Source organism: Polynucleobacter sp. Fuers-14 (genome assembly GCF_018882045.1).
GTDB lineage: Bacteria > Pseudomonadota > Gammaproteobacteria > Burkholderiales > Burkholderiaceae > Polynucleobacter.
This window is the reverse complement of sequence record NZ_JACVPG010000009.1, coordinates 1-55,798: the sequence shown is the minus strand read 5'-3', so window position 1 is coordinate 55,798 and position 55,798 is coordinate 1. Positions and strand designations below refer to the sequence as shown.

The 55,798-nt window shown below is 45.7% G+C and carries 62 protein-coding genes (1 of these 62 cut by a window edge); 36 read left to right on the top strand and 26 right to left on the bottom strand.

Translation table 11 applies throughout. The features are described 5' to 3' along the window. Positions 1 to 501, bottom strand: partial view of a hypothetical protein gene (locus tag ICN40_RS06680; protein ID WP_255538618.1) — the 5' portion only. It extends 27 nt beyond the left edge of the window; only the first 501 of its 528 coding nucleotides appear in the window; it begins with the start codon at positions 499 to 501; its stop codon lies off the left edge, out of view. 14 nt (positions 502 to 515) lie between these two features. Then, on the bottom strand, positions 516 to 1,007 hold the full coding sequence (locus tag ICN40_RS06675; protein ID WP_216243003.1) for a hypothetical protein: 492 nt from the start codon (positions 1,005 to 1,007) through the stop codon (positions 516 to 518). Between the two features lie 201 nt (positions 1,008 to 1,208). Here ICN40_RS06675 and gspG point away from each other — a divergent pair, with 201 nt between their 5' ends. Genes gspG through ICN40_RS06615 form a run of 12 tightly spaced genes read left to right on the top strand, consistent with a single transcriptional unit; the run spans position 1,209 to position 13,288 of the window. After that, positions 1,209 to 1,730, top strand: a complete 522-nt coding sequence (gspG, locus tag ICN40_RS06670) for a type II secretion system major pseudopilin GspG (RefSeq protein ID WP_216122016.1) — start codon at positions 1,209 to 1,211, stop codon at positions 1,728 to 1,730. After that, positions 1,731 to 2,258 carry a Tfp pilus assembly protein FimT/FimU gene (locus tag ICN40_RS06665; RefSeq protein WP_216243002.1) on the top strand — a complete coding sequence of 176 codons (528 nt, stop codon included), beginning with the start codon at positions 1,731 to 1,733 and terminating at the stop codon, positions 2,256 to 2,258. After that, on the top strand, positions 2,255 to 2,671 hold the full coding sequence (gene gspI / locus ICN40_RS06660; protein WP_216243001.1) for a type II secretion system minor pseudopilin GspI: 417 nt from the start codon (positions 2,255 to 2,257) through the stop codon (positions 2,669 to 2,671). Before ICN40_RS06665 ends, gspI begins: the two co-directional genes overlap by 4 nt. Continuing rightward, positions 2,626 to 3,438: a type II secretion system protein J gene (locus tag ICN40_RS06655; RefSeq protein ID WP_216242999.1), complete on the top strand. Its 813-nt coding sequence runs from the start codon at positions 2,626 to 2,628 to the stop codon at positions 3,436 to 3,438. The genes gspI and ICN40_RS06655 overlap by 46 nt, the downstream gene beginning before the upstream one ends. Beyond that, positions 3,438 to 4,433, top strand: a complete 996-nt coding sequence (gspK, locus tag ICN40_RS06650) for a type II secretion system minor pseudopilin GspK (protein ID WP_216242997.1) — start codon at positions 3,438 to 3,440, stop codon at positions 4,431 to 4,433. Before ICN40_RS06655 ends, gspK begins: the two co-directional genes overlap by 1 nt. Before the next feature lie 51 nt (positions 4,434 to 4,484). Next, positions 4,485 to 5,849: a type II secretion system protein GspL gene (locus tag ICN40_RS06645; RefSeq protein ID WP_216242995.1), complete on the top strand. Its 1,365-nt coding sequence runs from the start codon at positions 4,485 to 4,487 to the stop codon at positions 5,847 to 5,849. Continuing rightward, positions 5,849 to 6,607 (top strand): type II secretion system protein GspM, encoded by a 759-nt coding sequence (gene gspM / locus ICN40_RS06640; protein ID WP_216242992.1) that lies wholly within the window; start codon positions 5,849 to 5,851, stop codon positions 6,605 to 6,607. The genes ICN40_RS06645 and gspM overlap by 1 nt, the downstream gene beginning before the upstream one ends. Beyond that, complete coding sequence (gene gspN / locus ICN40_RS06635; RefSeq protein ID WP_216242991.1) at positions 6,604 to 7,410, top strand: type II secretion system protein N; 807 nt, start codon at positions 6,604 to 6,606, stop codon at positions 7,408 to 7,410. The genes gspM and gspN overlap by 4 nt, the downstream gene beginning before the upstream one ends. Positions 7,411 to 7,432: 22 nt before the next feature. Beyond that, a complete protein-coding gene (gspD, locus tag ICN40_RS06630) occupies positions 7,433 to 9,700 on the top strand; it encodes a type II secretion system secretin GspD (protein WP_216242990.1) in 2,268 nt (755 codons plus the stop codon). A 2-nt stretch (positions 9,701 to 9,702) separates the two neighbouring features. After that, the gene (locus tag ICN40_RS06625; protein ID WP_216122035.1) at positions 9,703 to 11,139 is read left to right on the top strand and encodes a GspE/PulE family protein; all 1,437 of its coding nucleotides are present in this window, start codon (positions 9,703 to 9,705) and stop codon (positions 11,137 to 11,139) included. A gap of 20 nt (positions 11,140 to 11,159) precedes the next feature. After that, the gene (gene gspF, locus ICN40_RS06620) at positions 11,160 to 12,380 is read left to right on the top strand and encodes a type II secretion system inner membrane protein GspF (protein WP_216122037.1); all 1,221 of its coding nucleotides are present in this window, start codon (positions 11,160 to 11,162) and stop codon (positions 12,378 to 12,380) included. A 20-nt stretch (positions 12,381 to 12,400) separates the two neighbouring features. Beyond that, positions 12,401 to 13,288 carry a M23 family metallopeptidase gene (locus ICN40_RS06615; RefSeq protein ID WP_216242988.1) on the top strand — a complete coding sequence of 296 codons (888 nt, stop codon included), beginning with the start codon at positions 12,401 to 12,403 and terminating at the stop codon, positions 13,286 to 13,288. 27 nt (positions 13,289 to 13,315) lie between these two features. On the opposite strand, the gene ICN40_RS06610 is transcribed toward ICN40_RS06615, so the two are convergent. After that, positions 13,316 to 14,335, bottom strand: coding sequence for a calcium:proton antiporter (locus ICN40_RS06610; RefSeq protein ID WP_216242986.1), 1,020 nt, complete (start codon positions 14,333 to 14,335; stop codon positions 13,316 to 13,318). A 75-nt stretch (positions 14,336 to 14,410) separates the two neighbouring features. Between ICN40_RS06610 and ICN40_RS06605 the strand changes: the two genes are divergently transcribed. Together ICN40_RS06605 and ICN40_RS06600 are read left to right on the top strand one after the other, a co-directional pair. Next, positions 14,411 to 14,773 carry a sirohydrochlorin chelatase gene (locus ICN40_RS06605; protein ID WP_216242984.1) on the top strand — a complete coding sequence of 121 codons (363 nt, stop codon included), beginning with the start codon at positions 14,411 to 14,413 and terminating at the stop codon, positions 14,771 to 14,773. Positions 14,774 to 14,782: 9 nt separating this feature from the next. Then, positions 14,783 to 14,977, top strand: coding sequence for a hypothetical protein (locus tag ICN40_RS06600; protein WP_216242983.1), 195 nt, complete (start codon positions 14,783 to 14,785; stop codon positions 14,975 to 14,977). A gap of 21 nt (positions 14,978 to 14,998) precedes the next feature. On the opposite strand, the gene cobA is transcribed toward ICN40_RS06600, so the two are convergent. The 6 genes from cobA to ICN40_RS06570 form a co-directional block, all read right to left on the bottom strand. Next, entirely contained in the window at positions 14,999 to 15,817 is an 819-nt protein-coding gene (gene cobA, locus ICN40_RS06595; RefSeq protein WP_216242981.1) for a uroporphyrinogen-III C-methyltransferase, read from the bottom strand. Positions 15,818 to 15,829: 12 nt separating this feature from the next. Then, on the bottom strand, positions 15,830 to 16,396 hold the full coding sequence (locus tag ICN40_RS06590; protein WP_216242979.1) for a DUF934 domain-containing protein: 567 nt from the start codon (positions 16,394 to 16,396) through the stop codon (positions 15,830 to 15,832). Continuing rightward, positions 16,393 to 18,096, bottom strand: a complete 1,704-nt coding sequence (locus ICN40_RS06585) for a nitrite/sulfite reductase (protein ID WP_216242977.1) — start codon at positions 18,094 to 18,096, stop codon at positions 16,393 to 16,395. The genes ICN40_RS06590 and ICN40_RS06585 overlap by 4 nt, the downstream gene beginning before the upstream one ends. Before the next feature lie 190 nt (positions 18,097 to 18,286). Then, the gene (locus ICN40_RS06580; RefSeq protein WP_216242975.1) at positions 18,287 to 18,949 is read right to left on the bottom strand and encodes a DUF2971 domain-containing protein; all 663 of its coding nucleotides are present in this window, start codon (positions 18,947 to 18,949) and stop codon (positions 18,287 to 18,289) included. Positions 18,950 to 18,997: 48 nt separating this feature from the next. After that, positions 18,998 to 19,714, bottom strand: a complete 717-nt coding sequence (locus tag ICN40_RS06575; protein WP_216242973.1) for an RES family NAD+ phosphorylase — start codon at positions 19,712 to 19,714, stop codon at positions 18,998 to 19,000. Beyond that, a complete protein-coding gene (locus ICN40_RS06570) occupies positions 19,714 to 20,103 on the bottom strand; it encodes an MbcA/ParS/Xre antitoxin family protein (protein WP_216242971.1) in 390 nt (129 codons plus the stop codon). Before ICN40_RS06570 ends, ICN40_RS06575 begins: the two co-directional genes overlap by 1 nt. Positions 20,104 to 20,279: 176 nt before the next feature. On the opposite strand from ICN40_RS06570, the gene ICN40_RS06565 reads away from it, so the two are divergent. Together ICN40_RS06565 and ICN40_RS06560 are read left to right on the top strand one after the other, a co-directional pair. Beyond that, the gene (locus ICN40_RS06565; RefSeq protein WP_216242968.1) at positions 20,280 to 21,557 is read left to right on the top strand and encodes a serine hydrolase; all 1,278 of its coding nucleotides are present in this window, start codon (positions 20,280 to 20,282) and stop codon (positions 21,555 to 21,557) included. 148 nt (positions 21,558 to 21,705) lie between these two features. Then, complete coding sequence (locus ICN40_RS06560) at positions 21,706 to 22,020, top strand: hypothetical protein (protein ID WP_216242966.1); 315 nt, start codon at positions 21,706 to 21,708, stop codon at positions 22,018 to 22,020. A 28-nt stretch (positions 22,021 to 22,048) separates the two neighbouring features. Here the strand turns inward: ICN40_RS06560 and ICN40_RS06555 are convergent, their stop codons facing one another. The 6 genes from ICN40_RS06555 to ICN40_RS06530 form a co-directional block, all read right to left on the bottom strand. Further along, positions 22,049 to 22,420, bottom strand: a complete 372-nt coding sequence (locus ICN40_RS06555; RefSeq protein WP_308281772.1) for a type II toxin-antitoxin system death-on-curing family toxin — start codon at positions 22,418 to 22,420, stop codon at positions 22,049 to 22,051. Continuing rightward, on the bottom strand, positions 22,420 to 22,650 hold the full coding sequence (locus ICN40_RS06550; protein ID WP_215321531.1) for a hypothetical protein: 231 nt from the start codon (positions 22,648 to 22,650) through the stop codon (positions 22,420 to 22,422). Before ICN40_RS06550 ends, ICN40_RS06555 begins: the two co-directional genes overlap by 1 nt. 81 nt (positions 22,651 to 22,731) lie before the next feature. Then, positions 22,732 to 23,091, bottom strand: coding sequence for a hypothetical protein (locus ICN40_RS06545; RefSeq protein WP_255561274.1), 360 nt, complete (start codon positions 23,089 to 23,091; stop codon positions 22,732 to 22,734). Between the two features lie 14 nt (positions 23,092 to 23,105). Beyond that, the gene (locus ICN40_RS06540; protein ID WP_216242960.1) at positions 23,106 to 23,330 is read right to left on the bottom strand and encodes a hypothetical protein; all 225 of its coding nucleotides are present in this window, start codon (positions 23,328 to 23,330) and stop codon (positions 23,106 to 23,108) included. 49 nt (positions 23,331 to 23,379) lie between these two features. Further along, positions 23,380 to 24,309 (bottom strand): amidohydrolase, encoded by a 930-nt coding sequence (locus ICN40_RS06535; RefSeq protein ID WP_216242958.1) that lies wholly within the window; start codon positions 24,307 to 24,309, stop codon positions 23,380 to 23,382. Further along, positions 24,296 to 25,291: a tripartite tricarboxylate transporter substrate binding protein gene (locus ICN40_RS06530; RefSeq protein WP_216242957.1), complete on the bottom strand. Its 996-nt coding sequence runs from the start codon at positions 25,289 to 25,291 to the stop codon at positions 24,296 to 24,298. Before ICN40_RS06530 ends, ICN40_RS06535 begins: the two co-directional genes overlap by 14 nt. A 90-nt stretch (positions 25,292 to 25,381) precedes the next feature. Here ICN40_RS06530 and pcaD point away from each other — a divergent pair, with 90 nt between their 5' ends. The 7 genes from pcaD (at position 25,382) to ICN40_RS06495 (ending at position 32,304) form a co-directional block, all read left to right on the top strand. Beyond that, positions 25,382 to 26,197, top strand: coding sequence for a 3-oxoadipate enol-lactonase (gene pcaD, locus ICN40_RS06525; protein ID WP_216242955.1), 816 nt, complete (start codon positions 25,382 to 25,384; stop codon positions 26,195 to 26,197). A 57-nt stretch (positions 26,198 to 26,254) separates the two neighbouring features. Further along, entirely contained in the window at positions 26,255 to 26,833 is a 579-nt protein-coding gene (locus tag ICN40_RS06520; protein WP_216242953.1) for an HdeD family acid-resistance protein, read from the top strand. A 34-nt stretch (positions 26,834 to 26,867) separates the two neighbouring features. Continuing rightward, complete coding sequence (locus tag ICN40_RS06515) at positions 26,868 to 27,044, top strand: hypothetical protein (RefSeq protein WP_215321537.1); 177 nt, start codon at positions 26,868 to 26,870, stop codon at positions 27,042 to 27,044. Between the two features lie 31 nt (positions 27,045 to 27,075). Continuing rightward, entirely contained in the window at positions 27,076 to 29,235 is a 2,160-nt protein-coding gene (locus ICN40_RS06510) for a TonB-dependent receptor (RefSeq protein ID WP_216242951.1), read from the top strand. Between the two features lie 109 nt (positions 29,236 to 29,344). Continuing rightward, entirely contained in the window at positions 29,345 to 30,580 is a 1,236-nt protein-coding gene (locus ICN40_RS06505; RefSeq protein ID WP_255561273.1) for a sorbosone dehydrogenase family protein, read from the top strand. Next, entirely contained in the window at positions 30,577 to 31,176 is a 600-nt protein-coding gene (locus tag ICN40_RS06500) for a cytochrome c (protein ID WP_216242949.1), read from the top strand. Before ICN40_RS06505 ends, ICN40_RS06500 begins: the two co-directional genes overlap by 4 nt. Before the next feature lie 39 nt (positions 31,177 to 31,215). Continuing rightward, positions 31,216 to 32,304 (top strand): acyltransferase, encoded by a 1,089-nt coding sequence (locus ICN40_RS06495; protein WP_216242947.1) that lies wholly within the window; start codon positions 31,216 to 31,218, stop codon positions 32,302 to 32,304. Here ICN40_RS06495 and yjgA read toward each other — a convergent pair. After that, entirely contained in the window at positions 32,301 to 32,828 is a 528-nt protein-coding gene (gene yjgA, locus ICN40_RS06490) for a ribosome biogenesis factor YjgA (protein ID WP_216242945.1), read from the bottom strand. The two genes, ICN40_RS06495 and yjgA, sit on opposite strands and share 4 nt — an antisense overlap. Before the next feature lie 119 nt (positions 32,829 to 32,947). On the opposite strand from yjgA, the gene ICN40_RS06485 reads away from it, so the two are divergent. The 6 genes from ICN40_RS06485 to ICN40_RS06460 all read left to right on the top strand — a co-directional run bounded on the left by ICN40_RS06485 (position 32,948) and on the right by ICN40_RS06460 (position 40,510). Further along, the gene (locus tag ICN40_RS06485; RefSeq protein WP_216242943.1) at positions 32,948 to 34,573 is read left to right on the top strand and encodes a GMC family oxidoreductase; all 1,626 of its coding nucleotides are present in this window, start codon (positions 32,948 to 32,950) and stop codon (positions 34,571 to 34,573) included. Beyond that, a complete protein-coding gene (locus tag ICN40_RS06480; protein ID WP_216242941.1) occupies positions 34,566 to 35,480 on the top strand; it encodes an EamA family transporter in 915 nt (304 codons plus the stop codon). The genes ICN40_RS06485 and ICN40_RS06480 overlap by 8 nt, the downstream gene beginning before the upstream one ends. A gap of 135 nt (positions 35,481 to 35,615) precedes the next feature. Beyond that, on the top strand, positions 35,616 to 36,800 hold the full coding sequence (locus ICN40_RS06475) for an ABC transporter substrate-binding protein (protein WP_216242939.1): 1,185 nt from the start codon (positions 35,616 to 35,618) through the stop codon (positions 36,798 to 36,800). Positions 36,801 to 36,941: 141 nt separating this feature from the next. Then, positions 36,942 to 37,820, top strand: coding sequence for a branched-chain amino acid ABC transporter permease (locus ICN40_RS06470; protein ID WP_072583996.1), 879 nt, complete (start codon positions 36,942 to 36,944; stop codon positions 37,818 to 37,820). Positions 37,821 to 37,822: 2 nt separating this feature from the next. Continuing rightward, on the top strand, positions 37,823 to 39,751 hold the full coding sequence (locus ICN40_RS06465; protein WP_216243006.1) for an ATP-binding cassette domain-containing protein: 1,929 nt from the start codon (positions 37,823 to 37,825) through the stop codon (positions 39,749 to 39,751). Between the two features lie 30 nt (positions 39,752 to 39,781). Further along, positions 39,782 to 40,510, top strand: coding sequence for an ABC transporter ATP-binding protein (locus tag ICN40_RS06460; protein WP_216242937.1), 729 nt, complete (start codon positions 39,782 to 39,784; stop codon positions 40,508 to 40,510). A 159-nt stretch (positions 40,511 to 40,669) separates the two neighbouring features. On the opposite strand, the gene ICN40_RS06455 is transcribed toward ICN40_RS06460, so the two are convergent. Further along, positions 40,670 to 41,485, bottom strand: coding sequence for a sulfite exporter TauE/SafE family protein (locus ICN40_RS06455; protein WP_216242936.1), 816 nt, complete (start codon positions 41,483 to 41,485; stop codon positions 40,670 to 40,672). Between the two features lie 3 nt (positions 41,486 to 41,488). Beyond that, on the bottom strand, positions 41,489 to 42,733 hold the full coding sequence (locus ICN40_RS06450; protein WP_216242934.1) for an FAD/NAD(P)-binding oxidoreductase: 1,245 nt from the start codon (positions 42,731 to 42,733) through the stop codon (positions 41,489 to 41,491). A gap of 146 nt (positions 42,734 to 42,879) precedes the next feature. Here ICN40_RS06450 and ICN40_RS06445 point away from each other — a divergent pair, with 146 nt between their 5' ends. Together ICN40_RS06445 and ICN40_RS06440 are read left to right on the top strand one after the other, a co-directional pair. Further along, a complete protein-coding gene (locus tag ICN40_RS06445; RefSeq protein WP_216242932.1) occupies positions 42,880 to 43,740 on the top strand; it encodes an MBL fold metallo-hydrolase in 861 nt (286 codons plus the stop codon). Positions 43,741 to 43,745: 5 nt separating this feature from the next. Next, positions 43,746 to 44,066 carry a metalloregulator ArsR/SmtB family transcription factor gene (locus tag ICN40_RS06440; protein ID WP_216242930.1) on the top strand — a complete coding sequence of 107 codons (321 nt, stop codon included), beginning with the start codon at positions 43,746 to 43,748 and terminating at the stop codon, positions 44,064 to 44,066. Between the two features lie 24 nt (positions 44,067 to 44,090). On the opposite strand, the gene ICN40_RS06435 is transcribed toward ICN40_RS06440, so the two are convergent. From ICN40_RS06435 to ICN40_RS06415, 5 genes are read right to left on the bottom strand one after another with little or no spacing between them, the layout of a single operon-like run. Beyond that, complete coding sequence (locus tag ICN40_RS06435; protein ID WP_255561272.1) at positions 44,091 to 44,498, bottom strand: hypothetical protein; 408 nt, start codon at positions 44,496 to 44,498, stop codon at positions 44,091 to 44,093. Positions 44,499 to 44,512: 14 nt separating this feature from the next. Continuing rightward, positions 44,513 to 45,334 carry an FAD:protein FMN transferase gene (locus ICN40_RS06430; RefSeq protein ID WP_216242928.1) on the bottom strand — a complete coding sequence of 274 codons (822 nt, stop codon included), beginning with the start codon at positions 45,332 to 45,334 and terminating at the stop codon, positions 44,513 to 44,515. Positions 45,335 to 45,336: 2 nt separating this feature from the next. Further along, positions 45,337 to 45,894, bottom strand: a complete 558-nt coding sequence (locus ICN40_RS06425) for an FMN-binding protein (protein ID WP_216242927.1) — start codon at positions 45,892 to 45,894, stop codon at positions 45,337 to 45,339. Positions 45,895 to 45,912: 18 nt separating this feature from the next. Next, positions 45,913 to 46,092, bottom strand: a complete 180-nt coding sequence (locus tag ICN40_RS06420) for a hypothetical protein (RefSeq protein WP_215321555.1) — start codon at positions 46,090 to 46,092, stop codon at positions 45,913 to 45,915. Between the two features lie 12 nt (positions 46,093 to 46,104). Then, positions 46,105 to 47,019 (bottom strand): DUF6662 family protein, encoded by a 915-nt coding sequence (locus ICN40_RS06415; RefSeq protein WP_216242926.1) that lies wholly within the window; start codon positions 47,017 to 47,019, stop codon positions 46,105 to 46,107. A gap of 152 nt (positions 47,020 to 47,171) precedes the next feature. On the opposite strand from ICN40_RS06415, the gene ICN40_RS06410 reads away from it, so the two are divergent. Continuing rightward, complete coding sequence (locus ICN40_RS06410; protein ID WP_072583987.1) at positions 47,172 to 47,414, top strand: DUF3820 family protein; 243 nt, start codon at positions 47,172 to 47,174, stop codon at positions 47,412 to 47,414. Here ICN40_RS06410 and ICN40_RS06405 read toward each other — a convergent pair. Further along, positions 47,406 to 48,428 (bottom strand): DNA/RNA non-specific endonuclease, encoded by a 1,023-nt coding sequence (locus ICN40_RS06405; protein WP_216242925.1) that lies wholly within the window; start codon positions 48,426 to 48,428, stop codon positions 47,406 to 47,408. The genes ICN40_RS06410 and ICN40_RS06405 overlap by 9 nt on opposite strands. A 507-nt stretch (positions 48,429 to 48,935) precedes the next feature. On the opposite strand from ICN40_RS06405, the gene ICN40_RS06400 reads away from it, so the two are divergent. Further along, a complete protein-coding gene (locus ICN40_RS06400; RefSeq protein WP_216242924.1) occupies positions 48,936 to 49,928 on the top strand; it encodes a transglycosylase SLT domain-containing protein in 993 nt (330 codons plus the stop codon). Positions 49,929 to 50,008: 80 nt separating this feature from the next. On the opposite strand, the gene ICN40_RS06395 is transcribed toward ICN40_RS06400, so the two are convergent. Beyond that, on the bottom strand, positions 50,009 to 50,356 hold the full coding sequence (locus ICN40_RS06395) for an FKBP-type peptidyl-prolyl cis-trans isomerase (protein WP_072583173.1): 348 nt from the start codon (positions 50,354 to 50,356) through the stop codon (positions 50,009 to 50,011). Between the two features lie 87 nt (positions 50,357 to 50,443). Between ICN40_RS06395 and ICN40_RS06390 the strand changes: the two genes are divergently transcribed. Beyond that, a complete protein-coding gene (locus ICN40_RS06390; protein ID WP_216242923.1) occupies positions 50,444 to 51,460 on the top strand; it encodes a DUF6352 family protein in 1,017 nt (338 codons plus the stop codon). Here the strand turns inward: ICN40_RS06390 and ICN40_RS06385 are convergent. Then, on the bottom strand, positions 51,457 to 52,653 hold the full coding sequence (locus ICN40_RS06385; protein ID WP_216242922.1) for an MFS transporter: 1,197 nt from the start codon (positions 52,651 to 52,653) through the stop codon (positions 51,457 to 51,459). The two genes, ICN40_RS06390 and ICN40_RS06385, sit on opposite strands and share 4 nt — an antisense overlap. A gap of 236 nt (positions 52,654 to 52,889) precedes the next feature. On the opposite strand from ICN40_RS06385, the gene ICN40_RS06380 reads away from it, so the two are divergent. Beyond that, entirely contained in the window at positions 52,890 to 55,124 is a 2,235-nt protein-coding gene (locus ICN40_RS06380; RefSeq protein ID WP_216242920.1) for an NADP-dependent isocitrate dehydrogenase, read from the top strand. Between the two features lie 100 nt (positions 55,125 to 55,224). Continuing rightward, positions 55,225 to 55,632 (top strand): BLUF domain-containing protein, encoded by a 408-nt coding sequence (locus tag ICN40_RS06375; RefSeq protein ID WP_216242918.1) that lies wholly within the window; start codon positions 55,225 to 55,227, stop codon positions 55,630 to 55,632. The last annotated feature ends 166 nt before the right edge of the window (positions 55,633 to 55,798 follow it).

Here is a 55,798-nt window from a genome sequence, read left to right as displayed (position 1 = left end):
CAATGAGATAGCCCCATGCACTCGATCCCCAATCGTTGGAATGACAAAGACGTTTGCCCCCACCCAATCACCTTCCCAAGTAAGTGCTGGCAGTGCTGCTGCAAACCATCCGCCATTATTGGTTTGTGGGTAGCCATTAAAGCCACCAAATACAGCGCCAATTTTGATGGGGCCAATAGCAATGGGTTGGTAATAAATGCCAGCGTAGTTTGAGTAAGCGCGATCACTGTTATAAAAACGCCCGGCTGTTAATGATGCAACGGTATTGAATCGATACTCCAAACCAGCGCCCCAATTGTCGCCATTAAAGTTCTTGTCTTGCTGAAAGTGATAAGAGGCCATGCCTGGGTTGATCCATAGTTGGTTTCTGGTTTCAGGTTTAATCATCTGAAACACATCATCAGACTCAGTGGCTAAGACGACGCCAGTCTGCATGGCGATCGCAGCAGAGGTAATGACTGGAATTGCTTTATGAAGCCGAGGAAGTAAGTTCGGTCTCATATTAATTTAATTGCTTATTTCTTATTGGAGCCGCTAGCTTTATCGCTCTTATCTTTATTGGTTTTATTGAGCTTGAAGCTGAGCTTCTGTCCTTGATAGAGTAGGGTGGCAGACTCATCACCAATACTTTGTAGGCTTAAGCCTTTGCCAATGGTTTCGCCAACGCTAATCGCGTTAGTTGGTTTGCCATCAATTTCAAAAATAGCAAATCCATTAACTGCTCCATCTGGACTGCCATCAGGATTTTTTGAGGTGATGACAACACCCCGCAAATAGATGTTTTCTGTGGCCAATGGCTTACTACCAAAAAGAGCGTAAGCAGTATTGGCATCCTGATTGGAATACAAAGCCATTCCTTTGGAAATCCCATTGACTGGCTGACTTGGAGTTCCCGGAATTTGGGCAATCTTCATGAGCCAGAATGTCGCTGAGAGCGCACAAGCTAGCATCAATCCATAAGTCATTCCCTTGCTGGCCGAAGAAGGCGTTAGCCAACTCAATGGCATGCTCAGAGCTCTCTGAATGCGCTCCTGTTTGCCATGGCTGGATAACGAGTTTAGATCGGTATTTGAACGCGTCAAGGAGCTTTGCTTGAGAGCTTGTTTGGAGCTCCTGAGCCTATCCTGTATTCGTTTGATAAATTCGCTCAAAGTGTCAAAATACCTATAAAATTTGATTTAGTTTAAATCATTGAAAGTGCCACATTTATGTCTTTCTGCAAACATCGTCTGTTTAGTCATAAATCATCACAAAACACCCCTGTTTTGGCTCATTCGGTATTGGCACAAACGCTCAATCGTAAAAGACGTGATGCAGGATTCACGCTGATCGAGATTATGGTCGTGATCGCCATTATCGGTATTTTGGCAACCATGATTGTTCCCAAAATTATGGGGCGTCCTGATGAGGCACGTGCCACAGCGGCTAAGCAAGACGTCGGCACCATTGTTCAGGCACTCAAATTGTATCGCCTAGATATTGGCCGTTACCCAACGACAGAGCAAGGTCTCAAAGCCCTGGTAGAGAAACCGGTTTCTGAACCCGTTCCACAAAACTGGAAGGTGGGCGGTTACTTAGAATCATTGCCAAAAGACCCTTGGGGTAACGCCTATCAATACAGCAACCCGGGTACTCATGGCGAAATTGACGTCTATAGTTTTGGTGCTGATGGTAAGCCCGGTGGTACCGCGCTCGATACCGATATTGGCAACTGGCAACCCAGCAATTAATTGCTATCTCGCCAATTCACAACAGCGCATTTACGCAATCCTGCTGAAGGTGGCTTTACTTTAGTAGAGATGTTGGTGGCCATTACGATTTTGGCCATCATGATGGCGGTCGCAATACTGGCTATTCCCAATCATGATGATCGATATTGGCGAGACAATCTCGATCAACTCGTCAGTTCACTCAATATGGCGCAGGAAGAAAGCAACCTTTCAGGAACAACCATGTTGGTGCAAGTAGATGAGGTGGGATGGCGCTTTGCTCCTGCCCTGAACAATGCGCCTGTCAGTGCGCTGATCAATGCCGCAGGCTCCACAGCAAACCCTGGAGCCAATTCAAGTGGCTTGATGCCCGATGTGTATCGTCCACAGTTATGGCATAAGCCGGTCGTGATTGAGCCAGTGCAATTTACTTTGGGCGGCGAAACGATTACCCAGGCAATGCAAGTTCCGATTGCGCAAGAGCAACGCAAAGCTATCTTGTCCCGATCCACTAATGGTCGTTTTAGTTGGACAGGAGGTGTGCAGTGAAGCGATTACTGCGTCACTCACATACAGAGGGCTTCGCTTTAATTGAGGTGCTCGTTGGTTTGGCGGTCCTCAGTATTGCTCTGATAGCCGGTTTGCGTGCGATTGCCAATGGCGCTGATACCCAATTAGCAGTATCTCAACGCACCCTAGCGTTGTGGAGTGCAGATAATGCCTTGATGGATTTGCGCATGAGTCGAGCCTTTCCGGAGGTAGGAACGACCGTATTTAATTGCCCACAAGCGAATTACGTCTTTATTTGTCAGCGCAAAATCATGAGTACACCGAACCCAAGCTTTCGTAGAGTGGAGATGACGGTATATGCCGCTAACCCTGAAAGCACCTCAGTAGCAGCAGGTCCACGCCTGGCATGGCTGACCACGGTTATCCCCAATCCAGCCAGTGGTGTGATGTGAAGCAAATTGCAGATCAACCACGTGATCAAGGTTTTGCCTTACTAGAAGTCATTGTGGCGATGACGATTATGGCCATTGTTGGGCTGTTAGCATGGCGTGGAATGGATGCCATGATTCGTGGGCGAGAGGTGATAGAGCGTCGCTCAAACGAAGATTTTTCTTACATGCAATTGGTTCGTCAGTTCGATCGAGATTGCCAAGAAATCGTACGCCGTGATGAGCTCAATATGGCCAATGGCGTTGTAAGCCCCTCTACAACCAATATGAATAATGGTCTCACTAGCAGCACTCTCCCTTCCATTGCTGCAGGCGCTAAAAATATTTGGTGGCTACGGCACTATCGGGCTGATACGCAGGATGCTTGGTTACTAGTAGGTTATGGCATCGGATCTAACGGCTTACAGCGTTGGACCAGTCAACCGCTCTTGCGTAGGACAGATGCCCTGACCTTGTGGAAAAATATTGCTCGTGATCCAGACTTGGTTTCCAATGACCTATTGGTCAGTTGGCAAGCACCCAGTATTGTGCGGCAATCATTTGTAGTGCAGAGTTCTCTAGTGAGCGGTGCAGGCGGAAGCGGAGTGAGCGCAACGGGCACTGGCACTGGCACTCCACCGGCAAGTGCGAATTCGAATGCTACGAATACAACCCCAAACCCCACTATTAGTTTGATTACTCCAGATCAACAGGGTTTAGTAATGCAGTGGTGGTTAAAAGACATTGCTTTACCTATTGCTCGCTCTTGTTTGATGGGAGGCGCTTTGTAATGTGGCCGCGATTGAGAATATTGAGCCTGAGGGAGCCAGTCACTAAGTCAGCAACTAAGTTGGAAGCTAAGTCAGAAACTGGATCAGCAACCATCACAGCCTTAATTGTGGTGGGTGTTGCTGCTGTGCTCATTACAGGGTTGATGTGGCGTCAGCAAGTGCAGATACGCTCTTTAGAAAATGCTCGTGATCGCGTACAAGCGCAGTGGTTGCAACGTACTGCAATTGATTTCGGGCGCTTGGTCTTGGTCGAGGATCAGCGTACTAGTCAATATGATCATTTGGGCGAGGCTTGGGCTTTGCCTTTGGCTGATGGCAAGGTGGCTGATTTCTTAAAAAATACGGATATTCCAGATGAGATCGCTACCGTGACCTTTAATGGTCAGCTCAGTGATGCTCAAGGCTTATTCAATTTGACCAATTTATGGGATCGCAATTTTCAGGCCGTGAATTCGGCTGGCGTTCAGGAATTTGGGCGGCTCTTAGATGCCTTGGGTTTAGACCGGGAACTTGCACAACAGACTGCGCAAGCAGCCTTGCAAAGTGATATGCCGATTAATGATGTGGATGGCTTATTAAGACTGCCAAACTACAATTTAGCAATTTTGCAACAATTAAGACCTTTTGTAGTCGTTTTGCCGAATTTAACGACAGTTAACGTTAATACTGCTTCTCCCGAAGTGTTGATGGCATCAATTAATGGGCTTTCAAGGGGTGCTGCTAATAGCTTTGTCCAGCAACGAGCAATGGCGCCTTTGAAGACGCTTGATGAGGTCACCTCCCTAATCAATAAGGTGGGTTCTGGGGCTGGCTTGGCGATTGACCCTGCTTTGGTGGATGTGAAGTCTCAGTATTGGGTGGGACGCACAGAAATTCACCTGGGAAGGGGTATATTTGTAAGTTCCGCATTGATTCAGCGCTCTCCAACGCCTTTGCCCAACGGTAATTTAACGCAGGTTATCTGGAGCAAAACTGGAAAAATGGCTGCTGATTAATGGAATATTGGATAACAAGAGTCATCACAGATGGCGTTTTGAAAGATTAATGTGAGCTTGCTCATCATCCGCTGCCCTCTGAAGCCGTTTGCTGCCTCTGTTACTGCTTCTCCCAGTGAGGGGCAAGATGCGTCTTGCGCAGAGCAGTTTGAGTGGTGCCTATTAGAAGATGAAGGCACTCAGTCGATGACCGGTATGGACAGCACAGAGTCGATGCCTTATGCTGATGAAGCGTTGGTATTGCTCCCGACGATAGATGTGCGCTTGATTGAAGCAAAAGTGCCTTTGGCTAATGCAAAAAAGTTACAGCAAATTTTGCCAAATCTGATTGAAGATTTTGTACTTGCTGGCGTTGAGTCGATTGCCGCTCAAGCCTTGCCCCCCATTTCTGGCAATCCAGTCCTGCAAAGAACGTTGGCTTTGATGGATCGAGCGTGGTTTGCTTGGCTCAATCAACAATTAGAGCATTTGCTCGCTCCCCGCGTGCGCTTGATACCAGAGTGTTTGCTCTTGAGTCTGCCCACTGAAGGCGCTCGACCTGAAGTCGCCTATCAGCGTGTAGAGCAAAATATCATTTTTACCCAGCGTACCGGCATGCAACTCGGTGTGTCGTGGATTGAGCATCAAGCGCCAGGGTCAAAAGAGAGTGAATTGAATTTACCTCAGGCTCTCACTGGCGCTACCTTAAAAGTCATTTCTTGGGACTGGTTGGCAGCTGCGGCTCAGGCCTATTTACAGGCAAATAGCAATAGTCGATCCGCTAACTTTGCCTTAAATTTATTACCTGCAAGTTTTAGACGTGATTCCAAGTCATTTGGCGTGGGAGGTAATAGCGGTTTATCTGCTTTGACGCGTTTATTTTCGAGTAAGGCGCTCAAGCCCTCAGACAATACTTCCGGCTTAACTTGGACCGACCCCTTGGTATGGCGACAGCCCACTCATTGGTTGCGCTACTGCGCGATCAGTTTAGTGTTGGGCTTCGGTGTGTATTTATCGTGGACGGTTTTGGATGATTGGCGCTGGTCTAAGCGACTGGAGTTGCTTGCTGTACAAAACTTAAGCCCTGCCGCAATTGCCGCCCTCAATCAAGGTAAGTCTAGTGATAGCGCGCCCGCCGTCTTGAATGCATTTGTCAAACAAGTGACGCTAGAGCAACGTCACCATGGCATTGTGGTGGATGCTGACTTTGGTGCAATGGCTACTAAGTTACAACAATTTAAAGTGGCTTTTGGTGCTGAAGCATTACAAAAGCTGGATTACGATGGCTATGCGATTACCTTTGAATTTAAACCAGGCGCATTGACAGTGCCACCTAGTGAGGTTCTTCAGCGCGCGAGGTTACTGGGGATGGCAGTGCAATTTTTGGCGCCAAACCGCTATCGTCTTGAGCCCTATGCGGGACTGGGGAGCAACTGATGAACCAACGCTCGAATAGCTTGATGGAAAAACTCAATGCAGTTGCTGGCAAAGCGAAGGCATTGCTCACTAAAGATTATTCTGTGCAAGATTTGCGTCATTTGCCAAATCTTCTGAGTCAATGGTGGAGCAATGCTGCTGTTGATAAAACACTACATCAGGATGACCAATTGAGTAACGCTGCACGGAAAGCCAACAGGGGCTTTGATGCAAAACAGACTTTGCAAGTCTTACAGCGGATCATTTTTAGACAACGGAAAATAGTCCTCCTGATTGGCATTCTTATTATTTTGGGCTTGCTATATCAGCTGCTGCTAGCTCCTTATAGTCGCAAAGTCCAGGATCAATTGGAGATGCGGCCTGCGCAATGGTCGCAATTACAAAGCTTGATTCGGATGTCGAAAACTACCGCAGCAAGTGCTAATGCAGTGAGTTCAAATACCATGTCTTCAACCGTCTCCCCATTAGATGAGCAAGAGCTACAGAAAATTTTGAATGTCTTCACTGCGCGAGGTTTAAAGCCGAGTGTGTTTCGCTTGAGCACCGATAATCCACCGCGTATCGAGTTTCAGGCGAGCGAGGTGATGTTCTCCGTATTCTTAGATGCTTTAGAAGAACTTCGGACAACTTGGCGCTTGTATCCGATACAGCTGAGCGTGCTTGCAAATGGCGGCGCAGGTATGGTGAGTGTCAGCGGTATGTTCAGCCAATATGGCAGCAATGCAACAAATACAGTTGAGCCTGAGGTGGCACAATGAAGCTCACACTAGATCTGAGTCATCCAAAATTACCCAAGTTATTTTGGCTTGCCTTAGTGTTAGTCAGCTTATGGACTGTCATTTGGCAGATGCCTGCAAGTTTGGTGGGTGGTATTTTGACTTCCCAAACAGGATGCAGGGTGATGCTGCAACAACCCGCAGGTACGATTTGGGATGGAAGTGCTGCATTGGCGTTTTCAGAGACCAATGCGAGCGAAGGAGGGTGTCGAGATCCTCACGCAGTCACTGAACGTTTTCATTGGACCAGTACATGCAGTCTATCCACACTATCGTGTAGTACTGAAATTCAGTTTGTGGCGCTCGATAAACCCCAATTCATTCGCTGGGGGCTCAAGAAAACCCACATTGCTGGCAACGAAGTCAAATTACCAGCCAACGTCCTTGAGGGGCTCGGCAATCCCTGGAGTACTTTAAGGCCCAGGGGGCAATTGGGTGTCCGTTGGACGGATCTGGCTTTGGGAGGCATGATGTCTACCTCTGAAAGCCTCAAGAATGCTCGTTCGGGAGTAATTAGAATTATCATCAGTAGCTTAAGTAGCCCAATTAGCCCTATCAAGCCGCTGGGGGCTTATGAGATTTTGGCCAATATTGGTGACGATGGTCTTAATTGGAGTTTATCCACCACCAGTGGACCCCTTTTATTAATGGGTCAGGGCGATACTAAATCAGGCTTTCATTTTATGGGGGAAGCTTCGGCCTCTCCAGAAGCACAAGAATCATTGATGGGTCTGTTAGCTTTATTGGGTAAAAAAGAGGGCGGTAGCTATCGCCTCAAGTTTTAAGTCGTAACGAACAAAGAAAAGTATGCAAACAGGTTTAGGTCGAATATTAGGTAGTTTTCAAAGGCAGCTTGCACGGCTGGTGATCGTTTGCGTCCTAGGTGAAAGTGTCATTCTGCCGATAGCCTTTGCTCAGAATATGAGTCAGCCTAGTCAGCTAAATTCCGCAATCCCGGATAGCGCTTCTGTAACGCTGTCATTTTCGAATGCGGATATTGAATCTGTTGCTAGCGTTTTAGCCAAGGCAACTGGCCAAACGATTTTGGTTGATCCCAAAGTAAAGGGCACGATCAATCTGATTAGCAATAAGCCGCTTACAAAAGCCAAAGCGATAGATGCTTTTTCTACCGCCTTGCGTACCTCAGGATTTGCTTTGGTAGATGTCAATGGTATTTATCGGGTGGTGCCTGAGGCTGATGCTAAGTTAATTAGTAATTCAGTGGTGACGGGCAAAAGCAAGCAGGGCGGTGATCAAATTATTACCCGCGTATTTAAGCTGAACTATGAGTCTGCCAACAATTTGCTACCCGTGCTACGACCTTTGGTTTCTGCGAACAATACGATTAACGCCTACCCGGGTAATAACACGATCGTCATTACTGATTACGCGAGTAATATCCAGCGGATTGGCGAGTTGATTGAAACTATTGATGCACCTGCATCAACTGATGTGCAAACGATTCAATTACGTTACGCAATTGCGATTGACGTTGCGGCCATGCTCAATAAAGTTCTTGAGAATGGCTTGACTGGGGGCAACGAAAACGGCAATAAAACAGTGGTGATGGCTGATGCCCGTAGTAATTCTTTATTACTGCGTAGCTCAAGCCCAGAGAAGCTTAGACAAATTCGTGCGCTCGTTGCGAAGTTAGATACTCAGGGAAATTCTAATGGCAATATTTGGGTTGTACCATTACGTAACGCAGAAGCCACTAAATTAGCAGTGACCTTGCGGGCGATTGTGGCTGCTGATGCAGCCTTATCTGCCCAGGTAGCGAGCGGTACCGCAACCCAGGCGATGGGTGCCACTGGCAATACAGCCACACCCGCGCAAATGAATAGCGCTCCTGGAGCATCTGGCGGTACGGGTACGGCAGCTGCAACCTCTTCTTTAAGTAGCAGTAGCACCCCCTCTACAGGCGGCATTATTCAAGCAGAGCCGGCAACCAACTCGCTCATCATTACTGCCAATGAGCCGCTTTACCGAAACTTGCGTCATGTGATTGATCAGCTCGATAAACGTCGTGGACAGGTTTATATTGAATCCATCATTGTTGAGGTGAGCTCTACCAATGCGGCAGAGTTAGGCATTCAGTGGCAAGGTCTCGTTGGCTCCGGTAATCAAAATACGGGCTTTGGTGGTACCAACTTTTCAAATTCTGCCGGCACGCCTGGTTCGAATATCGTAAACCTCTCGCAAAACGTCAATACTCTATTAAATCCTTCAAATACCAATGGCATCACGCCAGTACAACCAAACCCTGGTTTGAACTTGGGCTTGCTCACTAAATTCAATGGTGTGTACGGTATGTCAGCTTTGATATCGGCCTTAAGTACTACTACGGGAACCAATATCCTATCGACCCCGAATTTAATTACGCTTGATAACGAAGAGGCCAGAATCGTAGTGGGACAAAACATCCCAATGCTGTCAGGGTCCTATGCGACTACGGGCTCTGCTGCTACTGCTACCCCATTCACAACAGTGTCGCGTCAAGATATTGGTTTGATTTTGCGCGTAAGACCTCAGATCTCTGAAAATGGTCTTGTGAAGATGCAAATCTATCAAGAGGTTTCGAATGTGGCGAGTCAAGTTCCTAATCAAGGCCCTATTCTCAATAAGCGTGATATCGAGACCAATGTGATTGTGGATGATGGCCAGACTTTAGTGTTGGGCGGTTTGATTGAAAATAATTACACCGATAGTACGAGTGGTATTCCATGGCTGAGCCAGATTCCCTTTATTGGCGCCCTCTTTCGTTATGACAATAGCTCGCGTACCAAAACAAATTTACTAGTCTTTTTGCGTCCTTACGTATTGCGCGATAAGGGGCAAGATCAAGAAATTACTGCAAATCGCATGCAATTTATGGACGCGAAGCGTGAGCAATTTACGCCAGCAACCATGCTATTGCCTAAGCCCGATTTGCCAAAAATGAGTGAGATGACCGCTCCACTTGTGGCTCCTGGAACACCGGTGCCACGTCCAGACCCCACTATTCCTGGTGGTCCCTCGCCAGCGGCTCCAACCTCACCAGCTGGAGCAGCGCAGACTTCTTCCAGTAAGCAGTAAATATGTTGCGCATCCCTTTTGCTTACGCTCGCACGAACCAAGTTCTCTTGCGTAAGAGTGAGGTAGCGGCAAGTGCTGATGGGGAATTTACTGAGCAATCGGAGTTGCCAGTACTCATTCATAGTCCTTTAACTGGCCTAGATGTCTTGCAAGAAATCTGTCGCTTAACCGGGCCCGTCATTCGTATGGAGCAATCCTCCGAAGCAGTGCTTGAAGAGCTCAATAAGGCTTATTCACAAGGCGATCTAGATGCGGCACAAGTTGTTGATGAAGTAGAAGAGGCGGTAGATCTTTCACGCCTCCTTCAAGAGATGCCAGTATCAGAAGATTTGCTGGAAATGAATGATGATGCACCAGTGATTCGGATGATTAATAGTTTGCTTAAGCAAGCCAGTCGGGACGGAGCATCCGATATTCACTTAGAAGCATTTGAACGTAAGTCAGTAGTGCGCTTTCGGGTAGATGGTAATTTGCGTGACGTGGTGGATATGCGTCGTGACTTGCATGCAGCATTGGTTTCCCGCATCAAAATTATGGCTTCATTGGACATTGCTGAAAAGCGGATGCCTCAAGATGGTCGAATCTCATTACGAGTAGGCGGACGCGCGATTGATGTACGCGTATCAACCTTACCCACTTCACATGGTGAGCGCGTTGTTCTGCGTCTATTGGAGAAGAACTACGATCGCTTAGATCTGCGTGCTTTAGGGATGGCCGAAGACACCTTTAATCAGTTTGACCAACTCATTCATCGTCCGCATGGCATTGTATTAGTGACTGGCCCAACTGGTAGTGGCAAGACGACGACTTTGTATGGTGCGTTATTACGACTGCGTAATAAGATCAACAACATTATGACTGTGGAAGATCCGATTGAGTACAACCTCGATGGTATCGGTCAAACTCAAGTGAACTCCCGAATTGATATGAACTTTGCCAGGGCTTTGCGCGCCATCTTGCGTCAAGATCCGGACATCGTCATGATTGGCGAGATCCGCGACCTAGAGACTGCTCAAATTGCAGTGCAAGCCTCTTTGACAGGCCACTTAGTATTGGCTACCTTGCATACCAATGACGCTCCGTCAGCCGTGACCCGCTTAATTGATATGGGTATTGAACCTTTCCTACTTTCGTCTACCTTATTAGGAGTGTTGGGTCAGCGTCTCATTCGCATGTCTTGCTCAGCTTGTGGAGGTAAAGGCTGCCCATCTTGCGGTGAATCGGGTTACAGCGGTCGCGCAGGTATCTATGAGTTAATGACTACCAATGAAAAGATTCGTGAATTGATTCACCAGCATGCAGCAGAGAGTGATATTCGCAAGCAGGCCTTAATTGGTGGCATGCGTACCTTAGCGGATGATGGCAAACGCTGGGTGGCTGAAGGTAAAACCACTCCAGAAGAAATTCTGCGGGTTACCGGTTCTGTAGAAATCGATTAACGCTATGATTAACGAGCGCCATGCCCCGCTATCGATTTGAGGCCCTAACTTACGCAGGTAAGAGTGAGCGCGGTACCATCGAGGGTGATAGCGTACGTGCTGTTCGTCAAGTATTAATGGCTAAGCAACTGGTACCAGTCACTATCGACTTAGAAGCAGAGTGGGGCAAGCAACCCTTTTGGAATAAATGGCTATCAAACAATAAACCCCTCAGCCGTGCCGATCTCGCAATCATTACAAAGCAAGTAGCTATTCTGGTTCGTTCGGGCGTACAAATTGATGAGGCTCTCTCGATACTCGCAGATGAAACTAGTCAGGTACATGTAAAAACAGTGCTGCAGTCAGTGGTTTCTGAATTGCGAGCAGGCTTGCCTTTATCAAGAGCCATTGCAGGACAACCCCTTTCATTTGATCCGCTATACCAAGGGGTTGTTGGCGCCGCAGAGCAGTCTGGGAAGATGGGGCAAGTATTGACGCAATTAGCCGAGTTTTTGGAAAAGCGTCAGGCACTCAAACAAAAAGCAATGGGCGCATTAGCCTATCCTGCTATGTTGACGGGCGTTGCTTTCATGATTGTGTTGTTTTTGATGACTTATGTCGTGCCGCAAATTGCTCGAGTCTTTCAGAGTTCCAAGCAAGCTCTGCCGTTTTCTACTCGCTTTATTTTGGGACTCTCCGATTTCTTGGTGAATTGGGGTTGGCTGTTGCTGGTGATGATCGTCGCAGCTATTTTTTATAGTCGTCGCGCCTTAGCAAAAGAAGAGATTCGACTCAAGGTCGATCGCGCCTTACTCAATTTACCTTTGCTTGGACCTTTATTGCTCGGTTTTGAGACAGCGCGCTTTGCAAACACAATGGCAATGTTGGTTTCTGCCAATGTACCCATTTTGACGGCATTGCATAGCGCACGAAACACGCTCAGCAACTCAGTCTTAAAAGCGGCGATTGACTCAACGGAGGGTCGTTTGCGTGAAGGTACCAGCCTATCTAGGGCCTTAGGTAGTCAAGGGGTCTTTTCACCAATCTTGATTCACTTGATTCGCTCTGGTGAGGCATCGGGTAAGTTAGCTGAGATGCTGAAGTACGGGGCAGAGAACGCAGAGCTCGAATCTGAGCAAAAAACCAAAATATTTACCAGCTTGCTCGAACCTTTATTAATATTGGTTATGGGCTTGATGGTTTTAGGAATCGTAATGGCAGTGATGCAACCAATCTTGGAAATGAATTCAGGGGTAAGGTAATACAAATGCAAATATTAATCATGACTGGACCACATAGCAAAGTGAGAGAAATTGCTCTGACAGCACGCCATTTAGTATTCGGTGGAGCGCTCAGCTTGGCATTGCTTGTAGGCGCAAACGTTGCTATTAACGACGTTACCAATGAGACCAAAGATATCTTGCATGCGATGGAGAAAAAAGATCTTTTAGAGAAGCGCTTCATTGCAAACTCAGAAGATGATTACGAGACCAAACTCATGGAGCTCCAAGCTAGACTAGATGAAGCACAACGTAACTTAGCGCAACTAGATGATTTACGGATTCAGTTGGCAAAGACTAATGGTCAAATGAATCTAGCCAGTAATGTAGTGGATCTTGGTAATGCCCAAGGCGGCCCTCTAAGTCCAGCGAATGCCGTGATTAATCTAGGTAATCAAGGTGAGCAATATGGTGCTCGTTTAGATCGTACTGTGCAAGATTCTATTGCGCTGAGCAATCGAGTGCAGGAAGTGCAAAAATCCCTCACGCAAAGTTGGGATGCGTCTAACTCCATTCCAACAGCTTCACCACTCGCATTGATGCCGCAAGCTTCCAGCGGTCTGGGCTATCGCATCGATCCTATTACCCAACAAACGGCTTGGCATGAGGGTACGGACTTTCCTGCGGCCTATGGCACACCCATTTTGGCCACTGCCGAAGGCGTAGTTATTCGTGCGGCGTGGGACCAAGAGTATGGCTATGTGGTCGATATTCAGCACAAGAATTCAGTGGTTACCAGATATGCGCACGCTCAAGAAATCCTAGTAAAGCAGGGTGATTTTGTAAAACAGTCCCAAGCGATTGCCAAAGTAGGCTCAACCGGAAGATCGACCGGCCCCCACTTGCACTATGAGGTCTTAAGGGACGGTGTTACCTTAGGCAAGAACTAATTAGTAGTACTTCGCTTGAATTCCCGGTTAAGGAACCAGGCTTAAGAAGAGATACTCTAAGAAGATGATGATATGAACTACCCCTTGCAATAGGGTGGTTCTACCAATCGCTAGAGTAAGTGCACCAATAAAGAATGACAAATACATCAATGTCATATTGAGATCGCTTATTCCCAGGCTTAGCGGGAGATTAAAGAAGATCGCAATTGCTGCTACCGTCGGAATGGTCAAGCCAATACTGGCTAAAGCCGAACCCAAAGCTAAGTTCAAACTGCTTTGTAAGCGATTAGCCTTAGCCGCTCTAACAGCCGCAAAGCCCTCTGGCATTAGTACCAGCAGCGCAATGGCAATGCCCACGATAGTTTTAGGCGCACCAGCTGCGGCAACACCTTTCTCGATGGCTGGACTAAGAAGCTCTGCAAGACCTACTACAGTTATTAAAGAGAGTATGAGTAGCGCTCCACTGACGGCTGTCTTTGTGTTGCTGGGTTTGAGTGCATGAAAATTAATGTCCGTCTTTTTATCTTCTGTCTTTGGTAGGTAGTAGTCGCGATGACTAACTGTTTGGAAGAATAAAAATGCAATGTAGAGCGCAAATGAAGCGATTCCTGCAAAGGCCAATTGGCTCTTCGTGAAGTCTGGCCCAGGTGTGCTGATAGTCACAATTGGCATGACCAAAATAAAAGTAGCCAATGCAGTTAATACCGCCAATGCTGAATTGGTACCCTCATTGCGAAAGGTCATTTCATGATGAGTGAGGCCACCCATAAAAATGCAGAGACCAATCACGCCATTAATCACAATCATGACGGTTGCAAATACCGCATCTCTGGCAATGAACTCAGATCCTTCATGACCAGTGAGCATCATGGAGATGATGAGCGATACCTCAATAATGGTGACGCTAATAGACAGTATCAATGTGCCAAATGGCTCACCCGTTTTATGGGCAATCACTTCGGCGTGATGAACGGCAGATAGGACTGCCCCAATCAGCGTTACGCTCATGAGCGCGATGAACCAAGTTTGGCTGAGTAAATTAGTCATAGGCTGTCTGATCTGATCTTCAAAATAAGGTTAAGCTATCGGTTAAAGCATATTAATGAGAGTGTATAGCCATCCATGAAAGCCATTATCTTATTTGGGCACGGTGCCCGCGATAGCCGCTGGCGTGAGCCTTTTGACCGCCTGGCTACCCTATGGCAAGAGCAGCATCCCAGCACGCCTGTAGAGTTGGCTTTCTTGGAAATGATGCAGCCTTCATTGGAAGAGGCAGTTGCCAGTCTGAGCGCTAAAGGCGCTACTCAATTGACTATCGTGCCAGTTTTCTTTGGGCAGGGCGGCCACTTACGAAATGACTTCCCGGCTTTACTAGAAGAGTGCCGGGGTAAATTCCCCAGCGTGACATTAAGCGCTACGCCGGCCGTTGGTGAGGATTTGGCTGTCTTGCAAGCCATTGTCGATTTTGCAGCGAGGGCTCACTGAGTATTAAAAATGAATTCGAAGATAGCAAAAATAATCATCCATACGGATACGGTAAGTAGTTTCTTTGATCGCGCTAAAAGAGCTGCTCAAAAAAGTGATCTAGGACAGTCATTTGAGGGATTGGATACCATTTCATTTGAGGATTCACGGGAGATGTTCAACACTCTCTCTGAATTAGATAAGCCTATTAAGCAAGTGGAATAATGAATCTAAGATAATAAATAGCTAGGCTAAATTACGCAGGGGCTTCCCTATTTGCCCTTGAAAAATATCTACCGTTGTTGCTCTGCCAGAATTTCTTAAGGCCTCACCAATCATAATAAGTGCAGGTGAGGCGCTATCAAACCATTGATCTGCTTTGCCAGCAGCTAACTCTTCCAGAGTGCTTGTCCATAAGCGCTCGCGTGCCGTGCTCACTGCTTCCAAGATTTGTACCGGCGTGTTGGTATGTTGATTGGGACTTTGTTCAATCAGTTGTTGTGCAATACGCGCCGCATCTTTGCGACCCATGTAATACACCAGGGTGTCAGCGGAAGGATTTGAAATGGGCTGCCCTGGAGCGACATTCTCAGCGCCTTGAGCTAAGGTGACAAACGCCACACTGCGGGATACTCCGCGCAATGTCAGTGACTGCTGAATACTTGCTGCACCAGCCAGGGCGGCAGTAATGCCAGGCACAACCTGAACTTCAATCCCAGCGGCTTTGAGAGTCTGGATTTCTTCATCGGCACGCCCAAACAACATGGGGTCGCCACCCTTAAGACGCACAATCACTTGATGTTTCTGTGCAGCATCCACTAAGCGCTTATTAATAAACTGCTGCGCTGAAGACAGCTTGCCACAACGCTTACCGACTTCGATCTTCTCGGCTTGTGGACAAAGCGCCAGCATCTCAGGATCAACCAAGGCGTCATAGAAAACAATATCTGCTTGCTCCAAAAGTTTGGCGCCACGGACTGTAATTAGATCCACGGCACCAGGACCTGCGCCCACTAAATACACTTTTCCAAGTGTATTGTTGTTATTGGTAAAAGCTTTAGTCATGTTTTCTGTTGCTTACGCGCTTAAGGTGGCGCGTTTATCCCGCCAGCTATTTTGGGTAGTGACTGTATACAAAGCAAATTGCTTTAAGGCAATATCTAGGTTTTGATCAGGGCGCAAAGCAAAGCTATCAAAGCCAACACGTGCGCCTTGCAAGAGTTGATCAATCAATACATCACCAATAGCACGGATCTCACCTTGCCAAGCAAAACGGTTGCGCAATAAGGCGGCAGTACTAAAGCTACGACCATCTCTAAAGATAGGGAAGTGTGCTGCCACTAAAGGCCAGACTTTTTTACCTGCTTCAATCACATCAGCATGTTTCAGAATGTCATCATCAGTGGCAAACCACACGCCAATCTGACCATTCTGGGTTTTACTAATGACATCTGCTTCATGATGATGTTCAAGCCACCATGTAAACGGCACCAATACTTTGTGGGCACCATGCTCCAAGTCAGGCAAACCACCTTCATCTTGGCTGCCGCTCCATACTTGCCATTCATTTGGAGCTAGGGTGGGTTTGCCACCTTTGGGGAAATGCAAAATTTCTTGATGGGAAGTGATATTCAGTTGGCTCATGCTGTACCCCCTTCAACCGCCTTCTCTTTTTTCTTAGCGTTTTTGTAGGCCGCCTCTTTAAAGGGTGTTACTCCAATGCGACGATAAGTCTCAATGAATGGCTCATCGCCACTCCGCTCGCCTACATAAGTGTTGATTACATTGGTAATGACGTCTGGGATTTCATCGGCGTAGAAAGAAGGGCCAATCACTTTGCCAATTGAAGCGTTATTGCCTTGCTCGCCACCTAAAGTGATCTGATACCACTCTTCTCCGTCTTTATCGACACCGAGCACGCCAATATTGCCAACGTGGTGATGACCGCAGGAGTTAATGCAGCCAGAGATATTGAGGCTAATGTCGCCCAAATCAAATAAATAATCTAAATCATCAAAGCGCTCTTGAATCGCCTTAGCAATTGGCAAAGACTTGGCATTTGCTAATGAGCAGAAGTCCCCGCCAGGACAGGCAATGATGTCAGTCAATAAGCCAATGTTTGGCAAGGCGACTTTTTGCTTCTTTGCCTCTTGCCAGAGCTCAAATAACTTGGTTTGCTCCACATCAGCCAATACTAAGTTTTGCTCATGGGTAGCACGCAGTTCACCAAAACTGTATTGATCTGAAAGGTCGGCAATAGCAAGCATCTGTGCAGTAGTAGCATCACCAGGCGCTACTGTGCCATGCGGTTTGAGTGACAGAATGACGCTGGTATAACCTGGGATCTGATGTGGCTTGACGTTACGTTCAATCCAACGAGCAAATGCAGCACGCTCTACTTCTGGGGTACTAGCTAAAACTTGTTCAGCGCTCAGTGCAGGCAAACTCTTGTATGCCGGCTTTGTGAAATGCTGCGCAACACGATCCCACTCGGCTTGAGTGAAGTTGTCATCACCATTTTTGATGTGAGCCCATTCACCCTCGACTTGACGTGCGAATTCTTCTGGGCCCAAAGCCTTCACCAAAATCTTGATGCGGGCCTTGTAGAGGTTGTCTCTTCTGCCGAAACGGTTATAAACACGTAGCAGGGCGGTGAGATAGCTTGGCAGCACATTCCAAGGGAGCCCTTGTTTAATCAGGGATCCAAGGATCGGAGTGCGACCCATGCCGCCGCCAGCGTAGATGTCAGTCGTTAATTGGCCAGCAGCATTTTTCTTGAGCTCAATACCAACATCATGGCAAAGCAACACGGTGCGATCTTCTTTTGCACCATTGACTGCAAACTTAAATTTACGAGGTAAGTGGGCAAACTCAGGGTGCAATGTTGACCATTGGCGTAAGAGTTCACAAATAGGACGAGTGTCTACATATTCATCAGCAGCAACTCCAGCAAAAGCATCGCTTGTAATATTGCGAATACAGTTTCCAGAAGTTTGGATTGCATGCATTTCCACTTTAGCAAGCTCAGCCAAAATATCAGGAGTGTCTTCTAGTGTTACCCAGTTGTATTGAATATTCTGACGCGTAGTGAAGTGACCATAACCACGGTCATATTTTTCAGAGATGAGCGCCAGCGTGCGTAATTGCTTTGCACTAAATAAACCGTAAGGAATGGCAACGCGCAGCATGTAAGCATGGCGTTGGTGATATAAACCATTTTGTAAGCGTAGTGGGCGGAACTCTTCTTCGGCAAGAGTGCCATCTAAGCGCCTCGCAACTTGGTCGCGGAATTGGGCAACCCGTTGATCTACAAGGGTTTGGTCAATGGAGTCATATTTATACATAGCCTTGAATTGTGATGGATTTTCAATATTCCTTCAAATACTCAAAAATCAATCCTATATATCTAAATTCATATAAAGAGACTCAATCAGATCGTTTTCCGAAAAGTCTGCTTCAATAGCTTTTGTGTGGGGACCCATAACCTGCAAGTTGAGAATTTGCGATGACATAACAACTTTGCTTTGGGTTCGCTTATACAGTGGTTTTGACTCTGAATTGCCTATCTTCGACCATTTTAAATGTCCTAAGAGCCATCCCAGCCTTGAAAACTTTTGCCGGTATCGCATTGACTTCTAAAAGTTGCCTGATGCGATCAATTGGTAAAGGGCAGTTTAAGCCCAAGATTACCTCTCGCAACATCAAGTTGGTTGAAAAATCTACAAAGATCATTCCGCCTTCTTCGGTTGTTGAATCTAGATTGATAAACATCCTGTATTCATTTTCATATTTCCAATCAACAAACTTCGTTCTGATTAGCTCATCCACAACCTTTGGACCATCGGTAATCTGACCATTTTTAGGGTTAAATTCAATTTTTGTTCTTAGTGATGTGTATTTGACGGGGGTTAAATAGTTCTCTGGAACATCAAAACCAAGCACGACCCCGCTATGTTTATTAGCATAATGCCCCCAAAGCAATGGATTGCTCCAGGAGCTGCTAAAGCAAATCATTCCTTTTGATTCATTAAGCTGTTTTTTGAAAGCATTAAAGGCTGCCCTATGCTTTGTGTCAAGGAGATCGGCGCCCAATAATTCAAAGGGGTCATTTAGTTGCGCGAACCTTGATACCTTTAACCGCCTAAAGAAAAGATTTCCTATGGCATGATTTTCATTGAGAAAGTGATATACCCGCATAGAGACCTCTTTCAAGACTGATTAAACTTAATTTTTGCTCATGGTTTTTCAGTTTTTCGTATCCAGATTAATTTTTAAGGACATCGTTCGGCCATCAAGCAGAACCGTGATACCGTCTTTGGTTACCTCGTAGGAATAGTAGGCAGCATGGCGAGGCGCAGAGAGTACCTGGGCTTTTAAAATTGCAAAAGTTTCACCACTTAGATTTCTAGTGGATCTTGTCAAAAGTCCTGGATGCCCCTCATGATGCAATCTAGCTCCAACAGTTTGGGTATAGCTATAGTCATTGGGATCCATTAGTTGAGGGTGGGACAAAACTTTTTCTTTAAGATTGATTAATGCGGCATCACACCTAACCCAATAGGCCTTGCGCTCAACATATGCGCCTGGTCGATTAAATCCGGCATCACTTAGGAGCCCTGCATACCAATGATGCGCTGATTCATAAATACTTGTTTCAAGTGAATCTGCACCGTACCAAACCCCAAAAGAGCTATCTGAAAAACGGCTACGCATCCAATGCTTAAATGGATACGTAATAGCGTTATCCCATACAGCATCCTCGAATGGGCGATGTATTGCGGGTACAGGGGATTCAAATGGAGATGGCTTGTGGTCAAGCTCAACCATTTGAGCTGTTTCCCAGTCTTTTGGGGAATCACTCAAATCATCGAAAAGATTTTCACTCTCAATAAGGGAGATGATGTTTCGAGCTAAGTCTTGATGGGTGTCAACCAGTGTTAGGCCATCAAACAGGCTATCCATTAGATGCCTCTTGCTCTATCTAGGTAAGACCGCACCATCAGTAGACCCATAAACCCAAGTTCCTTAACCACTTCTACAGGAGTTCTATTTTCAAAGGCCTTATTCCTAGTTTTCATCCAGCTATATAGATACTCTTTATTGCGAGGAAATAGAAGACGAAGGTTTTTATGGATTCCCAACAGGTGACCAACACGCGCATATTGATCAACGTTTTGGCTGATAGGTTCGCCTTGACGATAGCGTCCAAGGGCGGAACGGTTGCTAGAGGCTAAGCCAAGCAATGCAAGTTGATCTTCGGTAGGAAGATCCCAGTGATCCATTAGTTGCATGACCATTTTGGCCAATGCTCCACGATCGATGGTTTGGGGTGTTTCAGCGCGTACGTGCATATGTAGTGATGTTTGTTTTAAATATAACCAAGTTTGTTTTAATTATAACGAAATTTGTTTATAAAACTATCCTTCAGGCTGTAAATGTGGAGAAATCTAGAATTTGAAACCACACTCCCAATAAAATCAGATAGTTACAGATTTATATAACCCAATAACCATGGTGGAGACAAAAGATGAAGAAATTAAGGGCGATCAGCCTGATTGCTGGTTTATTGACTAGCGCAACGCTGTTTGCAGCGGATACCTCAAAAGCACCATTGCCCTTGAGCGCCACCCCAGGGCAAGGATTTAGCCAAGAAGGCCTCAAGAGAATCGATGCGTTCTTTGCCGATCAAATTGCCGCCAATAATATGGCCGGTGCGGTTCTAGCGGTTTCTAAAAATGGCAAGCTCACCATCTTTAAGCCTTATGGATATTTAGATAAGGTAAATAACAAACCGATGACTACAGATGCTATTTTCAATTTGGCATCGATGACTAAAGTCATGTCCTCAGTCAGCGCCTTAACTTTTTATGAGGAAGGCAAGCTTCCTTTAAATGCGCCGATATCAAACTGGCTGCCGCAATTTAAAGAGATGAAAGTGGGTCAAGTCGACACTGATGGAAAGCTCAATTTAATTCCAGCTAAAAATCCGATTACCGTCCAAGATCTCATGCGCCATACCAATGGCTTAACGTATGGCGGTCGCGGTGCCACGCCAATACATAAGATGTATCCTGCCGGCTCTGCACCAGCAGCAGCTCAATACACTGCTCAAGAATTTATTGATAAATTGGCTAGCGCACCATTGTTGTATGAGCCTGGTACTGCTTGGGATTATGGTTTTGGTTTAGATGTGCTTGGCATTATTGAAGAAAAAATTGCTAGCAAATCCTTGGGCGCGATCATGCAAGAGCGTATTTGGAATAAGGTGGGCATGCCCAACACCACTTTTGATCTTGCCGAAAAAGATCGTCCTCGTTTAGCGCAGCCACTCCCACTGGATCCATTGACTGGCAAGCCACAGAAGGTGGATATTCATACGCAGAAAGTGAAGTTTGATTGTGGTGGCTCCTGCGCCTATTCCACTGCGGGTGATTACATTCGTTTTGGACAAATGTTGCTGAATGGCGGCAGTCTTGAAGGCAAGCGTGTGCTTGGTCCCCAGACGGTTGCTTTCATGACATCAAACCATCTCAATAAAGATATTAAGAATAATGTGAGTGGTATTGAGCCAGGACGTATGGGTTATGGATTTGGTCTGGGCGTAGCGGTTCGTACTGATAGAGGTCTATCAGCCATTAACGGTAACGTTGGAGATTTCACTTGGAACGGCGCTTACGGAACCATCTTCTGGGTTGACCCCAAAGAGCAGATGGTTGTTGTGATGATGGGTGTTGCACCAGGAGAAATTCGTAAGGTGCATCGTGAGCAACTTAACGCAGTCATTTATGGGGCGCTAGAGAAGTGATTCATCTTGGTAGCATTATTTGAGTATGGTTTTTCCGCTCTTTAAAATAAATGCAGTCACTAAATATGACTGCGTTTTTTATTGTTTAAATTTTTTCGAAGGAGATCGACATGATGTAACTAGTAAATAAAAGTAAGAGGAGTTTGTTATGTCGAGAACATTTAGACGTAAAAATCAAAAGCATGAATATATTTGGGCGTTAAAAGATTGGGATACCTTTTTTAAGGGGGTGCGTACCGTTCACCATAGCCCGAAATCACCTGCTGGACGTAAAGCAATCGCAGTTTTTCATTCAGATGCACAGGTTACTATGGCAAGTTCTGCGCCCCGTTGGTATCGGAGGGCATTTGAGCATCGGCGCCGCACAAGGAACAACAGGGTAATGAGGCTATGGCTTAAGGGTTTGGCAGATCCGATTTTTGAGGTTCGCCATAGACATGATGCTAATTGGTCATGGTGGTAATACTGGCAGTCAGGTAATTTTTGCGGAATTAAATCGGCTGACATATTGTGCGCAACCACGCATCAATAAAGTCGAATTTTAATTCCCCCTTTTCAAACATTGAGATAATTTTGTTATGCAATGTCTTGGATGTAGCATGGATACGAAAGCCATTTAATCGTAAAAAAGTATCCATGACAGCAAACGCAATTCTTTTGTTGCCATCAACAAAAGGGTGGTTAATGGCAAGACTTTCGAACAGCGCGGCTGCTTGACTGATCACATCCTTGTAATACCCAGATTGTGGGCGATTTAGGGCGGATTCAAGTGCGGCGATATCTCTTATGCCTGGTGAGCCGCCGAATTGATGTATCAAGATGCCATGCATCAACATGACCTCTTTGGTAGAAAGATAAAGCACTACTTAGCAAGCTCTTTGTAGAGATCTTCGAATTCCTGAAGGCTTTGAGCAAAGTGCGACATCGCTATGCGGCTATTGATTGAAAAACCTTTTTTATTGAGGTAATCGCGGAAGGCCTCATCTAAGACAGCATGAAACTTACGGCCCTCAGCATCAGCTATCTGGTGCAGGCCATTCAATACATCAGGGCTAGCCTGAGATGAGAATTTGCTTAAATTTAGATTTCCCATGGGATTTTCCTTGCTTTTCAAGATTATTCTTGAAATTTCATGAAAAATCAAGAAAAGCCACTCACCCTTTAAATGAGAGGTTTAAAGCCCATATTCCCGATAGTGTCTGTACAGATTAGCGATAGATGCAAAACCAAGAACCACAATCAGTACGGCAAATAAGTATTCAGTTGTGAGGTAAGTGAAGATTCCCAGGTGAATCAAGATGGCTGCGCCTATAAAGGCGGCGATTGATCCAAAAGCCACAAGTCTGAAATTGGGAATAAAGGCGCCCAAGGTAATGGCAACAAACACTAGATAGAGTTCGGATACCAACTGATCAGCAGTTACAAAAATACTATTGGTAAGTTCTGGGTTGGTGAATTTACCTAAAACGGCAATGATTAAGATAGAAGCCAAGATAGCAAAATTCAATTGCGCTTTAACTAAGACTTCTTTCAATGGGGCGCCCATTTTTATGAAGCACTGCCGTTAAATACCAGACTCATCCCAATCCAAAGGATGACAAAGGCAACTAAGACGGTGGAGCCGATTTTCTTTAGGAAGTACTCTAGGGTATCCATATAAGCCTCATCGTTGCGGCCGAAGTAATGGTCAAAGCGTTTCCAGAAAAGACGCCCTACAACCAAAGGTAGAAGTATGGCAACGATGCCTAAGATAACGGTGAGTGTGTTGTCCATATTGGTTTGTAATCTCTCTGACTAATTTCAAAAGTGGCGACCTATATTTCTAAGGATTGAGGCCATTTGGCTTATTGAAAGCCGGGAAGTCATATAGGATACAGGGGTTATTGACCAGGATCGAATTTATGAGGTTTTCATCATGCACCCACTCCCCAAGGAGGTCGCATAAGTCAGCGTCGTGCGGCATTTGCTTTTTCACCATGACGTGGGGCCAGTCACTTCCCCATATGAGTCGACCGGGATTTGCATTAATTACGGCATCGGAGAACGGGCGCATATCAACATAAGGAAGATTGCCATCGCAGATGCGATATGGCCCAGTCATCTTGACCCATGCGTGTTGGTTTTTCATTAAATCGAGAAGTCCCTGAAACCCCTTATCGTTAACGCCATGTTTTGCATGGGTATAACCAAAGTGACCAAAAACTAAATCCACTGGAAAATCTTCGAAAGTTTTAGCAAGATTGGGATACTCATTAACATGCATCAACAACTCTAAGTGCCATCCAAACGGTTGAATGCGTTTTGCTAGGTTTCGTAATTGCTCAATGGGTAGGCCAGCAGATTTATCGGCGATATCGACAATATTGCAACGTAGTCCTCTTACTCCGGCTGCATGCAAGTCAGCAAGTTCTTGATCACCTACTTCATTGGGATCGCTAGAGAGAACCGCAACACCTCTAAATTGTTGAGGGTTGGATTTCAGTACTGCAAGCATTGCTCTATTGTCTGTGCCGTAAACGCTAGGCTGCACTAAAACCGCACGATCCACCCCAAGCATCTTTAATAGCGTTTGATATTTTTCTAGCGTTGCATCCGGTGGCGTATAGATACGTTCTTGTGCATAGGGAAATTGTGTGGCCGGACCGCATACATGGGCATGACAATCCACGGCCCCCGCTGGAAATTTAGTCAGGGGTGAGCGGACGTCAATGCATGGAGCCTGGCAAAGAGGCGCTGAATTATTGGGGCTCAATTGCTGCTTCTTTGGCGATCTTCTGGTACTTGCCCATTTCTTCGCGGACAAACTTGGTAAATTCTGCAGGACTCATCGGAGTCGCCTTAATGCCTTTGGTCTCATAAGCAGTTTTGACTTCTGGATCTTGCATTGCTTGATTAATATCTTGGTTGATCTTTTTCACAATCGCTGGCGGGGTGGCTGCAGGCGCCCAAACTCCAAACCACAAGCCAATTTCAAAGTTGGTATAGCCTTGTTCAGCAACACTTGGGATGTCTGGGACGGCAGGATTGCGGGTTTTACTTGTAACTCCCAGGGCGCGCAATTTTCCGCCTTTGAGTTGGCCAATAGCAGTATCTAAAGGGGCCATATAAAAAGCGGTGCGTCCGGACATGGTGTCCTGAATCGCTTCGGGCGATCCTTTGTAGGGAACGTGAATGAGTTTGATGCCCATCATTTGATTGAAATATTCGGCTGCCAGATGTGTTGAGCTACCAACACCGGCAGAGGCAAAAGTAATTTCATCTGGTTTGGATTTAGCGGCAAGCACTAGATCACGAATGGATTGATAGGGGCCATCTGCCGCAGTAATCATGACATAGGGCGTTTGTCCCAAAATGGCTACTTCAACTAAGCTCTTAAGGGGGTCGTAAGGCAGCTTCTTGTATATCGCAGGATTGGCAGCGTATGAGGCAGATTGCACTAATAAGGTATAGCCATCAGGATCTGAGTTCACAACTACTCCGGTACCAATCAGGCCACCGGCACCGGGCCGATTTTCAACAATGACTGGTTGTTTCCATGTTTCAGTAAGGCTTTTTGCAACAACGCGACCCGCAATGTCTGCCCCAGAGCCTGTAGTGAGCGGAACAATCATTTTCACGTTGCGATTAGGGTAGCTTTGTGCGTAAGTAAGGTTCACCCCGAAAGTAAGGCAAAACGCAAGAATAAGACTATTGACCTTATGAGCGCCGCGCAACCCCTTGAATGTTGTAAACATCTTGTCTCCTTAGTATTTTTGTAGTTTCGTAAGATAATCTAACATGCTCTGAGAAATAGATAAATAGAACTTAAGATGGGGTAGAGATAAATGACTCAAATGCAGGATCAGAAAATTGTTAAGGTAAACGGCGTCGATATTGCCTATCGTTTTGATGGCCCAAAAGATGGTGCCGTTTTATTGGTGGCAAATAGTTTGATGGCCAGTGGCAGCATGTGGGATGGTAATGTCCCTGCGTTAGCAGATCGCTATCGAGTATTGCGTTATGACAAGAGAGGGCATGGTGGCTCCGACATTAGTGCTGGTTCTTGCACCATTGCTGACCTAGCAGATGATGCAATTGGGTTATTGGATGCTCTTGGTATTCAGAAGGCTCACTTTATGGGCTTATCTATTGGCGGCATGATTGGTCAGCAATTAGGGGCCCGCTTCCCTGATCGAATCCTTTCATTGTCACTTTGTAATACCGCTTCAGAAATGCCGCCACGTAGTTTGTGGGAAGAGCGTTTTGAAATTGCCCGCTCACAAGGTATCGCTGGATTAGTTGAGGGTACGATTAAGCGCTGGTTTACTGCGCCATTTATTGAACGCGCTCCTCAAGAAATCGAAAAGGTACGCCAAATGATTTTGGGTACCAGCGTTGACGGCTATATGGCTTGCGGGGGTGCGGTACGCGACATGGCGCAAAGTACAATGTTGCTAAAAATTAAGATCCCCACCCTAGTGCTATCAGGGCGCAATGATCCAGCTTGCACTGTTGATCAAGGTATTGTTTTGCATCGTTTGATAGAGCGCTCTAAGATGGTGATACTTGAAGAGGCAGCCCATTTATCCAATATTGAGCAGCCAGAGGCTTTTAACCATACGGTGCGACAATTCATCGATTCCGTTGCTGACGCTTTGTAATTCGTTTGCATTATTTGGATGTACCAAAAGCATAGATTAAGAAAAGAAAGAACCTTTATGACCGAATTATCTAACGCTCAGATTCAAGAGCTCCGCGCAAAAGTATTTGGTGCAGCGGCCAAGATTCCTGGAGCTTTAATTGGCCTTGGAATTTTATTTATCGTGCTTGGCATGATTGGTATCGCAGGCCAAACATTGTTTTCTTTTATCTCAGTAAATATTTTAGGAATCTTCTTATTTGCTGGCGGCATCTTGCAAGGCGCTCATGCTTTGAAATCACAAGGCTGGAAGAGTGTTGGAGTGCAACTCGTTTTAGCGGCCCTTTATATTGCAGCCGCAATCTTTACTTGGGCCTTTCCAATTCCAGCGCTTGAGGCAATTACCTTGTGGCTAGCTGCCATCTTTTTTGTGACTGGCGCATTGCGTTTGATCTCGGCATTTCAGCATCGTCACTTCCGTGAATGGTTCTGGTTGGTGCTATCTTCAGCAATCTCTATCTTGATGGGCGTACTGATCATGAATGGTTATCCAGAGTCTAGCCTTTGGCTACCTGGAATGTTGATCGCTATTGAGCTTTTGTTGCAAGGTTGGTCATTGCTATTCATGGGCTTGGCAGCTCGTTCATTGATTAAGTAATTGACATTCGTTCGCTAGAGTAGAGAGCTTCATCATGACCATGAAAAAAACGGATCTCTATAAGAATCTCGCTTTGAAAACTGCGCAGGGAATGAAAAACGCTGCCAAGTCTCCTAAGCTCGGCGTGGCTGAGAAGGCTAAATCCAAAAAAGAACTAGCAAGCGCTAATCCCTTGCTAGCTTCTTTGATGGGTAAGACTAAATCTAAGTAGTTGCTTACTTAGGTGTAGAGAGATATTGGATATGCATCAGAGGGCACTCTTCAAATCTTGCGTATCGACGCAGATTTTGTTGGTTGCATCCGGCGCAGTGTATGCGCAAATTGCACCCCTGCCAGATTACGATCAAAAACTCAGTGATGTTGTAGTAAGCGCAACTCGCTCTGGAACGCCGCTTGATCAGATGTCCTTAAATACAACGATTCTGACAAAAGAAGTTTTAGAGTCCTCGCCCGATCAAACCATTGATCAAGTTCTCAAGAATGTGCCTGGAGTTTTCTTAAACGACGTCCCTTATTACCAAAAAGATCCAACAGGTCAAAGTATTAACGTCCGTGGCTTAGGCTATGGACGCACCCTTGTTTTAATTGATGGCCTGCCAGCGAATGATGCCTTCTACGGAACGGTGCAATGGAATTTAGTTCCCATGTCATCGATTGAGTCGGTTGAGTTTGTGCGCGGGGGAGTCTCTAGCTTGTGGGGAAACTATGGCATGGGCGGCGTGATTAACATCAACACAAAGACGCCTAAAAATAGCGGACAAGACGTCTCTGCTAGTTATGGATCATTTGCTGCGGGCAATGTAGCGGCCTCAAAAGATTTAATTGTTTCAGATGCGATGCAGATGCGTTTCTCAGCCGACTACTTCTCTAGTGAAGGCTTTCAGAACTACGCGACGATATCCCCAGGCTCTACCAGCAATATTAAAAATGGCATGGGCACCGATGCCGTTAAGAATTCTAATGTCCGGCTCCAAAATTACTTTAAGCCAACGCAAGATACCAATGGGTTTTTGAGGTTGGGTTACAGCACGATGGCGGATCTCAGCAATAACTATGCCATCGCCCCCAACTTAATACAGACGGCCGATGTGGCTGCTGGATCAACTACTAATTTGGATGTTGATAAAAAAGTCCAAGTTAATGTGTACTATCAGGCTACTAATTTCTATAAGCAGACGGCAAACAATTTGAGTGCAGCGCCTTATAAGCCTTATGTCAATGCAAACTACACTGATCCTTATTCGACTGTAGGCGCGTCAGCGCAATACACCCATGACCTAAAGGCAGCAGGAATTGATCAATACATTCTTGGGGTTGATGCTAGAAATATCTCTGCATCGAATCAAACTAATAATTTGGCGACCACAGGCGCAGTGAGTTCGGTGAACTACGCGCAGGGTCAGCAAAATTTTTATGGTTTATTGGGACAATTAAAGTCAAATGCGACCGCTATTCCGCTGGAGACTACTTTGGGTGCGCGAATCGATTCATGGAATAGCCAAACTCCAACATCCTATAATGCGGGCGCGAATGGTGTAAGTCCTTTGTATCAAGCCATCCCTAATCAAAGTAAGACGCAGCTGAGTCCATCTTTGGGATTACTTTATAAGGCAACCCAAAACTGGGACTTACGAAGCGCAGCTTACCAAGCCTTTCATGCGCCAAGCATGAATAACACTCTACGTAGTTATGGAAATTCAGTGAGTGGCTATTCTTTAGCAAATCCTAATTTAACGCCTGAGACGATGACGGGGTATGAAGTTGGAACAGACTATCGATGGAAGAGTGGTTTTGCGCAACTAACGGCTTTCAATAATTACATTCAGAACGCCATTGCGAGCTACAGAATTACCAATGCGAATGCGGCTTCCGCTACTAGCCTTTGTGCCGCTGCGGGTATTTCGGGTTGCAGTGCAAGCACGGGTGGCTACACAAATGTTAGCTACTACACTAACCAGCAAAATCTTTTAAGTAGGGGTATTGAACTGCAGTATCACCAAGATGTAAATGCGCAATGGGCTCTTGATGGGGGTTATAGCTATACGAATACCATCCTGACTTGGACTGCAACAACCGATCCAATTAATGCGCAGGTGGGTGGTGTGCCGAGAAATATGGCCAATGCTGGCCTAACGTATTACCCGGTTCCACGAGCAAGTTTGACTACAACAGTTCGGTATGTCGGCAATTCATGGATGTCTACGGGATCCTTGCCGGTGCCGGCATATGCACTCGTTGGTTTCAAGGCGAACTATGAACTGACGCCGCAGGCTTCAGTCTTTGCTTCGGTGGTGAACTTATTGAATCGCCAATACGTTACCTTCAACATTGCCTCTCAAGCCTCGGCTTATCAGGCTGGTATGCCTCAAGCAATCACCGTGGGTGCGCGTCTTCAGTTTTAAGTAATCGATTTGTTGCGCTGCAGTAGATTGAATGGGTTAAATTAGATGCACAAAAATGCTATAGCATTGCTTTATTAATAAAAATAAACAAAATTATGGGAGATTCAGAATGAAGCACAACATGAAGCACAACACCCTTCAAGCACTAATGTTTGCTGCCAGCATGGCAGTTGTTAGTATTGCTGGCGCACAAGCTCCTGCCGCTGCTCCAGCTAGCGGGATCCCGCCAACCTGGGCACAAGGCAGAACTACGGATGGCATGAATCCTTCATTGGCACCTAATCCTCCTGGCATCTCTGCTATGCCTGCGGATGAAATTCCTGTTAGCAAACTCAAAGTGCCTGCTGGTTTTAAGGTGGAGCTCTGGGCCTCTGGTATGCCTAATGGCCGCTCAATGACAGAATCTCCAAGTGGCACTGTTTATGTGGGTACTCGTTTTACTGGCAATGTTTATGCGGTAGTATCGAAAGATGGCAGGCGCGAAGTAAAGACAATTGCTAAAGGCTTGCATCGTCCTAATGGCGTTGCGTTTGTAAATGGCTCGCTTTATGTGGCCGAACTCTCACGCATTATTCGCTATGACAATATTGAGAAAAATTTAGATAACCCACCGGCACCAGTAGTGGTATTCGATGCGCTTCCTAAAGATGAGCCGCACGGTTGGAAGTTCATGACATTAAGCCCTGATGGACAGTATTTGTATTTCCAGATCGGTACGCCAGCTAATATTGTTGTACCGCCATATACTCATGCTGCGATAGTACGCTTAAACTTGAAAACTAATATTTTGGAATACGTGGCTACTGGTGTACGTAACAGCGTTGGTATGGATTTCCAAAAAGGTACAAAAGAACTTTGGTTTACCAACAATGGCCGTGATTGGGCGGATGAGAACCTACCAAACGACACCTTAAATCGATTGGCTCATAAAGGCATGAACTTTGGTTATCCATTCTGTCATCAAGGCGACTTCTTGGATCCTGAGTTCGGTAAGGGCCGTTCATGCGATGAGTTTGATAAGCCAGAAATGAAACTAGGCGCTCACGTTGCTGCTTTGGGTATGCGTTTTTATAATGGCAATATGTTTCCAGCAGAATACAAAGGCAACATCTTTATTGCTGAGCATGGCTCTTGGAATAAAACGAAGAAATCCGGTTATCAAGTTGTGCGCGTAGTTTTGGATGGCAAGAACAAACCAGTCAAGCTAGAGCCATTTATTACTGGCTGGGTTGAGGGTGAAAACTTTTGGGGCCGTCCAGTAGATGTACAAATGCTCAAAGACGGTTCTATGTTGGTATCCGATGATGAGACCGGTGCAATCTTCCGCGTGTCTTACGGTAAATGAAATCAGTAATCAACACTAAGGCCATCCTCGGGGTGGCCTTTTTTACCACTCTTTGTTTATCACCGGTTGTCTATGCTGCACCTCCTGATGCAGTAGCTGGAAAAGTAAAAGCACAAACTTGTTTTGCTTGTCATGGTGAGGATGGCATCTCCGTATCACCAGATATTCCTAATCTTGCTGCGCAACCACCACTCTCCATTACTTATCAGTTGATTCAGTTCAGGGGGCAGCAGCGTAAGGGCAGGGCGATGGAAGCGCTTGCTGCACCACTCAGTGATCAAGATATGCGAGACATCGCTGTTTACTTTGCTAGCTTGCCTGCGCCACCTGCAAAATTAGGTAATGCTGATCAAATTGCTAAAGGTCAACAAATCTCCAGTACCCAGTATTGCAACTCCTGTCATGGTCCACAGCTTCAAGGTCAGAAACACATTGCGCGATTAGCTGGGCAATCCAAGGAATATCTCATTACTCAGCTGAAGAATATTCGATCCGGCGCTCGAATTGATATGGATGGCACAATGGGAAGTGCTGCACGCGGCCTCAGTGATGATGATATTGATGCCTTGGCTACCTATGCTGCTTCTCTGAAGTAGCTCCGCAGTCCCTAATCAACCCTTTATTCAATATTTTCATTGCAGTCTAAAAACCATTTTCTTCTCGTCGATTTTTTAAAGACCTTCGCAGCCTTAATCATTATTCTTCACCATTTTTCGAGTTATGGCCAAATTGCAGAGGATGCAAGGTTGTTACTCCCTGGGGTAATGACTTGTTTGTTTGAGTATGGTCGTTACGCAGTGCAAATCTTTTTGGTCATGGGCGGGTATCTTGCGGCCCAATCATTGACGCGCTCTAATGACCTGAAAAGTGCTCGCAATGTGTTGAAAACAATCTTTAATCGTTACTTACGATTATTTGCACCCTATGTAGTAGCGCTCATTCTTACGATTGTTTGCGCCTGGATTGCGCGCTTCTGGGTTCGAGATGAGTTTGTTGGCGAATCAGAAACCCTGGGTCAGTTCTTGGCCCATTTATTTTTTCTCCAAGGCATCTTAGGCTTAGATTCGATTTCTGCTGGCGTTTGGTATGTGGCGATTGATTGGCAGCTCTATGCCATTCTGGCAATCATGTTGGGGATGTTTCCCGGCTTACGCTCCCTGATATGGACGCTGTTGGTACTCTGCGTAGCATCGCTACTATTTTTTAATCGATCTGGCGCTTATGAAAACTACTTCATTTACTTTATAGGGGCCTATGGACTGGGTGTGCTGGCACAGCTTTGCAAGAACTATCCTGACCCCATGGTAAATCGATTTGCCAGAATCATGTTTGTAGGGATTGGGGTGGTCATTGTTGTTTCAAGCTTTCACCAAATTTGGCTCAGAAATATATTGGCTTACATAGTCGCCATTGCCCTAATCCTTTGGGGAGACTCGGCTTACAAAGATCAGAAGCAGGATCAGAAACGCCCTCAGCATCAGTCCAGAAAACACAAGCTGGTCAATGTCATTCTCTGGGGAAGCAGAAGATCGTACTGTGCTTTCTTAATTCATTTCTCGTTTGTATTGCTGGCAAACACGCTGTATATCGCTTGGGGAATGAGCGCCTTTCATGATGGCGTTATGGCGCTTGCTTTGATGCTGGTTGCTGTTGTTGCTAGCTGGGTGACAGCAACCTATCTCTATCGCTGGGTAGAAGTGCCTGCTCGCAAGATTAAGCTTTAAAGACCCATATCTTTCAGAACGCGAAAAATTTCGCGGTAGGCTTTAGGCGGCTTGTTTTGTTCTTTCTCACGACGTGCATTCCGAATTAAGGTACGCATATTCTGAATATCCATATCGGGATATTGCTCAATCATCTTCGTAAACGCTTCATCATTTGTAATGAGTCTATCGCGATAGCTTTCCAAGAAATGTAGCTTGGCAGTCTCAGCTTTGCTCACACCTTGAATCGCATCTAAACGCTTCTGGATCGCATCCAATTCTTCGTCGTCCAAGAAGCGCATGAGTTTGCCAAGATATTGCTTATGACGACGAATCGCTTCAAAACTCTTAATTTTGTTAGTCTCTGCAATCGCAGCCTTAATAGCCTCATCCATGGGGATCGTTTTTAAGGCGTCACTGCTCAAGGCTGCCAGAACTTCAGCCAACTTCTGGCGTTCGGTCATTTGGCGCTTTAACTCAGACTTACTGGGCCCATCATCAGGGTCAGTTAGCTTGGGAGTGCGATTCTTCTCATTAATATGCATATCGCTATTTTAGACGGGTATTGAAGTAATTCCTGGAGATGCCTTATTTTCTAGTTTGGTAAATAATAGGCATCAATACTGGAGAATCACTGAATAACGCATTATTTGACTTAAAGAACATGACTCAAGCAAACACTTACGACTACATCATTATTGGGGCGGGTAGTGCCGGCTGCATGTTGGCTAAGCGCTTGACTGAGAATCCTAATAAGAGGGTCTTGCTGATTGAGGCTGGCAAGAATGACAACTACATCTGGATCCACATTCCAGTTGGATACTTGTATTGCATTGATAACCCAAGGGCAGATTGGCGTTTTAAAACTGCCGCCGAAAAGGGCTTAAACGGCCGATCCTTGCTGTATCCGCGTGGACGTGTTTTGGGTGGATGCTCATCGATTAACGGCATGATTTATATGCGTGGTCAAGCAGGGGACTATGAGTCTTGGGTTCAGGCAACTGGCGATGATTCTTGGTCTTGGGAAAATGCCCTTAAGCGTTACAAGTCATTTGAGGATTACCACAGCGCTGCAAATGAGTGGCATGGTAAGGGTGGTGAGTGGACCGTTTCAAAGCAGCGCTTACGTTGGCCTATCATGGATCGATTTAAAGAGGCTGCAGTTGAGGCGGGCATTCCGGCTTCAGAGGACTTCAATTGCGGTGATAACTTTGGCGTGGGTTACTTCGATGTGAGTCAACGCGCTGGTTGGCGCTTAAATACATCGAAAGCTTTTTTAAGGGATGCGGCAAAGCGTCCCAATCTCACAGTATTAACCCAAGCTGTGGTGACAAAACTTAAAATTGATCCCGCCACTAAAAATTGTCTTGGAGTTGAATACATCAAGGATGGTCAATCCCGCGAAGCCTTATGTGCCATCGAGCAAGGTGGCGAAGTGTTGTTGAGCGCAGGCGCGATTGGTAGCGTACAAATTCTAGAGCGCTCCGGTGTTGGCGCTGCTGTACATCTCAATCAATTGGGCATCCCTGTTATCGCTGATCTTCCGGGCGTGGGCGAGAACTTACAAGATCATTTACAGCTGCGCATGGTTTACAAAGTGAATGGTATTAAGACCTTAAACACGAAAGCCAATACTCTTTTGGGAAAGATGATGATCGGCTTGGAGTATCTCTTTAAGCGATCGGGTCCAATGTCGATGGCACCATCGCAGTTAGGTGCATTTGCGTATAGCTCACCAGAGCAAAAGAGTGCCAACGTTGAGTATCACGTGCAACCATTGTCCCTGGAAAAGTTTGGTGAAGATTTGCATTCATTTAATGCCTTTACGGCAAGCGTTTGCAATGTACGCCCCACCTCGCGAGGTAGTGTTCACATTAACTCGACTGATCCTGAAGCGCCGCCAGTGATTAGTCCGAATTATTTGTCGACTGATGAAGATCGCAAGGTAGCAGCAGAATCTTTACGCTTAACTCGCAAGATTGCCCAGCAGGCCGCCCTTGGTCCTTATGCTCCAGAAGAATACAAACCAGGCGTGCAATATCAAACGGATGATGAGTTGGTTAAAGCGGCGGGGGATATTGGCACAACCATCTTCCATCCGGTAGGCACATGCAAGATGGGGCGCGCGGATGATCCGATGGCGGTGCTCGATTCTGAATTACGCGTGAGAGGTATTCATCATCTGCGGGTAGTCGATGCTTCGGCGATGCCTACGATTACCTCGGGCAATACCGCTGCCCCCACGATGATGATCGCTGAGCGCGTGTCGGAATTGTTAACGCGTGCCTAAGACTTCACAGAAAAGCTATTCATTACCCGCTAGTCATTTATTGCTAGCGCTGGCTATTGTGGCAGTGTGGGGTACGAACTTTGTAGTCATTAAATTGTCACTCGCAGCTTTTCCACCATTTTTGTTCGCTGCACTCAGATATACCTTTGCATTTCTTCCGCTGGTGTTCTTTGTGCCAAGACCCAAAACATCTTGGGTCAATCTTTGTATTTATGGTTTAGCAGTGGGCGTGGGGCAGTTCGGAGTCCTGTACTTTGCGATCGATGGCCGTATCTCCCCGGGTCTAGCTTCCCTGGTGATTCAGACCCAGGTATTTTTTACTATCGGCTTTGCGATGTTTTTTGCCAAAGAGCGTTTGCGCACTTATCAAATGCTGGCGGTGCTAGTTGCTATGGCTGGCTTGGGAATTATTGCGCTGCACACTGATGCCACAACCACCTTCTTGGGACTTGCCTTGGTGGTATTTACTGGCTTTTCGTGGGGGGTTGCCAATACGGTTAGCCGAAGGGCGGGCTCTATTAATATGCTGGCCTACGTGGTTTGGGCGAGCGCTTTTGCGATTCCTCCCTTATTTGCAATTTCTTACCTTTTTGAGGGTTGGGGGCATATGAGCACTTCTTTAACCTCAGCCCCAGTAGGGGCATGGGCTGGTGTTCTTTGGCAGTCTTGGGGGAACACCATCTTTGGTTATTCCGCCTGGGCGTGGCTGCTCTCTAAGCATCCGGCGGCAGTGGTTGCGCCTGCGCCTTTGCTGGTACCTATTTTTGGCATGGGGGCGGCAGCCTATTTCTTGGGGGAGTCATTGCCGCCATGGAAGATCTTGGCAGCGGGCTTGGTGATAGTTGGACTGATCATCAATCTTTTTTGGCCAAACATTGAACGCAGCCTGAAACGGCAATTTTCTTGAGTCTCTTGGGCTAATGTAAAACCCTAATACAAGGCCCTTTTTTTGCCTTTGTATTAACAGTAAGATAACTGTTCGTTTCGGTTTTACCTATAAAAAAGTATTTATTAATTAGCAATTTTTAGTCATGGAGACTTTATGAACATTCGTCATCACATTTTTGCAGTAGCCGCTGCTGCAATGCTTACAACCGGCGCTTATGCTGCCGATATCAAACTTGGTGTTGCAGGTCCATTTACTGGTGGTTCATCCTCAATGGGTGTCAGTATGCGTGACGGTGTTCGCCTTGCTGCAAAAGAAATTAATGCTGCTGGTGGTATTAACGGCAACAAAATCGTTTTGGTTGAGCGCGATGATGAAGCGAAAAACGAGCGTGGCGTTCAAATTGCACAAGAATTGATTAACAACGAAAAAGTAGTTGCTACTTTGGGTTACATCAATACCGGTGTTGCATTGGCTTCACAGCGCTTTTATCAAGAAGCAAAGATTCCAGTATTTAACAACGTTGCAACAGGCACATTGATTACTCATCAGTTCCCAAATGCTGCTGAAAACTATGTTTTCCGTAATGCTGCAGCTGACAATATTCAAGCACCAATGATCGCTAAAGAAGCGGTTGAGAAGCGTGGTTTGAAAAAGGTAGCCATTTTGGCTGACTCAACAAACTACGGTCAGTTAGGCCGCGAGGACTTAGAGAAGGCATTGAAAGGTTACGGCATAACTCCAGTTGCAACTGAAAAGTTCAACATCGGTGACGTTGACATGACTTCACAATTACTCAAGGCAAAGAATGCTGGCGCTGATGTTGTTTTGACTTACGCAATTGGACCTGAGTTGGCACAAATTGCTAACGGTATGGCAAAGTTGGGTTGGAAAAAGCCAATCATTGGTAGCTGGACATTGTCTATGGCCAGCTTCATTGATACAGCCGGTAAGAACGGTAACGGTGCAACCATGCCTGAGACTTTCATTCAACAGCCTGCAACTACTCCAAAGCGTAAGGTATTCGTAGATACATACCTAAAAGAGTTCAAGCCAAAGAACGGCATCATTGCTTCTCCAGTATCAGCAGCTCAAGGTTACGATTCTGTATACCTATTGGCTGCAGCTATCAAGCAGGCAAACAGCACAGAGGGACCAAAGATATTGGCGGCATTGCAAGATCTGAAGACTCCAGTTGACGGCGTTGTAATGACCTATAACAAGCCATTTACTGCAACTGACCATGAAGCTATCAAGGCAAAAGACGTGGTGATGGGTGTAGTTGAAAATGGCCGCGTTGAGTTCTTAAATGCTGAGGATGCTACAGCGAAAAAGAAGTAATTCAAGCTATAAGGCAGGCAATCTAAATAATTATTTTGCACTGCAGCATTAGATAAAGCAGAACGCCGCCTACAAGCGGCGTTCTGCTTACAATGTCGGATTCGTTAATAAAACAGTTTTAAGAATATTTAGGCCAATAACATGGACATGTTTGCACAAATCCTCTCGAGCGGCATAGCGGTGGGGATGATCTACGCGGTCATCGCTTTCGGCTTTCAGCTCACATTTGCCACATCTGGCACCTTGAACTTCGGTCAGGGTGAAGCGCTGATGTTAGGTGCTCTTGTAGGTTTAACTTGCGTAGATACCTTTGGCATGAATTACTGGGTGATGATTCCAGTAGTTTGCTTGTTTGGTATGTTGCAGGGTAGCTTCGTTGAGCTCATCGGCGTCCGTCCTGCAATTAAGATTAAATCGGAGTTTGGTTGGATTATGTCTACCATCGCTCTCGGTATTATTTTCAAGAACGTGGCTGAAAATATTTGGGGTCGTGATGCATTGCCATTTCCTTCACCGTTACCAATGGAGCCAATGAGTTTCTTGGGTGCAAATATTCTGCCAATGGAAATTTTAGTAGTCGTTGGCGCATTAGTGATGATGTTGTTGGTGGAGTTCTTTAACCGTAAAACTATTTACGGTAAAGCGGTTGTTGCGACAGCCAATGACCGTGATGCAGCTGGCTTGATGGGTATTAATACCAGCGTAGTAATTACCTTCTCTTATGCGCTTTCTTCTTTAACTGCAGCGTTCGCGGGCGTATTGATTGCACCGTTAACTCTGACTGGCGCAACCATGGGTGGCGCGCTAGGATTAAAGGCTTTCGCTGTAGCGATTATTGGCGGCTTATCTAGCGGCCTTGGCATTATTGTTGGTGGCTTGATTCTCGGTATCGTAGAAACAGCAACCGGTTTTTATATCTCTACTGGTTACAAAGATGTGCCCGGCTTGATCTTGTTATTGCTCGTGTTGGCGTACAAACCATCTGGTCTCTTCGGCAAATCTGCGATTAAGAAAGTTTAATGATGAAATTGAAGTCTCTATTACCGATATTCATTGCGATTGCGGGGCTCGTTTGCTTCCCCCTGTTCGTCCACAATCCTTATTACATTCACCTAGTTGAAACGATTCTGATCTACACCATCCTTTTGTTCGGATTGGATATCGTAGTCGGTTATGTAGGTCAAGTATCTTTGGGTCATGCTGGCTTGTTTGGTATTGGTTCTTATACGGCAGGTATTTTATTTTTCCATTTAGGCCTCCCAATTTGGGCGACCATTCCCGCATCCATTATTGTTACGGCTATCTTTGGTGGCATCTTGGCGCTGCCTGCTCTCAAGGTGGTTGGGCCTTATTTGGCGATGGTGACCTTGGCTTTTGGAACAATTGCGCAGATTCTGATTAATGAGATGGATTGGTTAACCGAAGGGCCATTGGGAATTAAGCTAACACTCCCTGAGCTCATGGGTGTTCCTATGAGCGTCACCGAGTATTTTTGGTTGGTATCAGCAGTAGCTATTTTGGCAATGATTGTTGTCGATCGTTTTGTTAAATCACAAATGGGCCGCGCTTTTGAAGCATTGCGTGATAGCCCAATTGCTTGTGACTGCATGGGTGTATCTGTTTATCGCTTTAAGGTGATCGCATTTGTGATTAGCGCTGGTTTTGCTGGTTTGGCTGGTTGCTTGTATGCCTACTCAGAGCAATATATTTCACCTAATACCTATAACAACGAGCTAGCCGTTTTATTCTTGCTCGGTATCATTATGGGTGGACGTAAGTCACGCCTTGGTGCGATCATTGGTGCGGCCATCATTGTCTTATTGCCAAAACTCTTGGACGACATCAATCTATTCCGCATCGTTGCTTCGATTATTGCAATCGTGGTGGTAGTGGGGGCTGGCATGGCTCTATCCAAGAAGATAACTACTCCTAAGCGCGTAGCTCTTCCAATCATCGGTGTAGTGGGCTTAGCAGCATTTTCATTTTGGTTGAATAGCATTTCTGATTGGCGTTTGAGTATTTTTGGCTTCATGATTTTGCTAGTGGTGTATTACTTGCAAAGCGGTATCGTTGGTTTCGCGAAAAGCTTCTACCAGGCGATGGTTGGTAAGGCTAAAACTACTCGCGGCGGTGATCACGAAGAGGTGGATGATTCCATTAACTTCATTAGTACTGTTGCCAATCAAAATACGGGTGCTGAGCTCCTGAAAGTTGACTCTGTATTGATGCAGTTTGGTGGCTTAAAGGCATTGAACAATGTTGACCTCAGTATCAAGCGCGGCACCATCCATGGTTTGATCGGTCCTAACGGATCCGGTAAGAGCACGATGATGAACGTGTTGACTGGTATTTACACACCTACTGCAGGTAACGTGTTGTACGCAGGTGAAAGCGTGGTTGGTAAGACTTCTTCCGATATCGCCCTGTCTGGTATCGCACGCACCTTCCAAAACGTTCAACTCTTCGGTGAAATGACGGCGATCCAAAATATTTTGGTTGGCTTGCATCACACCTTTAAATCAAACATGTTTGAAATTGCATTACATCTGCCACGTTATAAGAAAGAAGAAGCTGAAGCATATGCTCGTGCAATGGCCTTGCTCAAATTCGTTGGTCTAGATGATTTAGCGAATGAAGAAGCGCGTAACTTGCCATACGGTAAGCAACGTTTGCTGGAGATTGCTCGTGCCTTAGCATTGGATCCTGAGTTGCTCTTGTTGGACGAGCCTGCTGCTGGTTTAACAGCACCAGACATCAAAGAACTCTTGCGCATTATTCGTAAGATCCGCGATAGCGGTATTACTTTCATCCTGATTGAGCATCACATGGATGTGGTGATGTCAGTTTGCGATACCGTTTCTGTATTGGACTTTGGTCAGAAGATTGCAGAAGGTAAACCAGCTGAAGTTCAGGCAGACGAGAAGGTGATTCATGCCTACTTGGGTACTTAATCACTAGAACATATTGAATCGGTAAATACCATGTTATCTATTAAGAATCTTGAAGCAGGTTACGGCAAAGTTAAAGTCCTCCATGGCATCAATATTGATGTTCCCAAAGGGCAAGTAATTACTTTGATTGGCTCAAACGGTGCTGGCAAAACCACCACCATGCGCGCTATTACTGGCATGATTAAGCCAACAGCTGGCGAAGTCACATTAGGCGGCGAAAAAATTGATGGTTACGACTCTCATAAAATCGCCCGCCTAGGTTTGGCTCACAGCCCTGAAGGCCGCCGCGTGTTTACAACGATGTCCGTAACTGACAACTTGTTGCTTGGTGCGTTTCCACGCTTTACTGGTAGCCGTCCAAAAGGGGACATCAAGCAAGACTTGGAAAAGTCTCTTGAAATGTTCCCACGTCTCAAGGAACGTCGCAATCAATTGGCTGGTACTTTGTCTGGTGGTGAACAGCAAATGTTGGCAATGGCTCGTGCTGTAATGCTGAACCCAGAGATCATTCTTTTGGATGAGCCATCTATGGGCCTAGCTCCAATCTTAGTTGAGGAAGTATTTAGAATCATCTCTAACTTGAAATCACAGGGTGTAACCATGTTGTTGGTTGAGCAGTTTGCTGCTGCTGCTTTAAACGTAGCTGACTATGGTTATGTTCTAGAGAACGGCAAGATCGCTACTCACGGACCCGCTGAAAAGCTTAAGGACGATCCCGCCGTGAAAGCGGCTTACTTGGGTGGTGCTGGTGGTCACTAAGTAGTTTTCGATGTTGAAGAAAATAAGGGCCCTTAGCAATAAGGGCTTTTTCTTTTGGGGATGTAAGCTACCCCGATTTAGCTTGATAATCGCTTTATAGCCTCTCAAATCGTTAAGCGCCGAGGCTGGAGGTCTTTTGAGTACCGCCAAAAGATGGCATCAATGATTTATTGCCTTGATCATTAAGCTCACGGCAATGATTAATGTAAAGACTGCAAATATTTGTTGAATTCTAGGGCCGCTTATTTTTTTCTCCAATACTTTTCCTAGTAGAAGTCCCAATAGTGAACCGCAGGCAAAAGGTATTGCAATGGCTGTATTCAGAGTTCCAGATGCAAGGGAGATAAAGGCACCCCCAGCAGAAACAATTGCGAGAACACCAAGTGATGTGGCAACAATTGATTTCATTGGCAGGTCAGTGAATTTATTTAAGGCGGGAACTAGAATAAATCCCCCGCCGACACCTAGTAGGCCCGATAAAAATCCAGCAGTGGCGCCAGAGAACATTAGCGCACGAGCACATGGCACTGTCCAAATCAGCTTTCCGATCGATGAATCTAGTTGGCAGGGCGGACTTTTAATTTGTGGAAGAGGTTCTCCAGAAAGATTTCTAGCTACCTGTAAAAGCATCCGAATAGAAACGTACATCAACACCAGGCTAAATAATATTAGTAGCGGAGTGTTCGGTACCTTCTGGGCTAGCCATAAACCAGCCGGGGATAGAATCAAGCCAAAAATCGCCATTAACATGGCTGCTTTATAGCGAAGTGCTTTGGCCTTGAACCCAATTACAGCGCCTGCAAAAGCCGAAACAGTAATTGCTGTTAATGCTATCGGCCCTGCCTCTGACATTGGCAGATGCAGAAGAAACACCAGTAAGGGTACAGATAAGATGCCGCCCCCAGCCCCCGTCAGGCCCATTAAGACGCCAACAAATGCACCAATTGCTAAGGTTAGGTAGGGCAAAAAGTCCATCAATTAATTTTCAAATGGACGCGCTAACCACTCTCTTCCCTTAAGCATCGCATTCCAGTAAAGCCAAGGAAGAACATCTTTCTTCAGAATCCAAGCGAGTCTTGTAGCTTTAAGTGGATTAATGAGCCAAGGAAAAGTGGGCAAGAGTTTTCCACCAAAACCAAACTCCGCCAAAATAATTTTTCCGTTCCCTACTGTCAGTGGGCATGAGCCATAACCGTCATATTTAGTTGGCAGTGGTTTGTTGTGTTTTGCTGCTAGTAAGTTCTCTGCGACGATCACAATTTGTTTTCTGGCTGCTGCAGCAGTTTTAGAGTTTGGCGACGAACAGCAATCACCAAGTCCGAAGATATTCGGGTAGCGAGTATGTTGAAGGGTGAACTGGTCTACATCTACAAAGCCATCAGCATTAGAAACAGGGCTTCCCTTGAGGCAGTCTTGAGGGCCTTGTGGGGGTACTACATGTAGCATGTCAAACGATTTTTCAACCTGCGTGACATTTCCATCAGCATCTTTGACTGCAAAAATCGCTTTTTTAGCTGGGCCATCTACAGAAATGAGATTGGTATTGAAATTGAGTTTGGCGTTGTATTTTTTGACATATTCCATAAGCGGCGGAACAAAGTCGGCTACACCAAAGAGTGCGGCACCCGCATTGTCTAATTCAACCTCAATATTGTTTAGGCTACCTTGTTTCTGCCATTCATAGCAAGATAGATACATTGCCTTCTGAGGTGCGCCAGGGCATTTGATTGGCATCGGGGGTTGCGTAAAAATGGCTTTCCCAGACTTCAGGCCTTGAACAAGTTCCCAGGTATAAGGAGAGGACATATAACTATAGTTAGAGGTCACCCCATTTTTACCAAGTGTTTCCTTGAGCCCGGGTATAGCATCCCAGTTTGTCTTAATGCCTGTTGCAATTGCTAGTTGCTTATATTTAACTGCAGCACCATTACTAACCAGAACTTCATTGGCCTCTGGATTGAAGCCCACAATCTTCTCTTTAATCCAGCGCACTCCTGATGGAATGAGATCTTTAGTTTGACGACGACTATTTGTGACGTTAAATGCACCGCCGCCCACTAGTGTCCAAGAAGGTTGGTAATAGTGCTCTTCAGAGGGCTCAATGATTGCGATATTAAGTGAGCGATCTCTGGATTTCAGGCTAGCGGCTAAGCCTATGCCAGCAGCGCCGCCGCCTGCAATTACTACGTCAAATACATTGGAACCCGAGTTTGCTGAAGTCATGCTATCTCCACTTCTATGTTTTATTAGATCTAGGTCAATAAAATAGCTTGAATTATAGTCATTGGCTATCAGGGTTTATGATTACTCTACATTTTTATATAGTATTTATCATAAAATAAACCATTTACTGCAAACTGGAAAAATAGATGAAACCGATTGTTAAGGGCTTTTTTGACCCGGATACCTGGACCGTAACTTATGTGGTTTATGAGAAACCGGGTTCACCATGTTTAATTATTGATTCAGTGCTGAATTATGACCATAAGTCAGGGCGTACTAAAACGAAATCAGCTGATGAGGTGATTGAGTTCGTCAAGGCCAATAACCTGACTACAGAATGGATTTTAGAAACCCATGCACATGCAGATCATGTTTCAGCAGCGCCGTATCTAAAATCAAAATTAGGCGGCAAGATTGCCATAGGTGATCATATCTCGGTGGTACAGGGAGTATTTAAAAAAGTGTTTAATTTGGAAGAGTCATTTCAAGCGGACGGCTCTCAGTTTGATGATTTGCTTAAAGATGGGGAAGAAATTCACTTTGGAAAACTAAGCTTTAAGTCCCTCTTTGTCCCCGGTCATACGCCAGCCTGTATGGCATACCAAGTAGGTGATGCCGTTTTTGTAGGCGATACCATGTTTATGCCTGACGTTGGAACTGCCCGATGTGATTTTCCAGGCGGTGATGCACACATGCTTTATAAGTCGATGCAAAAGATTTTGAGCTTTCCTGGTGAGACTAGATTATTTATGTGCCACGACTATCCGCCAAATGGGCGTCCAGTAAATTACGAAACAACAGTGGCAGAGCAGAAGAAATCGAATATTCATATGCATGATGGTATTACTGAGGATGAGTTTGTTCAGATGCGCAGTAAGCGTGACGCCACATTAGATATGCCGGCACTTATTTTGCCTTCGATCCAAATTAACATTCGTGCAGGTGATATGCCTCCGAAGGAAAGCAACGGGATTTCATATTTAAAGATCCCCCTTAACGCACTGTAATTTTCATGTTGAACGAAAAAAAGCGAATTGCAGAGCTTAAGAAGATGCAGTCTTCTGCCACAAAGGCTTGCGAGTTCTTAAAAGTACTTTCAAACCCGAGTCGACTGATGTTGTTGTGTGAAATCGCCGTTGAGGAGCGGTGCGTTGGGGACCTGGAGGAATCAACCGGAATACATCAACCAACCTTATCGCAACAGCTGACAGTCCTACGTACTAAAAATTTGGTTAAGACACGCAGAGACGGTAAGCAAATTTATTACTCTCTTTCCAGTGACATAACGTTATCGGTCATGAACTTGCTCTACAGTCATTATTGTAAAAAATAAACCTGTTTTTATCACTCTCACGATTTAGTTAACAATTGTTTTTGGCTTCCTAATGACGGTTAGGTGTAATAAAAAGATGACAGCGAACAGCAGGCCAATAATCCAGTGGGTGCTAATTACTCCATCGCGGATTTCCTCTGGCCCGTAATAAAGCATTCCGCCGGTAATGAGAAGTGCAAATAGAAAGCCCAGCTGGCTAAAGCCACTCCACAACTGCTTTCTGGACTTATAGCCCGCCTTGATATGAAATGACATTACTGATCCAAGAGCTAAGGTAGCAAGCATTGCAGCAATGCCATGAGCTGCGAGAATGCTGTGGGTGCCAAGAGTAGATCTTTGTATCTGAAATTGATGCCCCAGAAGATACATCAGGCCAGTGATTGAACAAGCCATCATGCCGCAGATGACAAACGTTCTTTGCCAGCTGGACATCCTCCCAAGGCGGCTCATGCGACTATCCTCAGTGCTTGCGCTGAGAAATGGCTGAAGCACGGGTGATGCTCATTATTGGATAAGGCTAAAACCTTGGTGAGTGCATCAGCATAAACACACTCTTTTGCAAGGATAGAGAATGACCCAGCAATCTCCACATGAACCTCGGAAAAATTCTGGGCTAGAGGGTTGATGATATGACTCTTCTGACTATCTCTTTTTGCAAAGTAAAGGCTACTGGTGGCAATAGCTCCATCTTTCAAAGATCCGATATTTATTAACTCCTCAGATCTCTCAGGATGGCGAACTTGAATTGGGAGGGAGGCGCTCCCAAAAACCCGTAGGTCACCACCAGCATTCACCGAGCCAGATGCGATGCCCTCTGATATTAAGACTCTCACCGCCATATCTACCGCAAACCCTTTGGCGATTCCACCCAGATCAAGGCAGACCGGGCGGCTGGACTTTATCAGGTCAGGAGCTAGGAAGTGAATGTCTTCAACGCCACCAAGATCGTGATTGGAGTAGTTGATATGGCGGGGCAATAATCCTGCAGCAACCAGACGATGGCCGATTCCACAATTAAATAGGCCATCGGATTCAAGATGAACCTCTTTCGCGATTCGGATGACTTGCGCAGTCCATGGATGAATCTCAACTACTTCCATGTGAGCACTTCGATTGATTTGGCTTAGCTCACTTTCAGGATCATGAAATCCCATGAGGTCATGAACATTTTGAATGGCTGCAAAAGCATTATCAATAGCCTCTTGACCATCATTTTGATTTATGGAGATCTCAACAAAGGTGCCAAGAAGTGGTTTACAACGAAGCATTGTTACTTTCCGAGGCTGGGTTTTGAGTTAGAGTTCTTCAGGGCTAGGTTATATAAAACTGTTATCCGCTTCACTCCATCAGTGAGGTGTTTGCAAGACAGTGTTGCGCCACCAATATTCTGAATATCTTGATTGAGCTTGATAGGGTCGTTTGCGGTCTTGCCTACAAACTGTTTGCGCCATTGCGCTTCTGCTACTTCATAACCATAAGACTCAACGTATTCCAAAACTTCGATACCAGCGATACTGCCATTTGGGTTGATAGCAACGGCATAAGTAATCATTTCATGTTTGCCTATGACTTCGTCAACCACAAACCAGCTACCATCAGCTGCCCTCCAGATGCGCTCGCCCTGAAAGGGGTAGCGAATGCTAGATGCAATACGCATCTTTTCCTGAAGATCATCTGTAATGATGATGGGGTACTTCATCAATGCTTTATTGGGGAAAAGGATTTTTTGAGCTTGGTCTGCAGAAACATAAATTTTCGCATGGGCCATGATGGGTGCACTCATCATGACTAAACCAAGCATTGCTAACGGGCTGGGTTTCCAGTTCATAGGTTATTGAATAAAATCTTAGGCAGTGAGCAATTCATTCGCTTCATTACAAAGAGCCTGAATTTCTGGATTGATGCCTTGGACATTGGAGAGTTTGTCAAACATCATTAATGCTCTTTTCTTGGCTGTTTGACATTGGGTGGCTTGAAACTTCAGCAAATGAGCTAAAGCCGCAACTAATAGGTTCTGAATTTCCATAGTTTCTTTCGCTTAATTTAGCGGGAAACCAACTTTGACAATGAATTCATTTACTGAGTGGCTATCCCAGACACGAGCATCTGAGCACTCAGCCTCTCCGCCGCCCATGCAGGTGCCGCCTGCGAGTTGATAGCGCCAAGCGCCAGTAACCCACCAGTCTTTGGCTGCGTAATGCATATTGGGACCTACAAAAGTGGCTCTTTGAACTTGATTGCGTAAATTGAGCTCTGAATAATCATTATGAAAACGGGCCTCTACACCAGCCGACCACTTGGGGGCAAAGCGATAGCTCGCGCCCACTAGTAAATCGAGCATCGATTCAGGAACGTTACCGTTTTCAATAAACTTTAAGCGCTCATTCGCGGCTACAACGTTGCCCGCCAAAATTAATCGATCATCAATAAAGTTAGATTGAAGTAAAAGCCTCGCCTCGAGTTCATCTTTGTTTCTTCCCCATGTTGGCTCTAGATAAAGCCCTACACCTACTGGCGAAGTTACTGGATTGGTAATGCGATAAATCGCTTCTAGAGAGCCGCCTTCAATCCCACTTTTCTTATAGGCTGTGGAAGGATCGTGCGAAGAGGGAACGCCATAACCACCTGTACAGGTTGAGGCATCTCCGCATGCTTCTGGATTGGTGTAATTTTGATTTGCATTGGTGTAGTAAGAGTTGATATAGCCGGCAACTTGTAAGTCGTTAGTTAAGCCGTATTCCAGTTCGGTCCTAGCAGTTAATGCATCGTAAGTTCCCGCTGCTTGCTGTTGATTGAGTTGCAGGCGCTGCTCAAACTCCAGCTTGCCCTTAGGTTGTAAATCTAAGGTGTAAATCCAGCCAAACACTCCCTCGCCTGCATGGGCTAAAGAAAAGTGAAGTGTGGCAACTAAGAAGAGGCTGAATGCAAGAAGTCTATTAATGGTCAATTTCATGGGCCCTTGAGGTTGGTGGTTATCAATCTAAATGAGAATGGTTCTCAATATAGCATTAGATGAGAATGGTTCTCAACTAATGAAAATAACCATGACCTAAAAAATGGCGGAATCTATAGGCCTATTCTTTTTTGCTTGTAAGATTTCCCCAAATGAACGCTGAGTCCTTGGAAAAATTGGTTTTAATGAAGATGCCTTTTGGTAAGCACGCAGGGCGTGCATTGGCTGATCTGCCGGGGAATTATTTGGCGTGGTTTGCCCGCGAAGGTTTTCCCAAAGGCGAGCTTGGTGAATTATTGGAATTAATGCACACCCTAGACCACAATGGTTTGCGTGGACTCTTGGCGCCAATTCAGCGGGCGCATGGCCTGCAAGCTAGATCTAAATTACTTTGAGCGAATAATCAGTGTGACGCGGTTACGTTCGTAAGTCACAGTTGCTGATTCTGGTGGACTGCTTTGAATTAGGCCTGCCTTTAACTTGGCCTGCGATTCAATTTGCGAGGCAATCTGTTTTGCAAGATCGTCATTGCGGTCATATTGAATCTGAATGCTAGCTATCTTGCCCGACTTGATATTGTTAATGACATCATTGAGCTTGCTGGGGGAGTAATCGTCAAAAAATATGGGGTACCATCCGCCAACGAGAGTCTTTTGCCCCTTGATATCATGGGTCTGCGCCGATGTATCATTTGTATTGCTGCCTTGACTTACAGGTAAACGAAAGTCAATTCCCGTCTTTTGTACTAACTCTTGATAGGGGATTGGCGGAGTCATAGTTGCTTCATTGGTGTTTTCAATCCAATATCCCCAAGCAGTATTTTTATTGGAGTCGTATACCAACTTATATAAGTGGCTGGGAATCGTTACGTGACTTCTGCCAATACTGCCGCGGTTTCCAATCGATCCCGTGAAGACGTAAATATCGCCAGCAGCTCTTTTGACATAGGCCCTCGTTGGCTCCTCGACATTTTTGGCCCAGATTCCCTGATTGTTTTGCCTTGCCTGCGGCATCATATTGGCCAATGAGAAAGATTGAGCCATAGAGCGTTCATTACTCATGTCGCCTGCTGGGACGTTATGACCCCTATCAAAGCCGCTTCCGCGGTAATCTGAGAGCAGGGCCCGTTCGGAGAAGGGTAGTCTGGCTTCTTCGTAAAACTGATTACCTCTGCGCGGGTGCGGGGCGGAAAGCTGCTCCCGATTAAGCTTCTCAACGGTATAGATTGGCTTTTTATCCTGAGGAGAGTAGTAGATGGCAAAGCTATCAAAGCAAAGGTCGCGCCCCACCTGCGGACTGGTCGGTATTTGCTGAGCTGGGAATAGATCTTTGCAGTCTTCAAAAGCCGCAAGGGCATTTAATGAGGCCGAAACCGCTACAAGGGCAAGAAGGTGACTAAGGAATTTCATGTGCTCTTAGTGTATGACCTCCACCTCCCATGAACCCATATTTTCATCTTGGGCTAGCTCCACAGCTAATAAGAATCAGAACTCTTGTGATATTTTTTTGTATATCAAAGTGCATGTTTTCTTGAAGAAAGCCTTGTAAATACTGCCTTGCAATAACGTCTGCCTTGCCACTACCCCTAGAAAATTACAGACATGAAAGCACTAGATATATGATTTTTTGGTTTGAATTTTTGGCCAAAAACACAAAAAAGTCCTTTTTAAGCCAATTTTTTATAGAGTGAAATTAGTGCCCCCTAACTTACATAAGCTATTGATTTTATTGACTTATATATGTCTTTAGCTATCTGTATACGGGAGCTCCCGGATTCCTAGATCAATAAGTTATTGATTTCCACTTCTTTATTCTTGACTTGATATAAGAAACTTCTTAGGATGACCCATGTTTTTTAGATATTGCAATGCAGCATAAAACGGTAGTTTAGTTTTTTGAGGTCTTGCAAACAATGAATGAGTAAATGTTTAGCTAACAATTTGAGCGATATGCAGAACGCACAGTCAAGCGCTTTGACTGCTAAAGAGCTGCTGGCGCATGCCATGTCTCCAGTCTATCGGGTCATCAATGGCCTACTCGTTTTAACTGTGTTCATGGTGGTTGGGTTTTGGCTTTCAGGCAACGGCACTAATGCCGGCGCTTTTGACATTGCTCGTATCCTTGTTCCTGATGAGGCGCGTCACATAGTCTGGAGCAACGGCTTTGGCATGCTCAATCAATATAAAGAGTCCAATGAAGTATCAGCCACCCAGGCTGCTGATACTGAGATCGCCGCTGTGATCTATGGCAAGTCTAAGATTCCTGCTTCAATTGGTTTGACTAGCTCCAAGCAGCATACCGTGGCTTTGTTAATGCCCTCTGTGGCGCAAATGCAAGTGAAATCGATTTCTCATCTGTCCGACCGCATCCCAACATCAAAGATGGACCCCCAGGCTTTAGATAGCAACTTAATGGGTTCGATTCAGAATCAACGTGCCGTAGCTGACTTCTTTGAGAAGAAATACAGTCTCGATCGTGCGAAGATTGAAGAGTATGTTTCAAATACTATTTTGATTGCAAAAGAGGTCAACATCGACCCAGTGCTTTTGTTGGCGGTAATCTCAGTGGAATCTAACTTCAATCCCAATACCAAGAGTCAAGCCGGTGCTGAAGGCCTCATGCAGGTGATGACTGCAGTACACAAAGATAAGTATGCAATTTTTGGTGGGACTTCTGAAGCTGCCAAGCCTGAAGTTAATATCCGTGTTGGCGCCTATATTTTGAAATACCTCATTGCTACAGCCGGTTCATTGCGCAATGGTCTGAAGTATTACGTTGGCGCTGCGAATGCAGAGGATGATGGCGGATACGCGGACAAAGTGATGGCTGAAAGAAATCGTCTGATTGGTTTATGTCAAAACCGTTCGACTAATCGCCTGACGCTCAACGGCAAGGATCTACGCTCCTAAGTTTTTAGATCACGAGTTGATCGAAGTAAAAAAAGTCACCCGAGAGGGTGACTTTTGTTTTGCTGCCCGCTCTAGATGGCTTAGTTCACGCCGTGGAGCTCCACATCAAATACCAGGGTGGCATTTGGAGGAATAACGCCACCTGCACCACGAGGACCATAGCCCATCTCTGAAGGAATGATGAGGGTACGTTTGCCACCAATTTTCATGCCAGCTACGCCTTCATCCCAGCCTTTGATCACATGACCAGCGCCCAAGGGGAAGCTAAAGAGTTGGCCACGATCTAAGGAGCTGTCAAACTTTTGACCTTTATGGTCAGCAGCCTTTTCGTCATAAAGCCAGCCGGTGTAATGCACATCCACATGATTGCCTGCGGCAGCTTCTTTGCCTTCGCCCACAACAGTATCGATTTTTTTAAGTTCACTCATGATGTTTTCCTATTTCACACAAATTGATTGGCTAGTATATTCTGAGCCCTGTAAATCTCTTTGGTAATGACGCTTTAGCTAAAACGTATGACAAATTATTGGCCAAATTCTGCATATAGCACCCTGATCATCAGTTCTGATGATCAGTTGTTGGTGACGGATGACTTTTTGCGTACTTATATGGAGAGGCCGGAGCTCAAGCTGGTTCCCGAATCTTGCGCTATCGAACGTTCACTCCATCAGCGTTTAACTGACAACCCTCGTACAGATATTGCTGATGATGAAATCTCGGCAATGGCTGATGAGGATATTCAGGAGAACTATCGCGTTTGGCTGCGTTATCGGAAGCGTTTATTAGCGACAAGCTCCCTAGAGAGCTTTTATATGAGTTTATTTAAAGGTGAGGGAGTAGACGTACCGCCTTTGTTTATTGCTCAACTCGCCCAAATTTTCATTAGACATATCCTGGGTAATGATGCGCACCCACTGGAAGCCCGTATGGGCGAGCTCTTTTTCAGAACTCAAAAGATCACCGTTATTGATGATGGCATCGTGATGGGGGCGGATGATGAGGTGGTTGCTCGTAATGCCCAAGCCAGCGATACCGGCAACATCATGGACTTGCTCAAGGGTAAGTCAATGACAATGCGTTCAGCTGATCTAGATGTGCTGCATGAAGACAATGCTGATACCTATTGGACTCGAAACGAAGATTTTGATTTAGCAGTTCAGCTCAATTTTGGGCATGAGCCTATTAATCATTTTTGTCGCATCTTAGAGAAATGGATCAAACATTTCCTCGGGGTTAGTGTGCGCATTACCCCCATGCAGCAAATCATGGATCCCAAGTGGTCATGGCATGTTGGCCTAGATGCAGCCGCTACTGAAATACTGAATAAGCTTTACAACAAAGAGTTGGTAGAGGCAGATGAGTTGCAAAAGGTGCTTTGTTTATTTCGCTTAGACTTTATCGATGAGGCTGCTGTTGCTAAGGCGCAGGCTGGTAAGCCGGTATATATGGCTATTGCCATGAACGACCAGCAGCAGCTGAAGTTAAAGCCACAAAACCTTTTGTTTAACTTGCCACTAGCTAAAACTTCTTAGGCCGTCACTCGAGATTTTCTCCGTTGCTGAGCAAGCCAGAAAATCGCCAGACCGCTCACTACAACTGGGATGAGTGATCCCCAATTGAGGATGCTCCAACCATGTGAGGTGACTAGGGCGCCTGACCCGAAAGAAGTGAAGGCCATAGTTCCGAAGACGAAGAAATTAATGGCAGCCTGTGCTTTGTCCCTCTCATTGGATTGATAGGCAGTCATCGCCAAAGAGGTGGCGCCAGTAAATAAAAAGTTCCAGCCAACGCCGAGTAAAAATAACGCGATAAAGAATTGATGGAGATCGGTTCCGGTAAGAGCGATTGCAATGCAGATGAAGTTCAGAAGCACCCCAGTCCCCATCACTTTCAATACCCCAAATCGCTGGATGAGTGATCCTGTAAAAAATCCGGGAGCAAACATGCCAATCACATGCCACTCTAGAACTAAAGCGGTGTCCGAGAATGGTAGCCCACAGATTTGCATTGCCAAGGGTGTGGCGGCCATGAGTAGATTCATGACCCCATACCCCAATGCTGCACCAATGATGGCAACCATAAAGACGGGCTGCTGGAGAATGACTTTCAGTGGGCGTCCATCAGTGAGGGCATGATGGGTCTTTAGCTCTTGTGGAAAACGAATGAACTGCATGACGAAGATGCCAATGAACCCGGCAATGGATAGGGTGAGATAGGCCCCTAGAAAGGCGGTATCAAACAGATCTCGAGTCCAGGAGGCTAGATTAGGTCCAATGACTGCACCGAGGATGCCGCCAGCAAGCACCCAAGAGATCGCCTTATCGCGTTGACTCTGTTCTGTCAGTTCTGCTGCGGCGAAGCGATAGAGCTGCCCATTAGCGCTGTAATAGCCTGCAATAAAGGTCCCTAAGACCAACAGCCAAAAGTTTCTCGTGATGGCGGCGTAGGCGCATAGCAGTGCTGAGAGCATTGCTACTAGCAAGCCTAATTGGAAGGAAACTCTGCGCCCAAAGTAGTTTTGAGATTTAGCCACAATGGAGGTTGAAAAGGCGCCCCCGACAACATAGCCCATGACGGGTAGGGTAGCCATCCAGCTGGCTGGCGCAAGGCTGAGCCCAACAAGCCCATTGATGGCGATAAAAGTGACGTTATTGGTGAGGAATAGCCCCTGACAAATGATCAGTAGCACCAGATTTTTGTTGAGTAAAGGATGTTTGCTGGTCATAGCTTGGAGTTTACGGTGAATTTGAAGTCGAAGTTGTCTCGGTGGATTCCCTTAAATTGACCTTTATCAGACACTTTAAGGTGCAAAACCAGCATATTTGCCAAGTCTGATGATTTAAAATAGAGATCTCGCCTCATTGGCAAAAGGTGCGCTAAAAGCGACTTGCAAAATGTGGATTTGAGGGCGACAGGGTAAAAACCTGACTCTGTAATTTTTTCAATATTGAGGAAACATTCATGGCTTCAGAGAAATCAAAGATTATTTATACGCTGACAGATGAGGCGCCACTTTTGGCTACTCGCGCATTTCTGCCAATTATTCGTACTTTTGCAGCCCCTGCTGGCGTGGAGATCGTGACGAGTGATATTTCAGTCGCCGCCCGTATCTTGGCTGAGTTTCCTGAATGCCTGACCCCTGAGCAGCAAGTTCCCAATAACTTGGCTGAGCTAGGCAAAATGACTTTATTGCCTGATACCAACATTATTAAACTGCCAAATATTAGCGCCTCTGTACCTCAGCTGCTCGCCGCCATTAAAGAGTTACAAACTAAAGGCTACAAGATTCCTGATTTTCCTGAAGATCCAAAAACGGATGAAGAAAAATCTATTCGCACTCGCTATTCCAAATGCTTGGGAAGCTCAGTAAACCCTGTATTGCGCGAAGGTAACTCTGACCGCCGTGCTCCCCCTGCTGTGAAACGTTACGCTCGTAAAAATCCACACTCGATGGGGGAGTGGAGTCAGGCGTCACGCACTCACGTATCTCATATGCATGGCGGCGATTTTTATGCTGGTGAGAAGTCCATGACCTTGACTAAGGCTTGTGATGTGAAGATGGACTTGGTCACAAAGGGCGGTAAGACTATCGTCCTTAAACCAAAAGTCTCTTTATTAGCTGGCGAAATTATCGACAGCATGTACATGAGCAAAAAAGCGTTATGTGACTTCTATGAGAAAGAAATCGAAGACGCTTATAAGACCGGCATGATGCTGTCCTTGCACGTCAAGGCAACCATGATGAAAGTTTCTCATCCAATCGTGTTTGGTCACGCGGTAAAGATTTTCTACAAAGATGCTTTTGAAAAGCATGCCAAGCTGTTTGAAGAGTTGGGCGTGAATGCCAATAACGGTATGAGCAGCCTCTACGAAAAGATCAAGACTTTGCCGGAATCCAAGCGCGAAGAAATCATTCAAGATTTGCATGCCTGCCACGAGCATCGTCCAGCATTGGCGATGGTGGACTCTGCCAAAGGTATTACCAATCTCCATTCTCCAAGCGATGTGATCGTAGATGCTTCTATGCCTGCAATGATTCGTGCTGGTGGAAAAATGTGGGGTGCTGATGGTCGTTTGCATGACACGAAAGCAGTGATTCCAGAAAGTACCTTCGCGCGTATCTATCAAGAGATGATTAATTTCTGTAAGACACATGGCAACTTTGATCCAACGACGATGGGTACGGTTCCTAACGTCGGCTTGATGGCTCAACAGGCTGAAGAGTACGGCTCGCACGATAAGACTTTTGAAATACCAGAGGCTGGTGTAGCGCGTATCGTTGCCGATGATGGCACTGTATTGCTTGAACAAAATGTAGAAGAGGGTGATATCTGGCGTATGTGTCAGGTTAAAGATGCGCCAATTCGTGACTGGGTCAAGTTGGCCGTAAATCGCGCGCGTCTTTCTAATACTCCAGCAGTATTCTGGCTCGATGAGTACCGTCCGCACGAAGCTGAATTGATCAAGAAGGTGCATACCTACCTCAAGGATTACGATCTCACTGGTGTAGATATTCAAATCATGTCCCAGACGCGTGCAATGCGTTACACCTTAGAGCGCGTGATTCGTGGCAAGGACACGATTTCTGTGACGGGCAATATTTTGCGTGACTATCTCACTGACTTATTCCCAATTATGGAATTAGGTACTAGTGCAAAGATGTTGTCCATCGTGCCTTTAATGGCTGGCGGCGGCTTGTTTGAAACTGGCGCTGGCGGATCAGCTCCTAAGCACGTTCAACAATTGGTAGAAGAAAACCACTTGCGTTGGGATTCACTTGGTGAGTTCATGGCTTTAGCTGTATCTCTTGAGGATATCGGCGATAAAACTGGCAACAACAAGGTAAAGATCTTAGCCCGCACTTTGGATGAGGCGACTGGTAAGTTGTTGGATAACAATAAGTCACCTTCACCACGTACTGGTGAGTTGGATAACCGCGGTAGCCAGTTCTACTTAGCAATGTACTGGGCTGAAGCATTGGCCGCTCAAACGGAAGATAAAGAATTGCAAGCGCACTTTGCCTCTTTGGCAAAATCTTTACTTGAGAATGAGCAAAAAATTGCGGATGAACTTAAGGCGGTTCAAGGTAAGCCAGCAGATATTGGTGGTTACTTTATGCCCGATTCTGAGAAGTTTGAAGCAGTAATGCGTCCTAGCGCCACTTTGAATGCAGCTTTGAAGGCGGCAAACGCATAATAGGTATAAGCGATAAGTATTTAAATTTTAAAATAGCTTTAGTATTTAAAGGCAAACCTTCGGGTTTGCCTTTTTTATTTATTAATTCCATTTCTAAGTAATGCCTAAACCAAAAGACCTGGTTGAATTGAGTTATCTGAGTGAAGCTATCTCAGATATGTCTTTTCTTGGCTTAATGCGTTTGCTCAAGTCGGCGCGCGTGTTTAATCAAAAAAATGGTGTTACTGGCATTCTCTTTTACGATAACCAGCAGTTTGCTCAGGTGATTGAAGGTGAGCGTACCAATATTATGAAGGTATGGAAGAGAATCCAGGAAGATAAACGGCATCATCGTATTGGATTATTGGAGATTAAAGAAATTTCCGAAAGAAGCTATCCAGATTGGCTACTCCGCTTTTATGGCGGCGAGTCTTTAGTGAGAGACTACCCCGACTTGGCTGAAATGGTTGGCGGTATGGATAAAAATAGCCTCGCTTTGATGAACCAAATGCGGGCAAGTCAGTTTTAAGCAAGAAATTTCCATCGGTAGCAAAATAGGTTTATTAGGTGGATTCAACTACGAAGTGCAACTTTGAACAACTAGTTAAGGAGGCTAAGGATGTTTTAGTATCCAAAGCTTCTAGACCTGCAAGTCAAAGTAGCCATGACCTATCAACACCTTAGCCAAACTGAAC

What these genes read in the sequence shown, in the direction of transcription:
- ICN40_RS06470 (WP_072583996.1), top strand. Translation starts at nt 36,942, where the DNA reads ATGGACATGTTTGCACAAATCCTCTCGAGCGGCATAGCGGTGGGGATG.
- ICN40_RS06540 (WP_216242960.1), bottom strand. Translation starts at nt 23,330, where the DNA reads ATGGACAACACACTCACCGTTATCTTAGGCATCGTTGCCATACTTCTA.
- ICN40_RS06610 (WP_216242986.1), bottom strand. Translation starts at nt 14,335, where the DNA reads ATGACTAATTTACTCAGCCAAACTTGGTTCATCGCGCTCATGAGCGTA.
- ICN40_RS06400 (WP_216242924.1), top strand. Translation starts at nt 48,936, where the DNA reads ATGAGTAAATGTTTAGCTAACAATTTGAGCGATATGCAGAACGCACAG.
- ICN40_RS06580 (WP_216242975.1), bottom strand. Translation starts at nt 18,949, where the DNA reads ATGCGGGTATATCACTTTCTCAATGAAAATCATGCCATAGGAAATCTT.
- ICN40_RS06415 (WP_216242926.1), bottom strand. Translation starts at nt 47,019, where the DNA reads ATGAAATTGACCATTAATAGACTTCTTGCATTCAGCCTCTTCTTAGTT.
- ICN40_RS06405 (WP_216242925.1), bottom strand. Translation starts at nt 48,428, where the DNA reads ATGAAATTCCTTAGTCACCTTCTTGCCCTTGTAGCGGTTTCGGCCTCA.
- ICN40_RS06625 (WP_216122035.1), top strand. Translation starts at nt 9,703, where the DNA reads ATGTTGCGCATCCCTTTTGCTTACGCTCGCACGAACCAAGTTCTCTTG.
- ICN40_RS06385 (WP_216242922.1), bottom strand. Translation starts at nt 52,653, where the DNA reads ATGACCAGCAAACATCCTTTACTCAACAAAAATCTGGTGCTACTGATC.
- ICN40_RS06615 (WP_216242988.1), top strand. Translation starts at nt 12,401, where the DNA reads ATGACTGGACCACATAGCAAAGTGAGAGAAATTGCTCTGACAGCACGC.
- cobA (WP_216242981.1), bottom strand. Translation starts at nt 15,817, where the DNA reads ATGACTAAAGCTTTTACCAATAACAACAATACACTTGGAAAAGTGTAT.
- ICN40_RS06460 (WP_216242937.1), top strand. Translation starts at nt 39,782, where the DNA reads ATGTTATCTATTAAGAATCTTGAAGCAGGTTACGGCAAAGTTAAAGTC.
- ICN40_RS06430 (WP_216242928.1), bottom strand. Translation starts at nt 45,334, where the DNA reads ATGCTTCGTTGTAAACCACTTCTTGGCACCTTTGTTGAGATCTCCATA.
- ICN40_RS06425 (WP_216242927.1), bottom strand. Translation starts at nt 45,894, where the DNA reads ATGAACTGGAAACCCAGCCCGTTAGCAATGCTTGGTTTAGTCATGATG.
- ICN40_RS06395 (WP_072583173.1), bottom strand. Translation starts at nt 50,356, where the DNA reads ATGAGTGAACTTAAAAAAATCGATACTGTTGTGGGCGAAGGCAAAGAA.
- ICN40_RS06600 (WP_216242983.1), top strand. Translation starts at nt 14,783, where the DNA reads ATGAATTCGAAGATAGCAAAAATAATCATCCATACGGATACGGTAAGT.
- ICN40_RS06560 (WP_216242966.1), top strand. Translation starts at nt 21,706, where the DNA reads ATGTCGAGAACATTTAGACGTAAAAATCAAAAGCATGAATATATTTGG.
- ICN40_RS06675 (WP_216243003.1), bottom strand. Translation starts at nt 1,007, where the DNA reads ATGCCATTGAGTTGGCTAACGCCTTCTTCGGCCAGCAAGGGAATGACT.
- ICN40_RS06390 (WP_216242923.1), top strand. Translation starts at nt 50,444, where the DNA reads ATGACAAATTATTGGCCAAATTCTGCATATAGCACCCTGATCATCAGT.
- ICN40_RS06530 (WP_216242957.1), bottom strand. Translation starts at nt 25,291, where the DNA reads ATGTTTACAACATTCAAGGGGTTGCGCGGCGCTCATAAGGTCAATAGT.
- gspF (WP_216122037.1), top strand. Translation starts at nt 11,160, where the DNA reads ATGCCCCGCTATCGATTTGAGGCCCTAACTTACGCAGGTAAGAGTGAG.
- ICN40_RS06475 (WP_216242939.1), top strand. Translation starts at nt 35,616, where the DNA reads ATGAACATTCGTCATCACATTTTTGCAGTAGCCGCTGCTGCAATGCTT.
- gspN (WP_216242991.1), top strand. Translation starts at nt 6,604, where the DNA reads ATGAAGCTCACACTAGATCTGAGTCATCCAAAATTACCCAAGTTATTT.
- ICN40_RS06510 (WP_216242951.1), top strand. Translation starts at nt 27,076, where the DNA reads ATGCATCAGAGGGCACTCTTCAAATCTTGCGTATCGACGCAGATTTTG.
- ICN40_RS06485 (WP_216242943.1), top strand. Translation starts at nt 32,948, where the DNA reads ATGACTCAAGCAAACACTTACGACTACATCATTATTGGGGCGGGTAGT.
- ICN40_RS06410 (WP_072583987.1), top strand. Translation starts at nt 47,172, where the DNA reads ATGAACGCTGAGTCCTTGGAAAAATTGGTTTTAATGAAGATGCCTTTT.
- ICN40_RS06515 (WP_215321537.1), top strand. Translation starts at nt 26,868, where the DNA reads ATGACCATGAAAAAAACGGATCTCTATAAGAATCTCGCTTTGAAAACT.
- ICN40_RS06590 (WP_216242979.1), bottom strand. Translation starts at nt 16,396, where the DNA reads ATGAGCCAACTGAATATCACTTCCCATCAAGAAATTTTGCATTTCCCC.
- ICN40_RS06450 (WP_216242934.1), bottom strand. Translation starts at nt 42,733, where the DNA reads ATGACTTCAGCAAACTCGGGTTCCAATGTATTTGACGTAGTAATTGCA.
- ICN40_RS06500 (WP_216242949.1), top strand. Translation starts at nt 30,577, where the DNA reads ATGAAATCAGTAATCAACACTAAGGCCATCCTCGGGGTGGCCTTTTTT.
- yjgA (WP_216242945.1), bottom strand. Translation starts at nt 32,828, where the DNA reads ATGCATATTAATGAGAAGAATCGCACTCCCAAGCTAACTGACCCTGAT.
- gspG (WP_216122016.1), top strand. Translation starts at nt 1,209, where the DNA reads ATGTCTTTCTGCAAACATCGTCTGTTTAGTCATAAATCATCACAAAAC.
- ICN40_RS06420 (WP_215321555.1), bottom strand. Translation starts at nt 46,092, where the DNA reads ATGGAAATTCAGAACCTATTAGTTGCGGCTTTAGCTCATTTGCTGAAG.
- ICN40_RS06435 (WP_255561272.1), bottom strand. Translation starts at nt 44,498, where the DNA reads ATGTCCAGCTGGCAAAGAACGTTTGTCATCTGCGGCATGATGGCTTGT.
- ICN40_RS06455 (WP_216242936.1), bottom strand. Translation starts at nt 41,485, where the DNA reads ATGGACTTTTTGCCCTACCTAACCTTAGCAATTGGTGCATTTGTTGGC.
- ICN40_RS06550 (WP_215321531.1), bottom strand. Translation starts at nt 22,650, where the DNA reads ATGGGAAATCTAAATTTAAGCAAATTCTCATCTCAGGCTAGCCCTGAT.
- ICN40_RS06565 (WP_216242968.1), top strand. Translation starts at nt 20,280, where the DNA reads ATGAAGAAATTAAGGGCGATCAGCCTGATTGCTGGTTTATTGACTAGC.
- ICN40_RS06585 (WP_216242977.1), bottom strand. Translation starts at nt 18,096, where the DNA reads ATGTATAAATATGACTCCATTGACCAAACCCTTGTAGATCAACGGGTT.
- ICN40_RS06605 (WP_216242984.1), top strand. Translation starts at nt 14,411, where the DNA reads ATGAAAGCCATTATCTTATTTGGGCACGGTGCCCGCGATAGCCGCTGG.
- ICN40_RS06575 (WP_216242973.1), bottom strand. Translation starts at nt 19,714, where the DNA reads ATGGATAGCCTGTTTGATGGCCTAACACTGGTTGACACCCATCAAGAC.
- ICN40_RS06380 (WP_216242920.1), top strand. Translation starts at nt 52,890, where the DNA reads ATGGCTTCAGAGAAATCAAAGATTATTTATACGCTGACAGATGAGGCG.
- ICN40_RS06570 (WP_216242971.1), bottom strand. Translation starts at nt 20,103, where the DNA reads ATGCACGTACGCGCTGAAACACCCCAAACCATCGATCGTGGAGCATTG.
- ICN40_RS06440 (WP_216242930.1), top strand. Translation starts at nt 43,746, where the DNA reads ATGTTGAACGAAAAAAAGCGAATTGCAGAGCTTAAGAAGATGCAGTCT.
- gspD (WP_216242990.1), top strand. Translation starts at nt 7,433, where the DNA reads ATGCAAACAGGTTTAGGTCGAATATTAGGTAGTTTTCAAAGGCAGCTT.
- ICN40_RS06505 (WP_255561273.1), top strand. Translation starts at nt 29,345, where the DNA reads ATGAAGCACAACATGAAGCACAACACCCTTCAAGCACTAATGTTTGCT.
- ICN40_RS06445 (WP_216242932.1), top strand. Translation starts at nt 42,880, where the DNA reads ATGAAACCGATTGTTAAGGGCTTTTTTGACCCGGATACCTGGACCGTA.
- gspK (WP_216242997.1), top strand. Translation starts at nt 3,438, where the DNA reads ATGTGGCCGCGATTGAGAATATTGAGCCTGAGGGAGCCAGTCACTAAG.
- ICN40_RS06520 (WP_216242953.1), top strand. Translation starts at nt 26,255, where the DNA reads ATGACCGAATTATCTAACGCTCAGATTCAAGAGCTCCGCGCAAAAGTA.
- gspM (WP_216242992.1), top strand. Translation starts at nt 5,849, where the DNA reads ATGAACCAACGCTCGAATAGCTTGATGGAAAAACTCAATGCAGTTGCT.
- ICN40_RS06375 (WP_216242918.1), top strand. Translation starts at nt 55,225, where the DNA reads ATGCCTAAACCAAAAGACCTGGTTGAATTGAGTTATCTGAGTGAAGCT.
- ICN40_RS06465 (WP_216243006.1), top strand. Translation starts at nt 37,823, where the DNA reads ATGAAATTGAAGTCTCTATTACCGATATTCATTGCGATTGCGGGGCTC.
- pcaD (WP_216242955.1), top strand. Translation starts at nt 25,382, where the DNA reads ATGACTCAAATGCAGGATCAGAAAATTGTTAAGGTAAACGGCGTCGAT.
- ICN40_RS06655 (WP_216242999.1), top strand. Translation starts at nt 2,626, where the DNA reads ATGGCTGACCACGGTTATCCCCAATCCAGCCAGTGGTGTGATGTGAAG.